The sequence below is a fragment of the Streptomyces sp. M92 genome (assembly GCF_028473745.1).
GTDB lineage: Bacteria > Actinomycetota > Actinomycetes > Streptomycetales > Streptomycetaceae > Streptomyces.
Genome location: NZ_CP101137.1, coordinates 2,445,231 through 2,502,663, shown reverse-complemented (window position 1 = coordinate 2,502,663; position 57,433 = coordinate 2,445,231). Strand labels below are relative to the sequence as shown.

Genomic DNA, 57,433 nt, shown 5'->3' with positions numbered 1-57,433 from the left:
CCTGGCCCGCGGCATCCACCCCGCGGTCCTGACCGACCGCGGCCTGGACGCGGCACTCTCCTCGGTCGCCTCACGCTGCACCGTGCCGGTCAAGGTGGAGGTCGACCTGACGGAGCGGCCGGCGTCGGCGATCGAGGGCATCGCCTACTTCACCGTCTCGGAGCTGCTGCAGAACGTCAGCAAGCACGCGCGGGCCACGGCGGCCTTCGTGGAGGTCTGGCGCGTGGAGAACCGGCTGATGCTCCAGGTCGTGGACAACGGTGTGGGCGGAGCCGAGGTGTCGGCCGGTTCGGGGCTGGCAGGCCTGGCGGAACGGCTCGACGCCGTGGACGGAATCCTCGTGGTGGACTCGCCGGAAGGCGGCCCGACGCGGGTGACCGCGGAACTGCCGTGGCGGAGCGAGCCGGTGGCCGCCCACTGAGCCACCTGGTCCCCGCCTCCTCCGTCGGCGCCGCGCGTGCTGGACGGAGGCGGTGGGGCATGCAGGTACCGGACTCGTCCCGGCAGGGCCGGCCCTCGCCGGGCCAGACCCGGCGCGCCATACCGTGTCGTGCCATGCCATGCCGTGCCACGCCTCACCGGACCGAGATCCGGTCGGCGTGGCAACCGGACCTCGACCGGCGCGCCCGGTCAGGACCACGACGGGTGGGTCCGGCCCGGATCACGACGGGTGGGCCCGGTCAGGCCCCAGACCGGCGTCACCGAGCCGGCCCCCGGCCAAGGTGGCCGGTAATCGGTCGCCGCGCAGCCGGACCCGGCCGGAACCCTCTGCTTCGCGCTCTCTTCCCGTTGCCCGGGCGCATTCGGTCTCCGATGCTGGAATGCTGGTCCTGTCAACGGACGGGCTCGTGGACGCGGCGTGGGCCGCGCGGGCCGTGCGGTGGACGGGCGTGGGGGGCCGAGGATCGTGGAGGACAGGGTGCGGGTGGTCATCGCCGAGGATTCAGTGCTGCTCCGAGAGGGGCTGACCCGGTTGCTGACCGACCGGGGGCACGAGGTCGTGGCCGGTGTCGGCGACGGCGACGCGTTGATCAAGACCATCACGGAGCTGGACGCGCAGGGCGAGCTGCCGGACGTCGTGGTGGCGGACGTACGGATGCCGCCGACGCACACCGACGAGGGTGTGCGCGCCTCGGTCCAGCTGCGCAAAGCTCATCCCGGTCTCGGCGTACTGGTGCTGTCCCAGTACGTGGAGGAGCGGTACGCGACGGAGCTGCTGGCCGGTTCCAGCCGGGGCGTCGGGTATCTGCTCAAGGACCGGGTGGCCGAGGTGCGGGAGTTCGTGGACGCGGTGGTGCGGGTGGCCGGGGGCGGGACGGCCCTGGATCCCGAGGTGGTCGCCCAGTTGCTCGGGCGCAGCCGCAAGCAGGACGTGCTCGCGGGGCTCACCCCGCGGGAGCGGGAGGTCCTGGGGCTCATGGCCGAGGGCCGGACGAACTCGGCGATCGCCAGGCAGTTGGTGGTGAGCGACGGGGCCGTGGAGAAGCACGTCAGCAACATCTTCCTGAAGCTGGGGCTGTCCCCCAGCGACGGTGATCACCGGCGGGTGCTGGCCGTCCTCACCTATCTCAATTCCTGACACGGCAGCCCACCTGCTGGAATCGCCGGCCGGACCGGACGGCTCAGCCGTTCGCCGGCCGCTCATCCGAACGAATGGGAAACCGGAGCACGGGCCGTAGGCGTCCTCACAGGCGCCGGGGGGCGCGGAAACTGTGGGTCTACGGGGCGGCCGACCATCTCGGGGTCGTGTCCATCATGCGAATGTCCACCGATAGCCAACCCCTGCGGACGTAGGGTTGATCCCGGGATGGTCGGTGGGAGACCACTCCCCGGACAGCCGCCTCTAGGGAGGTCCAGTCAGTGACCAGCCAGGTCAGCAGCCCAGCGGAGCAGGCCGACGGAACCGTCGTAGGAGAGCAGCGCAAACCGGCCGGGGCGAAGGACGTCCGCCGGCTGAACCGGGTGATCATCCGGTTCGCGGGGGACTCGGGTGACGGTATGCAGCTCACCGGTGACCGTTTCACCTCGGAGACCGCGTCGTTCGGGAACGATCTGTCGACGCTGCCGAACTTCCCGGCGGAGATCCGGGCGCCGGCCGGGACACTGCCGGGTGTCTCGTCGTTCCAGCTGCACTTCGCCGACCACGACATCCTCACCCCCGGCGACGCCCCGAACGTGCTGGTGGCGATGAATCCGGCGGCGCTGAAGGCGAACATCGGCGACATGCCGCGCGGTGCGGAGATCATCGTCAACACGGACGAGTTCACCAAGCGGGCGATGCAGAAGGTCGGCTACGACGTCTCGCCCCTGGAGGACGGTTCGCTCGACGGCTACCACCTGCATCCGGTGCCGCTGACGACGCTGACGGTGGAGGCGCTCAAGGAGTTCGACCTGTCCCGCAAGGAGGCCGAGCGGAGCAAGAACATGTTCGCGCTCGGGCTGCTGAGCTGGATGTATCACCGGCCCACGGAGGGCACGGAGAAGTTCCTGAGGACGAAGTTCGCGAAGAAGCCGGACATCGCGGCGGCGAACATCGCCGCGTACCGGGCGGGCTGGAACTTCGGTGAGACCACGGAGGACTTCGCGGTCTCCTACGAGGTGGCTCCGGCGTCGAAGGCGTTCCCGCCCGGCACCTACCGCAACATCTCCGGGAATCTGGCCCTCGCCTACGGCCTGGTCGCCGCCTCCCGCCAGGCGGACCTGCCACTGTTCCTGGGCTCGTACCCGATCACCCCGGCCTCGGACATCCTGCACGAACTCTCGAAGCACAAGAACTTCGGTGTGCGCACCTTCCAGGCCGAGGATGAGATCGCCGGGATCGGCGCGGCGCTCGGCGCGGCGTTCGGCGGCTCGCTGGCGGTGACGACCACGTCCGGGCCGGGGGTGGCGCTCAAGAGCGAGACGATCGGGCTCGCCGTCTCCCTGGAGCTGCCGCTGCTGGTCGTGGACATCCAGCGCGGCGGCCCCTCCACCGGGTTGCCGACCAAGACGGAGCAGGCGGACCTGCTGCAGGCGATGTACGGCCGCAACGGGGAGGCGCCGGTCCCGGTGGTGGCCCCCCATACCCCGGCCGACTGCTTCGACGCCGCGCTGGAGGCGGCCCGGATCGCGCTGACCTATCGCACCCCGGTGTTCCTGCTCTCGGACGGGTATCTGGCCAACGGCAGCGAACCCTGGCGCATCCCGGAGACCGGCGAACTGCCCGACCTGACGGTGCAGTTCGCGCAGGGCCCCAACCACACCCTGGACGACGGCACCGAGGTGTTCCGGCCGTACCAGCGCGACCCGCACACCCTGGCCCGCCCCTGGGCCGTGCCGGGCACCCCCGGACTCGAGCACCGGATCGGGGGGATCGAGAAGCAGGACGGCACCGGGAACATCTCCTACGACCCGGCCAACCACGACTTCATGGTCCGCACCCGCCAGGCCAAGGTCGACGGCATCGACGTCGACGAGCTCACGGTCGACGACCCGGACGGGGCGCGGACCCTGGTCCTCGGCTGGGGCTCGACGTACGGACCGATCACGGCGGCCGTACGTCGCATCCGCGCCGAGGGCGGCCACATCGCCCAGGCCCACCTGCGCCACCTCAACCCCTTCCCGCCCAACCTCGGCGACGTACTCAAGAGGTACGACAAGGTCGTGCTCCCCGAGATGAACCTCGGGCAGCTCGCCACCCTGGTCCGGGCGAAGTACCTGGTCGACGTGGAGTCGTACAACCAGGTCAACGGCATGCCGTTCAAGGCGGAACAGCTCGCCACCGTCCTGAAGGAGGCCATCGATGGCTGACACCAACGCACTGCTCCAGCTCGTCCCCAGGGCCGAGGGCAAGCAGTCCATGAAGGACTTCAAGTCCGACCAGGAAGTGCGCTGGTGCCCCGGCTGCGGTGACTACGCCGTCCTCGCCGCCGTGCAGGGCTTCATGCCGCAGCTCGGCCTGGCGAAGGAGAACATCGTCTTCGTCTCCGGCATCGGCTGCTCCTCCCGCTTCCCGTACTACATGAACACCTACGGGATGCACTCCATCCACGGCCGCGCCCCCGCCATCGCCACCGGCCTGGCCGCCTCCCGCCGCGACCTGTCCGTCTGGGTCGTCACCGGCGACGGCGACGCCCTCTCCATCGGCGGCAACCACCTCATCCACGCCCTGCGCCGCAACGTCAACCTCAAGATCCTCCTGTTCAACAACCGGATCTACGGCCTGACCAAGGGCCAGTACTCCCCCACCTCCGAAACCGGCAAGATCACCAAATCGACGCCGATGGGCTCCCTGGACGCCCCCTTCAACCCGGTCTCCCTGGCCCTGGGAGCCGAGGCCTCCTTCGTCGCCCGGACCGTCGACTCCGACCGCAAGCACCTCACCGAGGTCCTGCGCCAGGCCGCCGACCACCCCGGCACCGCCCTCGTCGAGATCTACCAGAACTGCAACATCTTCAACGACGGCGCCTTCGACGCCCTCAAGGACAAACAGCAGGCCGAGGAAGCCGTCATCCGCCTCGAACACGGCCAGCCCATCCGCTTCGGCACCGACAACGCCAAGGGCGTCGTCCGCGACCCGGCCACCGGCGAGCTGGAGGTCGTCACGGTCACCGCGGACAACGAAGCCCACGTCCTCGTCCACGACGCCCACGCCGCCTCCCCCACCACCGCCTTCGCCCTCTCCCGCCTCGCCGACCCCGACACCCTCCACCACACCCCCATCGGCGTCCTGCGCTCCGTCGAACGGCCCGTCTACGACACCCTCATGTCCGACCAGCTCGACACCGCCATCGAGCAGAACGGCAAGGGCGACCTCACCGCCCTCCTCGCCGGCAACGACACCTGGACCGTCGTCGGCTGAGGTTTCACGGCACAGGCGGCATGTGAAGGGGCCCGGGCAGAACGCCCGGGCCCCTTCACATGCCGCGACGGTGGCGCACTGGATGCTTACTACAACGTAAGTACCTTACTTCTAAGTAGGCACTTTCCTACAGTTAGCGCACGACCTAGGGTTAGTCATACCGACCCCCACAAGGAGTGCTGAAACCATGAGCATCGTCGTCACCGGAGCCACCGGAAACCTCGGCCGTCACGTCGTGTCGCAACTGCTGGAGAAGGTGCCGGCCGACCAGGTCACCGCGGTCGTCCGCGACCGCGCCAAGGCCGCCGACCTCGCCGCCCGCGGCGTACGGCTCGCGGTCGCCGACTACAACGACCCCCAGACCTTCGACGACCTGTTCGCGGCCGGCGACCGGGTGCTGCTGATCTCCGGCAACGAGTTCGACAAGGGCCGCGTCCGGCAGCACACCGTCGTGATCGACGCGGCGAAGAAGGCCGGCGTCGCCCTGCTCGCCTACACCAGCGCCCCGAGCAGCCTCACGGCCGCGCTCGCCGACGACCACCGCGCCACCGAGGAGGTCCTGGCCGGTTCGGGCGTGCCGTACGTGCTGCTGCGCAACGGCTGGTACCACGAGAACTACACCGAGCAGCTGACCCCCGCCCTGGAGCACGGCGCCGTCGTCCAGGCGGCGGGAGAGGGACGCGTCTCCTCCGCCTCCCGCGCCGACTACGCGGCCGCCGCCGTCGCGGTACTCACCGGCGAGGGCCACGAGAACAAGGCGTACGAGCTGGGTGGCGACGAGGCGTGGAGCTTCGCCGAGTACGCCGCCGAGCTGAGCCGGCAGACCGGCAAGGAGATCACCTACACCCCCGTCTCCACCACGGCCTACACCGGCATCCTCACCGCCGCCGGGGTGCCCGGCCCGCTGGCCGACGTCTTCGCGGGAGTGGACGCGGCGATCGAGAAGGGCGAACTGGTCGTCTCCACCGGCGACCTCTCGCGGCTGACGGGCCGCCCGACCACTCCGCTCTCCGAGGCCGTCGCCGCGGCGCTGTCGAACTGAACCACGCAGGCCGGCCGCCCCACCCGAACCCGGTCCGGCTCCGGCCCCACCCCCTCCTGTCATGACCGTATGCCGATACGGGCATGACAGGAGGCCGGGTGCGGCGCTACCTTCGTCCTGGCATGCATCCGTTCCCCGCATGCCGAGTGCGAGAAGGAGGTGGCCGTGGCCGGGTCGTCCAGGAGTGAGCAGCGAATAGGCCTGCTGAACGGCTTCGCGGCGTACGGGATGTGGGGCCTGGTTCCCTTGTTCTGGCCGCTGCTCAAGCCCGCGGGCGCCGGGGAGATCCTCGCCCACCGGATGGTGTGGTCCCTCGCCTTCGTCGCCGTGGCCCTGGTCGTCGTACGGCGCTGGGCGTGGGCAGGGGAGCTGCTGCGGCAGCCGCGCAGGCTCGGCCTGGTCGCCGTGGCCGCCGCGGTCATCACCGTGAACTGGGGCGTCTACATCTGGGCTGTGAACAGCGGCCACGTGGTCGAGGCCTCGCTCGGGTACTTCATCAACCCGCTGGTCACCATCGCGATGGGCGTGCTGCTGCTCAAGGAGCGGCTGCGGCCAGCGCAGTGGGCGGCGGTCGGGACCGGCTTCGCCGCCGTGCTCGTCCTCACCGTCGGCTACGGCCAGCCGCCCTGGATCTCCCTCTGCCTCGCCTTCTCCTTCGCCACGTACGGCCTGGTGAAGAAGAAGGTCAACCTCGGCGGCGTCGAGTCGCTGGCCGCCGAGACGGCGATCCAGTTCCTGCCGGCCCTCGGCTACGTGCTGTGGCTGGGCGCGCAGGGCGAATCGACCTTCACCACCGAAGGCCTCGGTCACTCGGCGCTGCTGGCCGCCACCGGCCTGGTGACCGCCATCCCCCTGGTCTGCTTCGGCGCGGCGGCGATCCGCGTGCCGCTGTCCACGCTGGGGCTGCTGCAGTACCTGGCCCCGGTCTTCCAGTTCCTGCTCGGCGTCCTCTACTTCGGTGAGGCCATGCCGCCCGAGCGCTGGGCCGGCTTCGCGCTGGTCTGGCTGGCGCTCTCCCTGCTGACCTGGGACGCCCTGCGCACGACCCACCGCAACGCGCGGACCCTGCGGACCCAGGTGGACCGTGCGGGCGGCGGCGTACCGGCGGCCAAGGACGGCGCCGGACGGGAGAAGGGAGTCGTGGCCTCCGGGGTCCCGGCCCAGGACCCGGTCGGCAGCGAACAGACCGAACAGGCCGAACAGGCCGACGCCCCCGCGGGCAAGCCGTAGCGCCCCCTCACGCCCCCGCGGGCAAGCCGTAGCGCCCCCTCACGCCCCTGCTGCTTCAGCGCGTCTCCGGTGCCCGCCGGGCGCGATGGGCCCTGGCCTTCTCGCGGTTGCCGCAGTGTTCCATCGCGCACCAGCGGCGGCGGCCCGGGCGTGAGGTGTCGACGAAGAGCAGCTTGCAGTCGTGCGCGCCGCACTCGCGGACACGGCCGGCGTAGGGACCCGTGAACAGCTCGATCGCGTCGCGCGCGACCGTCGACAGCAGGCGCGTCCCCGTGGCCCCGGGGGCCCAGCCGCGGGTGCCGTCCGCCTCGATGCGGGCGGCGAGTGGCGGCTCGGCGGCCGCGGCGTTGACCGCGTCCAGGTGCTCGGGCCGCGGCGGACGTCCGTGGGCGCGATCCGCGGTGAGCAGGAAGAGGGCATCACGCAGTGCCCTGGCCCGCCGGACATCGGCCTGCTCCACCACCAGGTCGAGCCCGCCCGGCAGCCGGCTGCGGTCGGCCCAGGCGGCCAGGTCCTCGGGGCGGTGCAGCACCTCCCAGCGCGCATAGGCGCCCGGTCCGCCCGTCGTCAGCAACTCCAGGCACAGCGCACCCGGGTCGAAGCGGTACGGCTTGCCCTCGTGCGACACCAGCGTCAGTCCGGGAGACGCCTCCGGCGATTCCATTGCCCGCTCACTCACGTAACCATTATAACTGGTTACATGACTTCGACCCCGGGGCCCACCCCCCTGCACTTCAAGATCGTCATCGACGCCGCCGCGCCGCACGCACAGGCGGACTTCTGGGCCGCCGCCCTGCACTTCGAGGTGGAGGACAACAGCGCGCTCATCGAGAAGCTGCTGGGTTTCGGGGCCGTGCCGCCCGAGCTGACCACCGAGTCGCACGGCCGCCGCGCCTGGCGGGACCTGGCCGCCGTACGGCACCCCGACGACCCGCACCAGGAGGAGAGCGGCGCCGGACTGGGACGGCGCCTGCTGTTCCAGCGGGTCCCGGAGGCCAAGTCCGGGAAGAACCGGGTCCACCTCGACGTGCACGCGGCCGAGGGGCGCCGTGAGGAGGAGGTGGTCCGGCTGGAGGCGCTGGGGGCGAGCGTGCTGCGGCACGTGAAGGAGCCGGGCGGGGAGTGGGTGGTGATGGCGGACCCCGAGGGGAACGAATTCTGCGTGCATTAGGGGGCGGAGGGCCGAACAGGGTCAAGACGGCCGCGTGGCGCGGGTGACCGGCCGGGCCTCCGATATGCGCGACATCATGGCCGGTTAACGGTCTTGACGCGCAATCAGTCCCGGCCCCACCATCCAGGCACCCCATTCACAGCGGAGTCCGTCCCCAGGGACTCCCCAGGAATTCGGAGCCCCCCACATGAAGCTCCCCCTTCCCGGACGCGCGCTGACGGCCGGCGCCGTCGCCGTGGCCACACTGACCGCCGGCGGATCGGTGGCCGGTGCGGCGCCCGCCGCCGCCCCCACCCCCGCGGCGGCCGCCGCGCCCGACATACCGGTGGCCAACGTCAAAGCGCACCTGGCGCAGCTCCAGTCGATAGCCAGGGCGAACGGCGGCAACCGCGCCCACGGCCGCCCCGGCTACCAGGCGTCGCTCGACTACGTGAAGGCCGAGCTGGACGCGGCCGGGTTCACCACCACCGTCCAGCGGTTCACCGCCTCCGGCCGTACCGGATACAACCTGATAGCCGACTGGCCGGGCGGCGACGCGAATCAGGTTGTCATGGCCGGGTCGCACCTGGACAGCGTCTCCTCCGGTCCCGGCATCAACGACAACGCCTCGGGATCGGCGGCCGTCCTCGAGACCGCGCTCGCCGTGGCCCGGTCCGGCCACCAGCCCGCCAAGCACCTGCGTTTCGCCTGGTGGGGCGCCGAGGAGCTGGGACTGGTCGGCTCCCGGTACTACGTCAACAGCCTCGGTTCCGCGGGCCGGGCGAAGATCAGCGGTTACCTGAACTTCGACATGATCGGCTCGCCGAACCCCGGCTACTTCGTCTACGACGACGATCCCACGATCGAGAAGACCTTCAAGGACTACTTCGCCGGCCTCGGCGTCCCCACGGAGATCGAGACCGAGGGGGACGGCCGCTCCGACCACGCGCCCTTCAAGAACGCGGGGGTGCCCGTCGGCGGCCTCTTCAGCGGCGCCGACTACCGGAAGACGTCCGCACAGGCGGCCAAGTGGGGCGGCACCGCGGGCCGGCCGTTCGACCCGTGCTACCACTCGTCGTGCGACACGACGGCCAACATCGACGACACCGCCCTGGACCGCAACAGCGACGCCATCGCGTACGCGATGTGGGAGCTGTCGCAGTAGCACCACCTGGCGGACCCGGCCGGATCACGGGCCCGGCCGGATCACGGGCCCGCCCGGATCGTGGGCCGGTCTCAGCCGGCCTGGGCGCGGGCGGCGCGTTCGGTGAGGCGGCCCATGCGGGTGCGGGCCGACTCCAGCTCCTCGGCGTCCTCGGCGGCCGGGCCGTCCTCAGCGGCCAGTTCGCCCCACAGGCCCATCAGGTCGTGGCCGAGCTCCAGCCCGCGTGCCGGATCGCGTACGGCGCGCCAGGCGGTGGCCGCGCTCTGGACGTTGCCGTAGGCGGCCTCCGCGTCGCCCGCGCGGCGGTGTATCCGGGCGAGGTCCAGGGAGAGCCCGAAGGCGCGGTCGGGGTCGCCGGACAAGTAGGCGATGTAGGCGGTGAGTTCGCGGAGCCGGAGCACCTCGGGGTGCTCCGGTCCCAGCGTTCCGGAGGCGTCCGCCACGGCCTGCTCCGATAGCCGCGCCGCCTCCTCCGTACGCCCTTCCTTGACGGCCTCGTTGACACGCGCGGTCGGCTCCGCGAGGAGCGCCGGGGCGGTGGCGTCACCGGGGGCGGTGAGCGGCCCGTCCCCGAGCACGGCCTCGGCGACGGCGTCGAAGCCGCGGGCGGGGGTGGGGGTGGGCTTGCGGTCCGGGTCCACGTCGGGCACGACGAGGAACGGCCCGCCGGCGGCCCCGGACCCGGTCGGCGCCTCGGCCCCGGCGACCACACCGGCGGCTGCTCGCGCCCCCTCGCGCCCGTACGCTTCCTCTCCCCCGCCCACGCCTTCGCCCTCGAGGCCACCGTCCGCCACGCCACCGTCCATCCGGGGCGGCGGCCCGAACGCTCCCGTCGGCTGCGCCACCGTCCCGGGCGCCGCGGTCCTCTCCGCACCGCCCGCCGGCTCCGGCAGGGCCCGCAGCGTGAAGGTCGGCGAGGAGTCACCGGCCGGCGTGGGCAACGGCTCGGGCACCGGTGTCGGGCAAAACGCCGGGGCGCTGTCCCGTGCCGGTGCCACCGAGCGCAGGACGTGCGTGGGCCGGTCCTGCCGTACGGCACCTCGTTCGGGAGTCGTCGGCGCCGGTTCCCCGGCGAGGTGGCTGGAGCCGTCCGGGTCGACCCGGAGCGGGACGGAGCACCCGATGCGCTCGTCGTGGACCGTGGCGAGGACGGGGCGGCCGGCGGCGACGGCGAGGCGGTGGAGGCGGTTCAGGACGGCGTTCTGGATCTCCTCGCCGGGGGCGGCGACGACGGGTGAGCCGTCGACCGAAGCGCTGCGCGCGCCGGAAGCGGCCTGCGTGACCGCCGGCACACGGACGTCGATCGGCGCCACCGCAGGGCCGGGCGGCCGCTCGGCGTCCTCGTGCTCCCGTTGCCTGTCGCGGCCGAGTCGAGACATCGTTCCCCCACTCATCGGCGGCTTCCGTCGGCGGCTTGGTGCCCGTGCCGTCCAGAGCCTGTCATGCCTGTCGTACACCTACCGTCGAGTTTCGCCGCTCGCTCCCGGTTCTCGCGTCACCGGGGTGTCACAGGCTCGTTCCAGGTGCGAGAGGGACGTCGGGCTCCGTCGGAGCCCGCCGGCCGTGCCTCGTGCTGTCGTGCCCCGTGCCGTCGCGCCTCAGGCCGTGATGTCCTTCGTCGTGAACCGCGCCCAGGCCGCCGAGCCGAAGACCGCCGCGTACAGGGCCTGGAGGCCGAGGTTCCTGGTCAGGTCGTCCCAGTAGACCGGTTCGCGCATCAGGTCGGCGAAGGAGAGCCAGTAGTGCGAGAAGAAGTACGGCTGGAGCGCGTCGAGCTGCGGGATCTGGTCGAGGATCTGGACGGTGATCACCAGCCCGACCGTGGTCGCCATCGCCGCGATGCCGCTGCCGGTCAGGGTCGAGACGAACAGGCCGAGGGCCGCGACGCCGACGAGTGAGGCGGCGACGACCAGGGCGATCAGCAGGGCCCGACCCAGACCTTCGGCATACGTGATCCGGGTGCCGGAGATGGTGATCAGGTCGCCGACCGGGAAGAGCAGCGCCCCGACCGCGAGTGCCGAGACCGCGACCACCAGGGTCGCGGCGAGGCAGAAGGCGATCACCGTGGCGTACTTGGTGAGCAGCAGGCGGGTGCGGCCCGCGGGGGCGACCAGGAGATAGCGGAGGGTGCCCGCGCTCGACTCGCCGGCGATCGCGTCGCCCGCGACGACGCCCACGGCCATCGGCAGGAAGAACGGGAGGGTCGCGGCGAGCGCGGTGAAGACCAGGAACAGCCCGTTGTTGCTGATCTGCGAGATGAAGGCGGGGCCCCCGCCGCCCGCGCCGCCTCCGCCTTGGCCACCGCCTCCGAACGACGAGCCGTCGCTCGTCTCGATCTTCACGGCGATGCCCACCAGTACCGGCACGGCGGCCAGCACGCCCAGCAGGGCGAGGGTGCGCCAGCGCCGGAAGGTGACCGCCAGTTCGCTGCGGAGCAGCCCGAAGGTCCACAGCGGGTTCGGGGTGCGCGCCGGCAGACGCGTCTCAGCTTGCGACATCGAAGCCCTCCCCGGTCAGCGCCACGAACGCGTCCTCCAGCGACGCCCGTTCCACGCCGAAGCCGCGGACCCGGACGCCGGCCGTGACCAGGGCGGCGTTCAGGTCGGCGAGGTCGCGGTCGGGTGGTTCCGCCGTCACCCGGTCCTCGGCGACGGCCACGTCGCCGGCTCCCTGCTCCTTCAACACCCGGGCCGCCTCCCCCGTGTCCGGCGTGGTCACCACCAGCCGGCCGCGGGCCCCGGCCGACAGGTCGGCGACCGGGCCCTGGGTGATCAGCCGCCCCCGCGCCATCACGGCGGCGTGCGTGCAGACCTGCTCGATCTCGTCCAGCAGGTGGGAGGAGAGGAAGACCGTGGTGCCGTCGGATGCGAGTTCGCGCACCAGTGTGCGGATCTCGCGCATGCCCTGCGGGTCGAGTCCGTTGGTGGGCTCGTCCAGGACGAGCAGGCGGCGCGGCTGGAGCAGCGCCGCGGCGAGCCCGAGTCGCTGCTTCATGCCGAGCGAGTACGCCCTCGCCTTCTTGCCGGCGGCCGCCGCGAGGCCCACCCGGTCCAGCGCGGCGGCGACGCGTTCGCGCCGGGTGCGGGGGTCGGCGGTCGGGTCGGCGGAGTCGTAGCGCAGCAGGTTGTCGCGGCCGGAGAGGAAGCCGTACAGGGCCGGGCCCTCGATGAGGGCGCCGACCTGGGGCAGTACGGCGTGGGCGTCGCGCGGCACGGGTCTCCCCAGTACGGCGGCGGTGCCCGAGGTGGGCTCGATCAGGCCCATCAGCATGCGGATGGTGGTGGTCTTGCCGGAGCCGTTGGGGCCGAGGAAGCCGAAGACGCTGCCCGCCGGGACGGTCAGGTCGAGACCGTCCACGGCGAGCTGTCCGCCGCGGTAGCGCTTGGTGAGGGCGCGGGTGGCGATGACGGCGTCGTCCCCGCTCCCGCGCTCCGGGTGCTCCGGCTCGGTGGCGGACGGTTCGGCCATCGGCTCCCTCTCCTCGTCGTTCCCGCTCCGGTCCGGCGTCTACTTCGCCGCGTCGGCCGCCTTCACCAGCGCGTCCTTGGTGACGGCGCCGGCGTAGACCTTGCCGTCGTCCGTGATCAGGGCGTTGACCAGGCGGGTCTTGAAGACCGTGCCGGAGCCGAAGTCGCCCTCGACCTGGTCGCCGAAGGAGCCGAGGAAGCCGCCGAGAGCACCGGCGTCGCCGCCCGCGGAGGCGGTGGGCAGGCCCTGGCCGCCGGTGTCGAAGGTGGCGATGGAGTCCCAGCCCTCGCCGATGACCTCCAGGCCGTCCAGCTCCCCGGCCACGTCGGCGCCGGCCGCCTCGCGCCCGTGCTCCGGCGCCCCGGCCATCTCGTCGGCCTCGGTGACCTTCGCGCCCTTGGGCGGGGTGAAGTCGAAGGTCGACGCGTCCGGCTTCGCGAAGCTGACCTGGGTGAAGCCCACGTCCACGACGGCGGCGCCGCCGCTCGCCGGGGTGAGCGTGAACTTCAGCGGCATACCGGTCTTCGCGTCCACCGCGATGCTGACGGCGCCGACCGTGGAGCCCTCCTGCTTGGGCTCGATCACCAGTCGGTACGCGTCCCGGCCGGCCACCTGCGCGGTGCCGTCGACGGTGACGGAGGTGGTGTCGTCGACCGCCTTGAGCGCCTGCTCGGCGAAGTCCTTCGGCGTGGCCGGCACGTCCTGCTCCGGCTGCTGCCGCTGCTTCTGCTTCTCCGACTGCCCGGCCGCCCCGGACGTGGTCGAGTGGTAGACCTCGTTGGACGCGCTGTCGTAGCCCCAGACGTCCTTGCCGTCGTGGATCAGGCTGTACTCGGCGGCGTTCTCCAGCAGGGAGAGCTTCTGCCGGTCGGGGCCGTCCGCCGCGACCCGCAGCGTGTGGGTGCCGGACACCAGCTCGGTGAGCTTGGCCGACGGGTCGGCGGCGGAGCCGTCTTCCTCACCGGCCGCACCCGGCGCGCCGGACATACCGGACATCAAGCCACTTTCCAGGCCACCGAGGTTCGGCAGGCCCAGATCCGTGGTGATCTTCACCGTGCCGGACAGCTGCTCGACGTCCGACTTGGCGATCTTCTCTATGAGCTGTTCCGCCGTGACCTTCGGGAGGTCCGGGTCCCCGGAGTCGGCGATCGCGGGGACCAGCCCGATCGTCGCGGCCGCCACTCCCATCACCGCGACCGGGACGACGTAGCGCGCGGCCTTGCGCCGTCCGGCGCGCGAGTCCTCGCCCTCCGCGGCGGTCCTGTTGTCGTCGGAATCGATCGGTGCCATCTGTGCCCTACCTCCGTCGTCGGCGGCGGCTGTCTCGCGACCTCGCACTCGTCGTCTCACCCGTGAGCCGCCATTCTCACCCGAATCGGTGAGGATTGGTGTTTTCCGTGGTGTCCATCTGACCAAATCGGCCGGGGAGAAGCGTCAGACCGCGGACTCAACTCCGCGTACTCCTACGGGATGACACCGACGGGCGGCGGCTCCCCCGGCCCGTAGGGGGCGGGGTACGCCCACGACGTGAGGCGGGTCACCGCACCGCGCGGTCAGCCGGCCCGGTGCACCACGGCGTCGCACAGCTCCACCAGCGCGGACTTCGCCTCGCACTCCCGCAGCGGGGCCAGCGCCGCCCGGGCGTCCCTGGCATACCGGACGGTGTCCTTGCGCGCCTGTTCCAGCGCGGGGTGGGCGCGCAGCAGGCGCAGGGCCTCGGCGTGCCGGGCGTCGTCGCTCAGGTCGGAGTCGAGCAGCTCGGACAGGGCGACGTCCTCGGCGAGCCCCAGCCGCTCCGCGCGCTCGCGCAGCCGCAGGACCGGCAGGGTCGGGATGCCCTCGCGCAGGTCGGTGCCGGGGGTCTTGCCGGACTCCTGGGAGTCGGAGGCGATGTCCAGGACGTCGTCCGCGAGCTGGAAGGCGACGCCGAGCCGCTCGCCGTACTGGGTGAGCACGTCGACGACGGTCTCGTCGGCGCCCGACATCATCGCGCCGAACCGGCAGGAGACCGCCACCAGCGACCCCGTCTTGCCGCCCAGCACGTCCAGGTAGTGGTCGACCGGGTCACGTCCGTCCTGCGGCCCGGCCGTCTCGAGGATCTGGCCGGTGACCAGCCGCTCGAACGCCAGCGCCTGCACGCGGACCGCCTCGGGGCCGAGGTCGGCGAGGATCTGGGAGGCGCGGGCGAAGAGGAAGTCGCCGGTGAGGACGGCGACCGAGTTGCCCCAGCGGGTGTTCGCGCTGGGCACCCCGCGGCGCACGGCGGCCTCGTCCATCACGTCGTCGTGGTACAGGGTGGCGAGGTGGGTCAGCTCGACGACGACGGCCGAGGGCACGATGCCGGGGGCGTAGGGGTCGCCGAACTGGGCCGAGAGCATCACCAGCAGTGGCCGGAACCGTTTGCCGCCGGCCCGCACCAGGTGCTGGGCGGCCTCCGTGATGAAGGGCACCTCGCTTTTGGTTGCCTCAAGCAACCCTTCCTCGACCGCGACCAATCCGGCCTGGACATCGGCTTCCAGAGCCTGGTCCCGCACGCTCAGCCCGAACGGCCCGACGACGGTCACGAGGGGTCTCCTGTCTGCTGGTGTCTACTGGCGATTACCTGGTTTGTCGATAGGTCGCTGCCACCACTCAAGTCAGCGTATCCGGTCACGTTTCGATCACCGCTAGCGCCCACCGTTACAGGCCGGTCGGTATCGGATCATGCGCGGTATGTTTTTGATCAGGCGATATGAGCAGATATCGATCGACACCCTCGACGCCAGAAGCCGCCACCGAAGATCACATCACCCCTCCCAACGGCCCGCACTCCGAGTACGTCACCCACTCGGCCCTCCTCTGTCGATACGAACGCATGCCCGCAGGGCGCGCTCGTGAACACCGGACAGCACGGCGGCCGCTCACGGAGACCGCCCGACGGCACCTCGGGGCCGGCCGCTCACCCGCCCCGAGGCCCACCCACTCCCGAAGCCCTCCCACCCCCGAGGCCCTCCCACCCCCGACGCCCTCCCACTCCCGAAGCCCTCCCGACCTGCGAACGATTGACTCACACTTGGGCTGAATGCCCGAATTGCCGCTCTTATTGAGGCCGGTGAGTTGGCTCACTTCGGGCCACCCGCAGGCAACCCGGCCGCCGACTGCGCCCTCCCGTTGCCCCGCAAGCGAGTTGAAGCTTGGCGGCCGCAAAGGATCAAGCACCCCAAATGCCCCAGACCAAGGTCAACAGGCGTGTTGGGTGATTCCTGCACTTGTTCCGGACATGTGCTCTCGCATACGTTCCCGGCCTGTCGGGCGGACGCCGAATCCTGCCACCGCCCGGACGCACAGTCATCCGCCAACACACTCGCCGGCAGGAGCGGGGGACCCAGGTAAGTCGCCGCACCGGTCACCACCGGAGCGGCTCGGGGTGAAGCCGTGCCCGTCAGGGCCCGGCCGGGCACCTCCCCGCCCGAACCCGACAGCTCACCTCGCAGGCGTAAGGAGAGGGACTCAGCATGTCTGCCAACGGTCAGAACCGTCACGCCCGCGCCGGCCGTATCGCCCGGAAGCTGGCTGTGGCCGGCACCGGCGCCGCGGTGCTCGCCCTGCCGCTCATCGGTGCCACCAGCGCCTCCGCGGCCACCCCGGCCGCCGCGCCGGCCGCCACCGCCACCGCCACCGCCACCGCCACCGCCACCGCCACCACGGCGTACTCGAACAACCTCGACGGCTGGATCCGCGAGTCGCTCGACGTCATGGCGCAGCACGGCATCCCCGGCACCTACGAGGGCATCCACCGCAACATCATGCGGGAGTCGTCCGGCAACCCGCTCGCCATCAACAACTGGGACATCAACGCCATCAACGGCACCCCGTCCAAGGGCCTGCTCCAGGTGATCGACCCGACCTTCCGGGCGTACCACGTCGAGGGCACCTCCTGGGACCCGTACGACCCGGTCGCCAACATCACCGCCGCCTGCAACTACGCGGCCGACCGCTACGGCTCCATCGACAACGTCTTCGGTGCTTACTGAGCCGCACCCGGGCGCGTACTGAGCCGCATCAAGAGGTACTGAAGATCCGTTCGAGGACGACGGCCACGCCGTCGTCCTCGTTCGCCGTGGTGACCTCGTCGGCGACCGCCTTGAGTTCGGGGTGGGCGCCGGCCATGGCGACACCGTGGGCAGCCCAGTGGAACATGGGGATGTCGTTGGGCATGTCCCCGAAGGCGATCGTCCGCTGCCGGCCCACCCCCAGGCGCTCCGCGGCCAGCGCCAGGCCGGTCGCCTTGGTGATGCCGCACGGCTGGAGCTCCACCGTCCCCGGCCCCGACATGGTGACCGTGGCGAGGGAGCCGACCACCGCGCGCGCCGTCGCCGCCAACTCGTCGTCGGACAGGTCGGGGTGGCGCAGCAGCACCTTGCTGATCGGCGTGGCCCACAGTTCGTCGCGCCGGCCGACGCGCACCGCGGGCAGGGTGGGGTGGGGCATCAGGTACCCGGGCTCGATGAGGGTGAGGCCGTCGACGCCGTCCTGGTCGACCGCGGCGTACACCTGCCCGACCTCCGCCTCGATCTTGCCGAGCGCGGTCTCGGCCAGTTCCCGGTCCAGGGTGACCGACCAGAGCATCCGGTGCGCGCCCGCGTCGTACACCTGCGCGCCCTGTCCGCACACCGCGAGCCCCGTGCAGCCGAGGCGGTCCAGGAGGGGCCGCACCCTGGGCGCCGGCCGCCCCGTCACCACCAGGTGCCGCGCACCGGCGTCGGCCGCCCGGGCCAGCGCGGCCAGCGACCGGTCGGAGACGGTGTCGTCGCCGCGGAGCAGCGTGCCGTCGAGGTCGGTGGCGACGAGTGAGTATGCGGTGCGGTCCATGATCAGAGAATACGGACGCGGCACGTGCCCGACTCACCCGCGACCGCTTCCGGACCGCTTCCGAACGAGGGCGCAGCGAGTACGTCCGAGTACGCACGACGACGCCCGATCGTGTCCGAAACCTTACACATCATCGGCTAAAGCCGGTTAAAGGCCTGTGCACCGGTTGGCAACAAGATGGTCCGCTACCTACCGGCCGGGCGGCCCCGGAGGTACCTTCCTTGTGTCCAGGGGGAGCTTGATCGGGGGGTCGGGTTGAACAGCGGACGTGTGCGTGTGCTCAGGCCGGAGGAACTGGGCGAGGGGGAACGGGAACGCTGGCGCGAGCTGCGCGCCAAGTCGACGGCGCCACGCAATCCGTTCATGGAACCGGAGTTCACCGACGTCGTGGGCCGGGTGCGGCCGCGAGCGCGGGTGGCAGTGGTGTACGACGGCGGAGAGGCGGCGGGTTTCCTGCCGCACGAGCGCGGGCCCCTGGGGCAGGGCCGCGCGATCGGGCTCGGGGTGTCGGACTGCCAGGGCGCGGTGCTGCGCCAGGACCTCGCCCCTGACACCCGCCGACTGCTGCGGGCCTGCTCCCTGTCCAGCTTCGCCTTCGACAACCTGGAGGCGGACCAGGGTCTGTTCGTGCCGCTCGCCGCCGAGGAGCACGCCACCTACGTCATCGACGTGGAGCAGGGGTACGCGGCGTACGAGAGCGCGCTGCGCGCGCGGTCGCCGAAGTTCCTGAAGACCACCCTCGCCAAGGAGCGCCGGCTCGGCCGCCAGGTCGGGGACGTGCGCTTCGTCTTCGACGAGCGCGACCCGGCCGCACTGCGCACCCTCATGGGCTGGAAGTCGGCGCAGTACCGCAGGACGGGGCGCCGGGACCGGTTCGCCCGGGAGTGGATCACCCGGCTCGTCCGGCGGCTGGCCGGGACCCGGGCGCCGGAGTGCACGGGCACGCTGTCCGTGCTCTACGCCGGCGGACGGCCGGTCGCCGCCCACTTCGGGCTCCGCTCGGCGACGGTCCTGGCGTGTTGGTTCCCGGCGTACGACCCGGACTTCGCCAAGTACTCGCCGGGGCTGATCCTGCACCTGCGGATGGCCGAGGCCGCCGCGGCCGAGGGCATCGGCATGCTCGACATGGGGCGGGGCCCGGCGGAGTACAAGGACTCGCTGAAGACCGGCGAACTGCCCGTGTACGAGGGCGCGGCGACGCGGCCGGGAGCGGGCGCCGCGCTGCACTGGCTCGGTCGCGAGCCGGTGCGCCGCGCGCACGGCTTCGTGCGCGAGCGGCCGCGGCTGGCGTCGCTGGCGGTGCGGACGCTGCGGGGCGCGTCCCGGCTGCGCCGGTCGTGATGGTGGGCCGGTCGGGACGGCGGGCCGGTCGGGACGGTGGGCCGGTCGGGACGGTGGGCCGGTCGGGATGGTGGGCAACACGAGAGCAGCACCGAGGGCAACCACGAGGGGGTGGGCGCATGGCCGGTGGGCGGCGTGCGCGGCGGGAGACACGGCGGGAGATCGAGCAGTTCCTGAGCATCGGGCCGGTGCAGGTCGCCGAGCTGGATCTGCCGGGTGCTCGGGAGGCGGCGGGGGCGGGGGGCGACCGTGGCGACGAGGGCGTCGAGCTGAGACCGGGGCCGGGCAGCCCACCGGTCACGTCCGGTTCGGTGTTCGTACTCGTCAGACGCGCGGGGCGGCCCGTAGGCACCCTCCTCGGGCAGGTGCCCGACGGCGCGGATCCGGTGGCGGTGCTGGCCGGGCTCGCCCGGGAGCTGCCCCCGCAGGCGCCGCCGGAGCCGCTGCCCGTGCCACCGTCCGCCAGTGTCGTGGTCGCCACCCGGGAACGCGCCGGCCAACTGGCCCGCGCCCTGGACTCGCTGCTGGCGCAGGACCACCCGGACTTCGAGATCGTCGTCGTCGACAACGCGCCCGTGACCGAGGAGACCCGGGAACTGGTCGAGCGGAAGTACGGCGAGCGGGTGCGGTACGTGTGCGAACCGGTGCCGGGCCTGGCGATCGCGCACAACCGGGGCCTGGTGGCCGTACGCGGCCAAGTGGTCGCCTTCACCGACGACGACGTGGTCGCCGACCCGCGCTGGCTCACCGAACTGACCGCGCCCTTCGCCGCCGACCCGGGGCTGGGCTGCGCCACGGGGCTGATCCTGCCGGCGCGGCTGCGCACTCCCGCCCAGGTACTGCTGGAGAGCCACGGCGGCTTCGCGAAGGGGTTCACCCCGCGCACGTACGACCCGGCGCACCCGCCCGCCGGCGAGCCGCTGTTCCCGTTCACCGCGGGCCGCTTCGGCTCCGGCGCCAACATGGCTTTCCGCACGGCGGTGCTGCGCTCGGTGGGCGGCTTCGACCCGGCGACCGGCGCGGGTACGCGGGCGCGGGGCGGCGACGACCTCTACGGGTTCGTCCGCGTCCTCGCCGAGGGGCGGCGGCTGCGGTACACGCCGAGCGCGCTGGTCTGGCACCACCACCGGGAGACCTGGCGGGATTTGGAGACGCAGGCGTACGGCTACGGAGCGGGCCTCACCGCCTACCTCACGGCGGTCCTCGTGAACCGGCCCGCGCTGCTGCCGGCCTTCCTCGCGCGGGTGCCGGGCGGACTGGCGCACGCGCGAGGGCTGACGGCCGTACGCGCGACCGGTGCGGGGGGCGGTGCGGGGGGCGGTTCCGGTGACACGGACACGGGAGCGGGCGCGGGTGTGGGAGCGGGTGCGGGACCGGGTGCGGGCGTGCCAGGTGGGCACGGCTCACGTACGCATCCCTGGCCACGGCGGCTGTCCCGGCTGCAGCGCCGGGGCATGCTGTACGGCCCCGTCGGCTATCTGCGCGCCCGCCGAGCGCTGCGTACGGTCGGACTGGAGGCGGGATGAACGAGGGGACGACCGCGCACATACCCGTCTTCCTCTACCACGCGGTGATGGACGACCCGCCCTCGTGGATCGCCGAGTTCACCGTCCGTCCCAAGGAGTTCGCGGCGCACCTCGACGCGATCGCCGACAGTGGCCGGACGCCCGTCACCATCGGCGTGCTCGCCGACCACCTCGCCGGGCGGGCGCCGCTGCCGCCCCGGCCGGTGCTGCTCACCTTCGACGACGGCTTCGCCGACCTGCCCGGCCCCACGGCCGAGGCGCTGGCCGAGCGCGGGATGCCCGCCACCGCGTACCTGACCACCGGCGCCATCGCCCCCGGCGGCCGCAGCCTGCTGCCGCCCGCTCCGATGATGACACTGGACGCGGTGGCAGAGCTGGAACGTTCCGGCATGGAGATCGGCAGCCACACCGTCACCCATGCCCAGCTCGACACGCTGTCCGCCAAGGACCTGGCGTACGAACTGCGCCGGTCCAAGTCGGTGCTGGAGGACGCCCTCGGCCATCCGGTACGCCACCTCGCCTATCCGCACGGCTACAACAGCGCCAAGGTGCGGTCGCTGTCGGCCCGCGCCGGGTACGAGACGGCCACCGCGGTGCGGCACGCGCTCAGTTCGGACCGCGACGAGCGGTACCGCATCGCGCGGCTGATCGTGCGGCAGAGCCACACGGTCGCCGACGTGGCGGGGTGGCTGGCGGGCGAGGGCGCCCGGATCGCCCCGTACCGCGACGGTCCGAAGACGGTGGCGTGGCGCTGGTACCGGCGGGGACGGGCCATGGTCCGCGGGCCCGAGTTCGCCGGTTGACGACCGCGCGGGTCGCCCGACGACCGGCCGACCCGTTCCGCCGGATACCGCCCGGCCCGTGACCGGCTCCGGACCGTCATTCGAGCGGCTGGTTCAGGTGGGGGTCTGCGGCCACCTTGCGCAGGCTGCCCCACGCCTGTTCGTTGGCGATGGCCAGGTCGCAGTGCGGTCCCGGGTCGCGGTAGTTCCACTGGAGAGCCGCCTTGACGCCCGCCAGGTCCTTGAGCACGCCGGGCACCTGCGCGTACCAGTCCGCCTGCCGGTCCGGGCGCTTCGGATCGGACGCACTGCCGAACTCCGACAGCATCAGGGGCTTGTCGTCGGAGATGTTGGCGCGGATCCAGTCGTGGGTGGCGTACTGGGTCTGGGCGAAGCTGAGCCAGTCCGTCTTGTGGCAGAGGTAGTAGTTGTACTGGTTGTAGCCGATCCAGTCGACGTACGCGTCGCCCGGGTACATCCTCTCGAAGAGGTCGGCGTGGTTCAGGTAGCCCGTGATGATCCAGGTCCATACGACGTTGTCGACGCCCAGCTCGCGGAAGCGGTCGTGGATGTGCCGGTAGGCCCGGACGTATTCGGCCGGGGTGCCGTTGCCGGGGGTACGGGTGTCCATCTCCAGGTCGAAGGAGAGGAACACCTTCTTCCCCGTCCGCTCCCCGTACTCCTTGATCCGCCGCGCCTGGACGTCGATCACGGAGTCGTCCAGGTCACCGGCGGCTATCTGCTTCCAGGTGGGCTGCTGCCGCTTCGTGCCGCCCCACCACTTGCTCTCCCAGGACAGCAGCAGCATGCGGTCCTCGCCGACGCGCTGCTCCTGCTCGGTGAGGAGCTGGCCCTCCAGGCGGGTCTCCGTGACGGCGGACATGTCGTGGTACGTGTACACGATGTCGAGCCGGCGGCCGACCTGCTCCTCGTAGGCGTACACCTTCTCGGCCAGGTCGGACTTGTCGTGCGGCACGAAGGCGCCGAACCAGGCCCCGCAGGGCGGTTCGAGAAGCTCGGTCGGGCGGCACTTCGGGTCGTCGGCCGGGCCGGCCGGGCCGGCCGGGCCGGAGGCGTCGCGCAGGGCGAGCACCGCGACCAGGACCGCGCAGGTGGCCGTGACGGAGGTGAGCAGCAGCCGGCGCCGGCCCCGGGCCCGGTGTTCCTCCGGGGTCCTGGGCCGGCGGTGCTGTCCGGTCGTCGTCGAGTCCCCGCGTGTACGGCGAGCGGGACGGGCGAACCTCACAGAGTGGAACCCTTCCGTGTCCTCGGCGGCGCCTCCGGCGCCGTCCTGGGCGTCGGGGAGGCACGCAGGCGCGGGCAGAACGCGGCCAGCGTGGCCAGCAGGGTGAGCGTCAGCAGGACGCGGTCCCCGCTGAAGGCCTGGGCGGCCATCAGCACCGTGGCGACGAGCATCGCGGCACTGATGCTGAGCAGGACGACCAGCATCAGCCGTTCGAGCAGGTCGGAGTGGTGTTCGAAGCGGGCGTCCCGCCGTTCGACGGGGGTTTCCGCGCGGCGGGTCCGCAGCGCCGGGCCGCAGAGCCCGACCAGGGCCGCGCCCGGGCCGAGGGCCAGGAAGAGGGCGACCGCCGCGCCGCGCAGCGGCGAGCCGCCGGGCAGGGCGAGTGCGGCGAGCGCCAGCCAGCCGCCGAACGGGGGCAGCATGCGGATGACGAGGTCCTGCGGCGTCATGGCGTTCAGCTGCTTCGTGGCGTTCCGCTGCTTCGTGGCGTTCCGCTGCTTCGTGGTGGTCCGCTGCTTCGTGGCGTTCCGCTGCTTCGTGGTGGTCCGCTGCTTCGTGGCGTTCCGCTGCTTCGTGGTGGTCCGCTGTGTCATGGGTTTCTGCTTCACCGTCTGGCCCGTCCCTCGTCAGCTCGCCGGTTTCAGGACGTAGAGCACGCCGGCGTCGTTCTCGGCGACCAGCTCGAACGCGGGCGACGACGCCACGGACTCCCGGATGCGGTCCAACTGGTCCCTGTCCAACTGGCCGTTCATCTCCGAGTTGGCGACCTGCCCCTGCGTGAGCAGGAAGTAGGCGCGCGCCGGGGCTTCCACGGCGGCCATGTCGCGGGCCAGGACGGTGGCCGGGTCGCGCACGATCTCGTCGACGTGGCGCCGGTCGTCGTCGAGGAACCAGTAGTGGTCGACTCTCCAGTACTGCTCGTAGGCGAGCGGGTAGTTCCGGTTGGCGGCGACGACCAGGGAGTCGTCGGGGGCCCGGCCGAAGAGCTGGTCGACGAGGGCTACCTCCCGGGGCGGGAAGTAGTTGACGCGGTCCTTGCCGGAGTAGCTCGGCACGAACGCCAGCGTCCCGGCGAGCAGCACGAGCAACGGCACCCACGCGCCGTACCTCAGCGGGGGCAGCGGGGGCAGCGCGGGCAACGGGACGCGGCGCCGCCGTGCGCTGGTGGGCTTCGGCGAGTGCCCCGCCGTCTCCCGCGCCACGGCGTCGGCGGCCAGGGTCCGGACCTTGGGCAGCAGCGCGGCGGCGGCGAAGAAGGCGGCGCCGGGCAGCGTGAACATCAGCACCCGGAAGATCATCTCGCTGCCGTAACTGCTCGCCACGAACATCGGCAGCGGTGCCGCCGCGACCAGCAGCAGCGGCACCGCCCGGTGCCGCAGCACCCGTTGGCGCAGGATGCCGGCCAGCGCGAGCAGCAGCACCGATCCCGACAGCAGCCTGGCCGCCCAGGAGGTCGCCACCGCGCCGGTTCCGGTGGGTGTGGTCCCGTACCCGGTCTCGACGTTGGCGCCGACGTCACCTATGGAGCGGATCATGTCCGGCATCGCGGCGGACAGGAAGGGCAGTGCGGCCGTGAGGCACCAGGCCAGGAAGATCACCACCGTGGTGACCACCGGGACCCAGTCGCGGTACCGACGGGTGAGGGCCAGGGCGGCCAGCGTCACGACGAGCATGCCGGGCGTCAGCTGGTGCGAGACGACGATGGCCGTGACCAGCACGCTGAGCAGCACGGTCCACACCGCCTGCCCCTGCCGGCCCCGCCGCCCGCCGGAACGGCCGTAGCGGCGCAGCACGACCGCGATGACGCCCAGGTGCAGGGCGAAGGCGACGGACTGCGGGGAGAAGTAGTCCTGGCCGACCCAGTTGCCGACGCAGAACAGCCACACCGCGGTCCAGATCAGCCGCCGGTCCTCGGTGAAGGTCCGGTAGATCAGCAGCAGCGGGAGCAGCAGCAGGACGCTGGAGACCAGCGGCCACCAGGCCATGTACATCGCGGCGTTGTCCACGCCGAGCAGGCGCACCAGAGCGGCCTGGGCGGCGAAGAAGCCGGGCCACTGGTCGTAGACGGCCATGTCGCCGAGCTGGTCCGCGCCCTGGAGGCTGCCGGAGGTGAGCAGGTGGTCGATGACGGCGTCGTGCTTCCACGCCCAGGCGTACAGCGGGGTCGGGTAGAGGAGGGCCTGGGTGGCCCGTTCCATGACCAGCAGGCCCAGGACGTACGCGAACGACCAGGCGCCCGGGCGGCGCGGATCGCGGACCGTGAACCAGAAGCCCCCGGTCAGTACGGCGAGCCCGGCCCAGAAGGCGGGGTGCAGGGCGCTGACGAGACCGAAGTCGTCCAGGGCGGACACGTCGGTGTGCCGTAGCGCGTAGCCCCACAGGGTGAGCGCGACGAGAAGGGGCAGGGCAGGCCAGGCGGCGGCCGCGCGGGCCGGCCAGGCGGCGGGGGCGAGTTCGGACAGATCCGTCACGGGCGGCTCGGTGGCGGAGCCGGGGGGCTCCGGGGTAGAGGATCGGTGGGCGGCGCGTGCGGGACCCCGGGGGGCGGGCTCCCGGACCGGCCGGGCGGACGCCTCCTGCGAGGTCCTGTTGTCCGTCTCCTGCGAGGCGCGGAGGGATGCCGTCGCCTCTCGCACGTGTGCGTGCCCGCGCCTGTGCTCCTGCTCCTCCTCGTGTTCGTGCTCGGGATCGTGCTCGTACTCGTACTCGGGATCGTGCTCGTCCTCGTCCTCGGACACGGAGGCGGTCGTCCCGGCCGTCTCCGGTTTCTCCAGGGGCGTCGTCGCGGAGTCCCTGTTCGGCGCGTCCGGGTTTTCCTGCCCGGGCACGGGCTCTGGTACGGATCTCTCCCGTGGAGTTGCTGGCGGACGCACGACGGTTCCCCCCTGGCGATTCGGCTCTGTGCTTGATCAGTCCCTGGACGTGCGGTTCGGTCTGGTGTGGTGCGCGGGCTGTGTCATGTCCGTCGTCAGGGCGGGGCGGCGGAGCGACAGGAGCACGACGGCGAGGACGAGCAGCAGCAGGAGGGGCGGCGTGAGGGGCGCGAGCTCGGCGCGCCAGACCCAGCCCCCCACCGCGGCGAGATAGAGAACCCCCCAGCGCCCCTGCCACGGCAGCCGGTCGCCCGCCTTCGCGAGGAGCAGCCACAGCGGTACGAGACACAGCAACTGCAGGACGAGCGGCGCCCAGCGCAGCAGCGGGGCGGGCCCGTCGAGCCCCGCCGCTTCCGCCAGAAAACCGGCCGTCTCGGTATAGAACGTCCCACCGACCGTCTCCGGTTCCCGGCCGAGGGCCACGGGTGCCGCGTGCAGGGTGAGCACGGCGGCACCCAGCGCGGCGCCGGGCAGCCGCGGGTCGGTCGCCAAACACAACGTCACGGACGCCACGAACACCACGAGCAGCACGGCTCCGGCGACGAGTGCCGACAGGGGCAGTTCCCGCAGCAGCTCCCGGCCCGTGAGCTCGGCCTCGGTCACGCCGGCGCCCAGCCACGGCAGTTCGCGCGACGCGACCAGGAGGACGACTGTTGCGATGCCGAGCAACAGCCAGAGGGCCGGACGCAGGAGCCGCTCCGGGACGGCCCCGATCCCGTCGTCGCGTGCCGCCCCGTCGTCGGGGAAGTCGTCGAGCGCGTGCTCACCTTCAGGCTTGGTCTCCGTGTCCGGACAGGGCCCCGACCCGGTCTCGGGCACAGGCCCGGAGTCGGTCTCGGACTCGGAGTCGGACTCGGACTCGGGCCGGGGGTCGGCGTCCGGCTCGGCCCCGGGCTCCGCGTCGGCGTCCCGCGGCCGCCGGACGATCACCGCGAGGGTGTCCGCCTCCAGTGCCTCGCGTTCGTACCCGGGACGCCCTATGAACAGGGCGACCGTGTCCTCCCGCACCGCGTCTTCGCTCTGCCCGTGCTCGTACGCCGCCCGCCGGGCCCAGTTGGTGCCGTACCCCGCGGTGGCGTTCAGCCTGGCCCAGCGGGTGCCGTAGGCCGTACCGGAGCCCGGCTCGCGGCCGGTCCGCGTCGCGGTGCCGGCGGGGAGGGCGCCCGGCCCCCCGTTCCCTGCGGGGCGATGCCCGCCCCCGTCGCCGCCCCGCAGGACGGCACGCAGTCCGGGCACGCAGCCGATGGCGACCACGGTCATGCCGCCCAGCACGGCCCACCCGGCGCCCGCGATCCCGGCCGGGGTGAACAGCATCGCCGCGCTGCCCAGCACCAGGACGCACATGGTGCCCTGCACGGCGGCCAGTGCGCCGGTGCGTCCCTGGACACGCAGTACGCCGATGTACAACTCGACCACGATGCGCGGCAGGGCCCCGATGGCGAGCAGCCGCAGCACCGTGGAGCCGTGCTCGGCGTAGCCGTCGTCGAAGGGCGTGAGGATCTGCGGGGCGAAGGCGACCAGGACGAGGACGACCGGCACCAGCAGCAGCGTCATGCGGCGCAGCGCTCCGCGAACGCCGTCGGCGAGGCGGCGCGGGTCGTGGGAGGCGTGCGCGGTGAGAGAGGAGGCCATGTTGATGGCCATGAACTCCATCGTGCCGCCGACGGTGTAGGCCACGTAGAAGTAGCCGTTCTCCGCGGCGCTGAAGTTGACCGCGACCATCACCGGCAGCAGGTTGATCATCGCCAGGCTGAACAGCGCGCCCAGCGAGTCCCCGGCCAGGAACCGCCCCATCTCGCGGACCTTGGGCGGCTCCACGTCGTGGTCGGCGGCGGCCTGGCGCGGGATGAGCCGGCGGAAGATCAGCCAGCCGAGCGGCAGGGTGGAGAACGCGATGGCCACGGCCCAGGACACGAAGATGCCGAGCACCGGCAACGCGGTGGCGAAGACGGCAAGCAGGACGAGCTTCCCGACCGAGAACACGGCGTTGCCGGCGGGCACCCACTCCGCCTTGCGCAGCCCGGTCAGCACACCGTCCTGGAGGGTGAGCAGTGCCCAGGCCACGCACGCCGCGACGAACAGGGCCCCCGTCTCCACGGTGCCCAGCGGGGCGTAGGAGGCGCCCCACAGGTCGAGGGTGAGCAGGAAGACGACCGCCGCCAGGGCGACGACCACCGAACTGGCCGCGTACGCCCGCCACACCAGCGGTCCGGTCGCACGGCCGGCCCGTGGCACGAAACGGACGACGGCGCCGATCATCGTGGTCGCCGTGATGCTGGCGAGCAGCCGCATCGCGGCGATCGCGGCGGAGCCCTGTCCGACCGCCTCCTCCGAGTAGTAGCGGGCGGCCACGAGCCAGAAGCCGAGGCCGAGCACGGCGGAGACGCCGGTGCTGAGCATGAGGAAATAGGCGTTCTTGAAGAGCGAGTCGCCGCCGCGTCCGCGCCCGGCCGGCGTCGGGCCGCCGCCCGCGGGCGCCGCGGCCGTCTCGTGGACCTGCGTCTCAGTCACCGGTCGGAACCAGCCCTTCCGGCGCCTCGGCGGGCCTCACCCCGGACTCCTCCAGCGCCGCGACCACCGACGCGGCCCGCAGCGGGTCCACCGGCAGCGCGTGCCGCGCGAACCAGCGCGCACCCTCGGGCGACGGGGACGGGTCGGTGAAGGCCGCGCCCGCGTAGTCGTCCAGCGGCGGGTCGTAGAGGTAGCCGACGACGATGCCGCGCCGGGCCAGCGCACGTACCGCCGCGTCCCGGTCCGCCACGAGCAGCGGCACCCGGAACAGCGGCTGGGCCGGAGGCCGCTCTCTGCCGACCGCGAGTTGCCCCCACCGGGTCGACAGCAGCAGTTCCGTACCCGCCCGGCAGTCCGCGAGGACGTCGTCCAGCCGGTCGAACCTGCGCCCGACGCGCCCGAGCCGTAACCGGCCGGCCCGCAACCGGTAGTCGTGCATGTCCACGCGGACCCAGGAGTCGTGGGCGTCCAGGTCGGGGGCCGAGGCGACCGCGCGGCCCAGCTCCTCCGGACGCAGCGGCATCCGGATCTCCTCGCGCTCCATCAGGCCCAGCATCCGCATCGTGGCCCAGGCGGCTCGCCGCAACCGCAGTCCGCGCACGGCGGCCTCCGCGTACGGCCTTACGGCGTAGGCGAGTTCGGCCGTGGTGCGGCGCGGCAGCAGCAGATCGTCGCAGGCCTTCTCCAGCGCCTCCCGCAATCCCGGGTCGGCGAGCGCGAGGATGCCTCCGGCTTTGGCCCCGACGTGCTTGGACAGGCTGAAAACGGAGGCGTCGCCCCAGGAGCCGACCGGCCGGCCGCCCACCTCGCTGCCGATGGCGTGCGCGGCGTCCTCGAACAGCGGGATGCCGAGCGCGTCGCAGCGGGCCCGCAGACCGGGGGCCGGGTCCGGGTTCCCGTACAGGTTCGTCGTCAGTACTGCGGACAGGGAACCCCACACGTCCTCGGGCACGGCATCGATGTCGATGGACGCGTCGGACGGCTTCAACGGCGCCTGCACCGGCCGGAGCCCGGCCGCGAGCACGACGAAGAAGATGACGTCGTCGTTGACCGGTGACATCAGCACCCGGCCGCCCGGCGGGCACCAGTGACGCAGTGCCGCGTACAGCCCGAAACGGCACGACGGTACGTACACGCATTCCCGGCCGAGCCGGCCGCGCATGGTTGCTTCCAGCCGCTTCCTCGGCTGCGAACCATCCCGCACCGAACCCGGACCGGCCTCCCCAATGGCCATCCGCCCCCCTGGTGTGCCATTGAAGGCCCCCTCCCCGAGGCCTTCCAGCACCTGCCCAGAGTCGCCCCGTTCGCACCGCTCCGTCAAGATTGCGTACCGGCCTGTGGACAACTTCCCGCACTCAAACGGAAGCGGAGCGCAACATCTCCCCGCGTTCCCGCAGGCGCGCGCCGACGGCCGAGGCACCGCCCCACCGGCCTCTCCCCTCGCCTCACGCATCGGCCGCCGGACCACTCCCCGCACGTCAGCACACCTGCGCGCGCTCTCCTCGCCACGCACCGCCGCCTCCCGATGCACTGCCCAACACCGGTACGACACCCGTAACGTGTGGCCCGGCCCACGAACCACGTGGCGCACCCGGCGCACACGGCGCACATGGCGAGCACGAAAGCGAGGCAGCACCCGATGCCCCCCTTCGATGTCCCCGAGGGCGACCCCTTCGGCCCGCACAACCTCCCGTACGGCGTGTTCTCGATCCCCGGCGCCCAGGACCGGACGGTGGGCGTCCGGCTCGGCGACCATGTCCTCGATGTCGGCGCGGCGGCCCACGCGCTCGGCTCGCCGTACGCCTCCCTGCTCGCGCGGCCCACCCTCAACCCGCTGCTGGCGGCCGGCCGCACCGCCTGGTCCGACGTGCGGCGCGCCCTGACCGCCTGGGTGACGGTCCCCTCCCACCGCGAGACCCTGGAGCCTCTCTTCCATCACCTCTCGTCGGTGACCCTCCACCTGCCCTTCGAGGTCGCGGACTACGTCGACTTCTACGCCTCCGAGAACCACGCCCGGAACGTCGGCCAGATCTTCCGTCCCGACGCCGCCGACTCCCTCACCCCCAACTGGAAACACCTTCCCATCGGCTACCACGGCCGTTCCGGCACGGTCGTCGTGTCCGGCACGGACGTCGTACGCCCGTGCGGGCAGCGCAAGGCCCCTACCGACGCCGCTCCCGTCTTCGGCCCGTCCGTCCGCCTGGACATCGAGGCCGAGGTCGGCTTCGTGGTGGGTGTGCCGTCCGAGCCGGGCGCCCCGGTGCCGCTCGGCGACTTCCGCGAGCACGTCTTCGGGCTGTGCCTCCTCAACGACTGGTCCGCGCGGGACGTCCAGGCCTGGGAGTACGTGCCCCTCGGCCCCTTCCTCGGCAAGTCGTTCGCCACGTCGGTGTCGGCCTGGATCACGCCGCTGGACGCCCTGGAGGAGGCACGGGTGGCGCCGCCGGAGCGCACCCACGACCTGCTGCCCTACCTCGACGACACCGACCCGGAACTGGACGAGCCCGGAGGCTACGACCTGCGGATCACCGTCACGATCAACGGCCATGTCGTCTCCGAACCTCCCTTCTCCACCATGTACTGGACGGCCGCCCAGCAACTGGCCCACATGACCGTCAACGGCGCCTCCCTGCGCACCGGCGACCTCTACGGCTCCGGCACGGTGAGCGGTCCCACCGAGCGGGAACGCGGCTCCCTGCTGGAGCTGACCTGGAACGGCCGCGACCCCCTGGAACTCCCCGACGGCAAACGGGCGTTCCTGGAGGACGGGGACGTGGTGACCCTGTCGGCCTGGGCACCCGGCCCGGACGGCGTCCGGGTGGGGCTGGGCGAGGTCACCGGCCGGATCACCGCACCGCGCACCGGTCGGTAGCCCACCCGCCACGCACGGCAGCCCCGCGAGGTCCCGCACCCGCGCAAGCGCCGACCCGTCGCACCGGCCCGGTATTCGCGCGGACGGCAGTCCACCGCAGGCCCCCGCACTCGCGGCGGACGACAGCTCGCCGCGAGCCCCGGCACTCGCGCGGGCGGCAGTCTCACCGCGCCGGCCCAGTGCTCACGCGGGCGCGCCGCGATGTGGTGCGGTGCGGTGCAGTTCGGTGTGCCGCGATGCGCCGGATCGGTTGCCCGCCGGGGCCTGACTCACACCGCCCGTCACCGTCATACTGGCGTCGGGCGGTGTGCGCGGCACGGCGTGTCCGCACCGTGACGGCAGCCTCCCACCGGGCCACCGGGGCCCGCCGAAGCCCCGGCACCGCCCACCGCCACCGCACCACAGCCAGAGCCGCCCTTCCGACCAGGATCCGGAGCCCGTGGCATGACCCTCTGCCTGCTCCTGCTGTTCGTCGTCGCCGTGACCGCCGCGGTACCGGTACCGCGCGCGCTGACCCGGTCCGCGTGGCCCGAACGCGACCCGGTCGTCGCTCTGTGGGTGTGGCAGTGCCTGGTCGCCACCGTCCTGCTGTGCTGCCTGACGGCACTCGTGCTCGGGGCCGCCGCCGTCTTCGGCACCGTCCGCGCCCAGCTCTTCGCGCCGGCGCCGCCCGCGGTGACCGCCGCCTACAACCTCTCCGCCGGCCCGCCCTGGGCCGCCGTCCTCATCCTGCTGCTGGCCGGCGGCGCCGCATGGACGACCGCCATGCTCGCCCGCGAACTCGCCGAGGCCCGACGGCGCCGTGCCCAGTCCCGCGCCCATCTGCGCGAGCGCGCCCCCGATCTGCCCGCCGGTCTTCCCGCCGCCCGTGGCCCCCTGCTGGTCCTGGAGGACGAGTACCCGGACGCCTGGTGGATGCCGGGCAGCCCGCCCCAGCTGATCGTCACCACCGGCGCCCTCCAGCGTCTCACCGACCACCAGCTCGACGCCGTCCTCACCCACGAGCGCGGCCACGCCCGCGCCCGCCACGACTGGCTGCTGCACCTGTCCACCGCACTGGCCACCGGCTTCCCCCGAGTCCCCCTCTTCGCCCACTTCTGCGACCAGACCCACCGCCTGGTCGAACTGGCCGCCGACGACACCGCCTCCCGCCGCTGCGGCCACCTGACCACGGCCCTGGCCCTGATCGAGCTGAACCAGCACCGGGGCGTCCTGTCCTGCGCCTCCAGCCACCGCCTCCTCGGCGAGCGGGTCGACCGCCTCCTCGAACCGCCGCCTCGACTGACGCCACGTCACCGGGCCCTGACCACGGCGACGGCCGCCCTCGTACCCCTGGTCCCCTTGCTGATCACCTTCGCTCCGGGGCTGACGGCGCTGGCGTAGGGACCGTCTCAACGGGCGCGAAATGAACCAGCGGCCGGTCGCCGCCGTCCGCCCCTATATCCAGTCGTCCGGCTCGGGCTCGGGCTCCATCTCCGGCCAGTCGTCCGCACCCGGGTCGGAACCGGCCGACGGACGGCCCGGGGCGGGCTCCGCCGCAGCGGCCGGCCCCTCCAGCTCGGCCAGCACGGCCAGCACACCCTCCCCGTACGTCGCCAGCTTCTTCTCACCCACCCCGGTGATGCCTCCGAGCTGCCCGATCGAGGTGGGCCAGGCGGTGGCGATCTCCCGGAGAGTGGCGTCATGGAAGATGACGTACGCCGGAACGCCCTGCTCCCGTGCCTGCTCCGCGCGCCAGGCGCGCAGCGCCTCGAAGGCGGGGAGCAGTTCCTGTGGCAGTTCGGCGGCGGCGGTCTTGGCCTTGCGGTCGCCACGCCCGCCGCCCGACGCCCGTGCCGAAGCCGGCTTCCTCGGCTCCTTGCGCAGCGGCACCTCCCGCTCCCGGCGCAGGACCGCCCCGCTGGCCTCGGTCAGCACCAGCGTGCCGTACTCGCCCTCGACGGCGAGCAGGCCCTGGGCCAGCAGCTGCCGGGCGACACCGCGCCACTCGCCCTCGGTCAGCTCCTCCCCGATGCCGAACACGGAGAGCTGATCGTGGTCGAACTGGATCACCTTGGCGGTGCGCTTGCCCAGCAGGATGTCGATGATCTGCCCCGCGCCGAACTTCTGCCCGCGCTCCCGCTTCAGCCGCACCACCGTCGACAGCACCTTCTGCGCCGCGACCGTGCCGTCCCAGGTCTCCGGCGGGGTGAGACAGGTGTCGCAGTTGCCGCAGCCGGCCGGGGCGGGCTCCTGCCCGAAGTAGGCGAGGAGCTGGCCGCGGCGGCACTGGGCGGTCTCGCACAGCGCGAGCATCGCGTCCAGGTGGGACTGCGCCCGGCGCCGGAACGCCTCGTCGCCCTCACCGGACTGGATCAGCTTGCGCTGCTGTATGACGTCGTTGAGCCCGTACGCCATCCAGGCCGTGGAAGGCAGGCCGTCCCGCCCCGCGCGGCCGGTCTCCTGGTAGTAGCCCTCGACCGACTTCGGGAGGTCGAGGTGGGCGACGAACCGGACGTCCGGCTTGTCGATACCCATGCCGAAGGCGATGGTCGCCACGACCACCAGGCCCTCCTCCCGCAGGAACCTCGACTGGTGCGCGGCGCGGGTGCCCGCGTCCAGACCCGCGTGGTACGGGACCGCCTCGACGCCGTTGCGGGAGAGGAACTCGGCGGTCTTCTCGACGGAGTTGCGCGAAAGGCAGTAGACGATGCCCGCGTCGCCCGGGTGCTCCTCACGCAGGAAGCTCAGGAGCTGCTTCTTGGGGTCGGTCTTCGGCACGACCCGGTACTGGATGTTGGGCCGGTCGAAACTGGCCACGAAATGTCGCGCCGTCGGCATGTTCAGCCGCTCGGTGATCTCGCGGTGCGTGGCGTGTGTGGCCGTCGCCGTGAGCGCGAGCCGGGGCACGTCCGGCCAGCGCTCACCGAGCAGGGACAGGGCCAGGTAGTCGGGCCGGAAGTCGTGGCCCCACTGCGAGACGCAGTGGGCCTCGTCGATCGCGAAGAGGGAGATCTTGCCCCGGGAGAGCAGGTCGAGGGTGCCCTCCAGCCGCAGCCGCTCGGGCGCCAGGTACAGCAGGTCCAGCTCGCCGGCGAGGAACTCGGCCTCCACCACGCGCCGCTCGTCGAAGTCCTGCGTGGAGTTCATGAACCCGGCCCGCACACCGAGCGCCCGCAGCGCGTCCACCTGGTCCTGCATCAGCGCGATCAGTGGCGAGACCACGATGCCCGTGCCGGGCCGGACCAGGGACGGAATCTGGTAGCAGAGCGACTTGCCGCCGCCGGTCGGCATGAGCACGACGGCGTCGCCGCCCGCGATCACATGGTCGACGACCGCTTCCTGCTCGCCCCGGAAGGCCTCGTACCCGAAGACCCGGTGCAGCGCGGCCAGCGCCTCACCGCCCAAGCCGGTCACCTGTGCTGTCTCTGCCATCTCGCCGATCATGCCCGTCCCGCCCATCGCCTGGTCCCCCGTACGTCCTGCCTGCCTGCCCGGGCCTTCTGCACCCGTCCTGTCCGTCTGGTCCGCCCTGTCCCGACCACTGCCTCAACGATAGGGGGCCGCGCCGACAGCCCCGGAGTTATCCACAGGCCGCATACCGTAGCGATCACCACCCGCGTCAAGGACACGACAGTCGTTCACACGTTCGCGGGAGACCCGCCCGTTTCCGGCGAATAGTCTGATTGCACCCGCGAGTAGTCTGATTGCACCCGCGAGACTCCGTCCCATGGGAGCACTGATGAGCGTCGCACCGAAGGCGTCCACGCGCGACTGGCCCGTCCCGCCGGAGGGCGGCTGGACCGCGGACGACCTGGACCGGCTTCCGAACCTGCCTCCGCACACGGAGCTGATCGACGGGAGCCTCGTCTTCGTGAGTCCGCAGACCCTCTTCCACTCACGCGCTGTCGACTTCTTCAACTGGCGGCTGCAGTCCCTCGCCCCGGCGGAGTTCGAGGTCATCCGCGAGTTCACCATCGACATCGACCGGCAGAACCGGCCCGAACCGGACGTCATCGTCGTGCGCGGCGACGTCGTCGACGACCCGGAGCAGACGCGCTATCCCGCCGAAGCCGTCACCCTGGCCATCGAGGTCGTCTCCGCCGAGTCCGTCTCCCGCGACCGCGAGACCAAACCCCTGAAGTACGCCCGTGCGGGCATCACCCACTACTGGCGCGTGGAGAACGAGAAGGGGCTCGCCGTCGTCCACGCCTTCGAGCTGGAGCCCGCCACCGGGGCATACGTCGCCGTCGGCATCTTCCGTGAGCGGATGAAGCTGAGCGCTCCCTTCCCGCTGGATCTGGACCTGACGGCCATCAAGGCGCGCCGCGGCGGCGAGTGACCCACGCGCACACGGCGGCGGCCCGGCCCCCCTGTGGGTTGCCGGGCCGCCGCCGTGTCCGAACCGGCGAGCGCCGCGTCAGCGCACGAACACCCCCGCCTGTCCCGCCAGGTCCAGGAAGTACTGCGGCGCCACACCGAGCACCACCGTGACCGCGACCCCGACTCCGATCGCCGTCATCGTCAGCGGTGACGGCACCGCGACGGTCGGGCCCTCCGGGCGCGGTTCGCTGAAGAACATCAGCACGATCACGCGGATGTAGAAGAACGCCGCGATCGCCGACGAGATCACGCCGATCACGACCAGCGGGGCCGCGCCGCCCTCCGCCGCCGCCTTGAAGACGGCGAACTTGCCGGAGAACCCGGAGGTCAGCGGGATGCCCGCGAAGGCCAGCAGGAACACCGCGAAAACGGCCGCCACCAGCGGTGACCTGCGCCCGAGTCCGGCCCACTTCGACAGGTGCGTCGCCTCACCGCCCGCGTCGCGCACCAGCGTCACGACCGCGAAGGCGCCGATCGTGACGAAGGAGTACGCGGCCAGGTAGAAGAGGACGGACGAGATGCCCTCCGGCGTGGTCGCGATGACACCGGCGAGGATGAAGCCCGCGTGCGCGATCGACGAGTACGCCAGCAGCCGCTTGATGTCGGTCTGCGTGATCGCGACGATCGCGCCGGCCAGCATGGTGACGATCGCCACGGCCCACATCACCGGCCGCCAGTCCCAGCGCAGGCCGGGCAGGACGACGTACAGGATGCGGAGCAGGGCGCCGAAGGCGGCCACCTTGGTCGCCGCCGCCATGAAGCCGGTCACCGGCGTCGGCGCGCCCTGGTACACGTCCGGCGTCCACATGTGGAACGGCACCGCGCCCACCTTGAACAGGAGGCCCATGACGATCAGCGCGGACCCGACGAGCAGCAGCGCGTCGTTGCCCATGGTGTCGGCGAGCGCCGGGGTGACGTTCTGCACGGTGCCGTCGACGACCGAGGCGATCGTGCCGTACGACATGGAGCCCGCGTAGCCGTAGAGCAGCGCGATGCCGAACAGGGTGAAGGCCGAGGCGAACGCGCCGAGCAGGAAGTACTTGACCGCTGCCTCCTGCGACATGAGCCGCTTGCGGCGGGCCAGCGCGCACAGCAGGTACAGCGGGAGGGAGAAGACCTCCAGGGCCACGAAGAGCGTCAGGAGGTCGTTGGCCGCCGGGAAGATCAGCATGCCGGCGACGGCGAAGAGGAGGAGCGGGAAGACCTCCGTCGTGGTGAAGCCGGCCTTGACCGCCTTCTGCTCGCTCTCGCTGCCCGGCACGGCCGCGGCCTGCGCGGCGAAGGAGTCGACCCGGTTGCCGTGCGCCTGCGGATCGAGCCGCCGCTCGGCGAAGGTGAACAGGCCGACCAGCGCCGCCAGCAGGATCGTGCCCTGCAGGAACAGGGCAGGGCCGTCGACGGCGATGGCTCCCATCGCCGCGATGCCCGCCTTGGTCGTGCCGTATCCGCCCGCCGCGAGCGCGACGACCGCGGCGAAGGCGGCGACGAGCGCGACGACGGACAGGAACATCTGCACGTAGTAGCGGGACTTGCGGGGCACGAAGGCCTCGATCAGGATGCCGATGATCGCCGCGCCGAGGATGATCAGGGTGGGCGACAACTGCCCGTACTCGATCTTCGGCGCGTCGATCTTGCCGATCGGGTCGGCCGCCGTCGTCACCGTTGTCCACAGGCTGTGGACGGCTGTTGCGCTCACTTGGCCGCCTCCACCTCAGGCTGGGGGTCCTTCTTCTGTACGTCGGACATGGTCTGCTCCACCGCCGGGTTGACGATGTCCGTGAGGGGCTTGGGGAAGACGCCCAGGAAGATCAGCAGCGCCACCAGCGGCGCCACGACCACCAGCTCCCGCACCCGCAGGTCGGGCATCGCCGACACCTCCGGCTTCACCGGGCCCGTCATCGTCCGCTGGTAGAGGACGAGGGTGTAGAGCGCGGCGAGCACGATGCCGAAGGTGGCGATGATGCCGATGACCGGGTAGCGGGTGAAGGTGCCGACCAGGACCAGGAACTCACTGATGAACGGCGCCAGCCCCGGCAGGGACAGGGTCGCCAGTCCGCCGATCAGGAAGGTGCCGGCGAGCACCGGGGCGACCTTCTGCACTCCCCCGTAGTCGGCGATGAGCCGCGAGCCGCGCCGCGAGATCAGGAATCCGGCGATCAGCATCAGGACGGCGGTGGAGATGCCGTGGTTGACCATGTAGAGCGTCGCGCCGGACTGGCCCTGGCTGGTCATCGCGAAGATGCCCATGATGATGAAGCCGAAGTGCGAGATCGACGCGTAGGCGATCAGCCGCTTGATGTCGCGCTGGCCGACCGCGAGCAACGCTCCGTAGATGATGCTGATGACGGCCAGTACGAGGATCACCGGCGTCGCCCACTTGCTGGCCTCCGGGAAGAGCTGGAGGCAGAAGCGGAGCATCGCGAAGGTGCCCACCTTGTCGACGACCGCCGTGATGAGCACGGCGACCGGCGCGGTCGACTCCTGCATGGCGTTGGGCAGCCAGGTGTGCAGCGGCCACAGCGGCGCCTTCACCGCGAAGGCGAAGAAGAAACCGAGGAAGAGCCAGCGCTCGGTGCTGGTCGCCATCTCCAGCTCGCCGTTGGCCCTGGCCTGGGCGATCTCGGTGAGGGAGAAGTTCCCGGCGACCACGTAGAGGCCGATCACCGCGGCCAGCATGATCAGACCGCCGGCCAGGTTGTAGAGGAGGAACTTCACCGCCGCGTACGACCGCTGGGTCGCCGCCGTCTTCTCGCCGTGCTGGTGGGCACGGTCCCCGAAGCCGCCGATGAGGAAGTACATCGGGATGAGCATGGCTTCGAAGAAGATGTAGAAGAGGAAGACGTCGGTGGCCTCGAAGGAGAGGATCACCATCGCCTCGACCAGCAGGATCAGGGCGAAGAAGCCCTGGGTCGGCCGCCACCGGCTGCTGCCGGTCTCCAGCGGGTCGGCGTCGTGCCAGCCCGCCAGGACGATGAACGGGATCAGCAGGGCGGTCAGCGCGATCAGCGCCACGGCGATGCCGTCCACTCCCAGTTCGTACCGGACTCCGAAGTCCGCGATCCAGGAGTGCGACTCGGTCAGCTGGTAGCGGTCGCCGCCGGGGTCGAAGCGGACCAGTACCGCGACCGCCAGGGCGAGGGTCGCCAGCGAGAACAGCAGCGCGAGCCACTTGGCCGCGGTGCGTTTCGCGGCCGGCACCGCGGCGGTGGCGATGGCCCCGACGGCCGGGAGCGCCGCCGTGACTGTCAGCAGGGGAAAGGACATCGGTATCAGACCGCCCTCATCAGCAGGGTCGCGGCGACGAGGACCGCCGCACCGCCGAACATCGAGACCGCGTAGCTGCGCGCGAACCCGTTCTGCAGCTTTCGCATCCGCCCGGACAGGCCGCCGACCGAGGCCGCCGTGCCGTTGACGACGCCGTCGACCAGGGTGTGGTCGACGTACACCAGGGAGCGCGTCAGGTGCTCTCCGCCGCGGACCAGTACCACGTGGTTGAAGTCGTCCTGGAGCAGGTCACGCCGGGCGGCCCGGGTGAGCAGCGATCCGCGCGGGGCGACGGACGGGACCGGGCGGCGGCCGTACTGCGCCCAGGCGACCGCGACGCCGATCACCATCACGGCGACCGTCGAGACGGTGACGGTCAGGGCGCTGATCGGCGCGTGGCCGTGGTCGTGCCCGGTGATGGGCTCGAGCCAGTGCACGAAGCGGTCGCCGACGCTGAAGAACGCGCCGCCGAACACCGAGCCGACGGCCAGCACGATCATCGGGATCGTCATGGTCCTCGGGGATTCGTGCGGGTGCGGCGGTGTGTACTCGCCGCGCGTCTCGGCGGCCGGCTCCACGTCCGGCTGGGCCGGCGACGGCGTCGGGGCGTTGCGCCAGCGCTCCTCGCCGAAGAACGTCATCAGCATCACGCGCGTCATGTAGTACGCCGTGATGGCGGCGCCCAGCAGGGCGCAGGCGCCGAGGATCCAGCCCTCGGTGCCGCCCTTGGCGAACGCCGCCTCGATGATCTTGTCCTTGGAGAAGAAGCCGGACAGGCCCGGGAAGCCGATGATGGCGAGGTAGCCGAGGCCGAAGGTGATGAAGGTGACCGGCATGTACTTGCGCAGCCCGCCGTAGCGACGCATGTCGACCTCGTCGTTCATGCCGTGCATGACCGAACCGGCGCCGAGGAACAGCCCGGCCTTGAAGAAGCCGTGCGTCACCAGGTGCATGATCGCGAAGACGTAGCCGATCGGGCCGAGACCGGCCGCCAGTACCATGTAGCCGATCTGCGACATGGTCGAGCCGGCCAGTGCCTTCTTGATGTCGTCCTTGGCGCAACCGACGATCGCACCGAACAGCAGCGTGACCGCGCCGACGATGGTGACGACGAGCTGCGCGTCGGGCGCGCCGTTGAAGATGGCTCCCGAGCGGACGATCAGGTACACGCCCGCCGTCACCATGGTCGCGGCGTGGATCAGGGCCGATACCGGGGTCGGGCCCTCCATCGCGTCCCCGAGCCAGGACTGCAGCGGAACCTGGGCGGACTTGCCGCAGGCCGCGAGCAGCAGCATGAGGGCGATGGCGGTGAGCTTGCCCTCACCGGCCTCGCCCGCGAGCCCGGCCTCCCCGTGGCCGCCGAGCACCGGCCCGAAGGCGAAGGTGCCGAACCACAGGAACATCAGCATGATCGCGATGGACAGGCCCATGTCGCCGACGCGGTTGACCAGGAAGGCCTTCTTCGCGGCGGTGGCGGCGCTGGGCTTGTGCTGCCAGAAGCCGATCAGCAGGTAGGAGGCGAGGCCGACGCCCTCCCAGCCGACGTACAGCAGCAGGTAGTTGTCGGCGAGCACGAGGATCAGCATCGCCGCGAGAAACAGGTTCAGATAGCCGAAGAAGCGGCGGCGGCGCTCGTCGTGCTCCATGTACCCGATCGAGTACAGGTGGATGAGCGAACCGACGCCGGTGATCAGCAGCACGAACGTCATCGACAGCTGGTCGAGCCGGAAGGCGACGTCGGCCTGGAAGCCCTCCACCGGGATCCAGCTGAACAGGTGCTGCGTCAGCGTGCGGTCCTCGGCGCCGGCGCCGAGCATGTCGGCGAAGAGGACGACGCCGATCACGAACGAGGCGGCCGCCAGCACCGTGCCGATCCAGTGGCCGACGGCGTCCAGCCGGCGTCCGCCGCACAGCAGGACCGCCGCTCCGAGCAAGGGCGCCGCCACCAGCAGCGCAATCAGGTTCTCCACGTTTCAGCCCCTTACAGCTTCATCAGGCTGGCGTCGTCGACCGAGGCCGAGTGGCGGGAACGGAACAGGGACACGATGATCGCGAGCCCGACCACGACCTCCGCGGCGGCGACGACCATCGTGAAGAAGGCGATGATCTGGCCGTCGAGGTTGCCGTGCATGCGGGAGAAGGCGACGAACGCGAGGTTGCAGGCGTTGAGCATCAGCTCCACGCACATGAACACCACGATCGCGTTGCGCCTGATCAGCACGCCGGTGGCACCGATCGTGAACAACAGGGCCGCGAGATAGAGGTAGTTCACGGGGTTCACTTCGACGCCTCCTCGGACCGCTTGAAGTTGGCCGGGTCGACCGCCGTTCGCTCCAGGCGCTCCTCGGCACGCTGCTCCAGTGCCTTGAGGTCGTTGAGCGCGTCCGCCGAGACGTCGCGGATCTGCCCCCGATCGCGCAGCGTCTTGCTGACGGTCAGCTCGGAGGGGGTGCCGTCGGGCAGCAGGCCCGCGATGTCGACCGCGTTGTGCCGGGCGTAGACGCCGGGTGCGGGCAGCGGCGGCAGGTACTTGCCCTCGCGGACGCGCTTCTCGGCCAGCTCCCGCTGGGTCGCGGCCCGCTCGGTGCGCTCGCGGTGGGTGAGCACCATGGCGCCGACCGCGGCCGTGATGAGCAGGGCGCCGGTGATCTCGAAGGCGAAGACGTACTTGGTGAAGATGAGGGACGCGAGTCCCTCCACGTTGCCGTTCGCGTTCGCCTGGCCGAGGCCGGTGAACTCGCTGACCGAGGCGTTGCCGATGCCGCCGATCAGCAGGATGCCGAAGCCGAGCCCGGAAAGCAGGGCCAGCCAGCGCTGGCCCTTGATGGTCTCCTTCAGGGAGTCCGCCGCGGTGACGCCTACGAGCATCACCACGAACAGGAACAGCATCATGATCGCGCCGGTGTAGACGATGATCTGCACCACGCCGAGGAAGTAGGCACCGTTGGCGAGGTAGAACACCGCCAGGACGATCATGGTTCCGGCGAGGCAGAGCGCGCTGTGCACTGCCTTCTTCATGAAGACGGTGCACAGGGCGCCGATCACCGCGACGGTGCCGAGGATCCAGAACTGGACGGCCTCTCCGGTCGAGGTGCCGGCGGAGAGAGTCGCCGCGGCGGCGAGCTGCGCGCTCATCGGCGGATCACCTCCTCCGAGGCCGGCTCGGTCCCGCCGAACGTCGAGTCGCCCTCCTGGACGACCTCGCCCTTGGAGTGCGCGACCTGCTGGACGGTGCCGGGCGCGGCCTCGGTCACCAGGCCCCGGTAGTAGTCCTGCTCGTCCGTGCCCGGATAGATGGCGTGAGGCGAGTCGACCATGCCCTCCTCCAGACCGGCGAGGAGCTGGTCCTTGGTGAAGATGAGGTTGGCGCGACTGGAGTCGGCCAGTTCGAAGTCGTTGGTCATCGTCAGCGCACGCGTGGGGCACGCTTCGATGCACAGGCCGCACAGGATGCAGCGGGCGTAGTTGATCTGGTAGACGCGGCCGTACCGCTCGCCCGGCGAGTAGCGCTCCTCGTCGGTGTTGTCCGCGCCCTCCACGTAGATGGCGTCGGCGGGACACGCCCAGGCGCACAGCTCACAGCCGACGCACTTCTCCAGGCCGTCCGGATGGCGGTTGAGCTGGTGCCGTCCGTGGAAGCGCGGAGCGGTGGTCTTCTGCTGCTCCGGGTACTGCTCGGTCAGCCGCTTCTTGAACATGGCCTTGAAGGTCACGCCGAAGCCGGCCACGGGGTTCAGGAAACCGGGGTCGGTCTCCTTCGGTTCCTCAGCCATCGGACGCCTCCTTTCCATCCGTAGATCCACCCGCAGATCCACCCGTAGATCCGTCACTGTGAGTATCGGGCCCACCACTGACAATCAGCTCCCGCTCCCGGCGCGGACGGCGCCTGGGCACCGGCGGCAGCTCCTGCCCGGGCAGCGGCGGTACGGGGAACCCGCCGGCCATCGGGTCGAAGGCGGCCGGTTCCTCGGCCGGGGCCTCGGCCCGCTTGCCCTTGTCGCGGTACATGTCGACGACGAAGGACAGCACCAGCAGGACCAGGACTCCGCCGCCGATGTAGAGGGCGATGTCGGTGAACTCGTAGTTCTCGTTGCGCAGGGCCCGCACGGTCGCCACCAGCATCAGCCAGACCAGGGAGACCGGGATGAGGACCTTCCAGCCGAGCTTCATCAGCTGGTCGTAGCGGACGCGCGGGAGCGTCCCGCGCAGCCAGATGAAGAAGAACAGCAGCAGCTGCACCTTGACCACGAACCAGAGCAGCGGCCACCAACCGTGGTTGGCACCCTCCCAGAAGGTGCTGACCGGCCACGGTGCCCGCCAGCCGCCGAGGAAGAGCGTGGTGGCGACCGCCGAGACCGTCACCATGTTCACGTACTCGGCGAGCATGAACATCGCGAACTTGATCGACGAGTACTCGGTGTTGAAACCGCCCACCAGGTCGCCCTCGGACTCCGGCATGTCGAAGGGGGCCCGGTTGGTCTCGCCGACCATGGTGACGATGTAGAGGATGAAGGAGACCGGCAGCAGCACGATGTACCAGCGGTCGCCCTGCTGGGCGACGATCTCCGACGTCGACATCGACCCCGAGTAGAGGAAGACCGAGGCGAACGCGGCGCCCATCGCGATCTCGTAGGAGATCATCTGCGCGCAGGAGCGCAGGCCGCCGAGGAGCGGGTACGTCGATCCCGAGCTCCAACCCGCCAGCACCATGCCGTAGATGCCGATCGAGGCGACCGCGAGGATGTAGAGCAGCGCGATCGGCAGGTCGGTGAGCTGCATGGCGGTGCGCTGGCCGAAGATCGAGATCTCATTGCCGGCAGGCCCGAAGGGGATCACCGCGATCGCCATGAAGGCCGGGATGGCGGCGACGATCGGCGCGAGGACGTACACCACCTTGTCGGCGCGCTTGACGACGACGTCTTCCTTGAGCATCAGCTTGATGCCGTCGGCGAGCGACTGGAGCATGCCCCAGGGGCCGTGCCGGTTGGGGCCGATGCGCAGCTGCATCCAGGCGACGACCTTGCGCTCCCACACGATGGAGAACAGCACGGTCACCATCAGGAAGGCGAAGCAGAAGACCGCCTTGACGACGACCAGCCACCACGGGTCGGTGCCGAACATCGAGAGGTCTTCAGCGGCGAGGTACGGGCTCATGCCTCCACCTCCTTGGGGGCCTCGCCCGCGAGCGTGGCCGGACCGATGCGGACGAGGGTCCCGGGCAGCACCCCGGCGTCGGAGGCGACGCCGTTGCCGGCCGAGTTCAGCGGGAGCCAGACCACCCGGTCGGGCATCTCGGTGATCTGGAGCGGGAATTCGACGGCACCGGCGGGTCCGGTGACCGCCAGGAGGTCGCCGTCCTTGACGCCGGCCTCGGCGGCGGTGGCGGCGGACACGCGCGCGCGGGCGGCGTGCCGGGTGCCGGCCAGCGCCTCGTCGCCCTGCTGGAGCAGTCCTTGGTCGAGCAGCAGCCGGTGCCCGGCCAGTACCGCCTCGCCGGCGGCCGGCCGGGGCAGCGCGCCCGCGGTGTACAGCGGTTCGCCGGCCCGCGGCCCGTCCCAGGCACCGAGCCGGTCGATCTCCGCGCGGGTGGTGCGCAGGTCCGGCAGACCCAGGTGCACGTCCATGGCGTCGGCCAGCATCTGCAGGACGCGGGCGTCGGTGGGGGCGAGGCGGCGGGTCATCTGGTCGGGCTTGAGCGCGGCCTCGAAGATGCGCGCCCGGCCCTCCCAGTCGAGGAAGGTCCCGGCCTTCTCGGCGACCGCGGCGACCGGCAGGACGACGTCGGCCTTCTCGGTGACCTCGCTGGGCCGCAGCTCCAGGGAGACCACGAACCCGGCCTCCGCGAGTGCCGCACGCGCGCGTGCCGGATCGGGCAGGTCGGCGACCTCCACTCCCGCCACGAGCAGTGCCTGGAGCTCGCCCCGGGCGGCGGCCTCGACGATCTCACCGGTGTCGCGGCCGTAGCGGTGCGGGAGGTCGGCCAGGCCCCAGACCGCGGCGACCTCCTCACGCGCGCGCGGGTCGGTCGCCGGGCGTCCGCCCGGCAGCAGCGAGGGCAGCGCCCCCGCCTCGATGGCACCGCGCTCCCCGGCCCGGCGCGGGATCCACACCAGCCGCGCGCCGGTCGCGGAGGCGGTCCGTACCGCGGAGGTGAGGCCCCCGGCCACGGACGCCAGCCGCTCGCCCACGACGATCACGGCGCCCTCGGCGCGCAGTGCCTCGGCGGCCTGGGTGCCACCGTCCTCCAGGCCGACGCCGCTGGCGAGGGCGTCCAGCCACTCGGTCTCGGTGCCGGGAGCCGCCGGCAGCAGGGTGCCGCCGGCCTTCTCCAGGCCCCGCGTGGCGTGCGTGGCCAGCGAGAAGACCTTCTGCCCGTGCTTGCGCCAGGCCTTGCGCAGCCGCAGGAAGACGCCGGGCGCCTCCTCCTCGGACTCGAACCCGACCAGCAGGACGGCGGGCGCCTTCTCCAGCGCGGTGTACGTGACTCCCGTGCCGTCGAGGTCGCGGCCGCGCCCGGCGACCCGGGCGGCCAGGAAGTCGGCCTCCTCGGTGCTGTGCACGCGCGCGCGGAAGTCGATGTCGTTGGTGTCGAGCGCCACGCGCGCGAACTTGCTGTACGCGTAGGCGTCCTCCACGGTGAGCCGCCCGCCGGCCAGGACACCGGTCCGGCCCCTGGAGGCGAGCAGCCCCTGCGCGGCGATCTGCAGGGCCTCCGGCCAGGAGGCGGGCTCCAGCTCGCCCTCGGCGCCTCGCACCAGGGGCGTCGTCAGCCGGTCCCGCTGCTGCGCGTACCGGAAGCCGAAGCGGCCCTTGTCGCAGATCCACTCCTCGTTGACCTCGGGGTCGTTGGCCGCCAGGCGCCGCATGACCTTGCCGCGCCGGTGGTCGGTGCGGGTCGCGCAGCCGCCGGAGCAGTGCTCGCACACCGACGGCGAGGAGATCAGGTCGAAGGGGCGGGAGCGGAACCGGTACGCCGCCGAGGTGAGCGCGCCGACCGGGCAGATCTGGATGGTGTTGCCGGAGAAGTACGACTCGAAGGGGTCGCCCTCGCCGGTGCCGACCTGCTGGAGCGCACCCCGCTCGATCAGCTCGATCATCGGGTCGCCCGCGACCTGGTTGGAGAACCGGGTGCAGCGGGCGCACAGCACGCACCGCTCGCGGTCGAGCAGCACCTGCGTGGAGATCGGCACGGGCTTCTCGTACGTCCGCTTCTTTCCTTCGAAGCGGGAGTCCGCCTGGCCGTGCGACATCGCCTGGTTCTGCAGCGGGCACTCGCCGCCCTTGTCGCAGACCGGGCAGTCCAGCGGGTGGTTGATGAGCAGCAGCTCCATCACACCGTGCTGGGCCTTCTCCGCGACGGGCGAGGTCAGGTGGGTCTTCACCACCATGCCGTCGGTGCAGGTGATGGTGCAGGAGGCCATGGGCTTGCGCTGGCCCTCGACCTCGACGATGCACTGGCGGCATGCGCCGGCCGGGTCGAGGAGGGGGTGGTCGCAGAACCGGGGGATCTCGATGCCGAGCTGTTCGGCGGCCCGGATGACCAGGGTGCCCTTGGGCACGCTGATCTCGGCGCCGTCGATCGTCAGCGATACGAGGTCCTCCGGCGGGACCGCCGCCTCTCCCCCTCCCGAGGGAGCATTGGTGGTCACGGTCATGCGTTCACCTCCGTGCGGTCGGCCCAGGCCGTCGACTTGGCCGGGTCGAAGGGACAGCCGCGGCCCGTGATGTGCTGCTCGTACTCCTCGCGGAAGTACTTGAGCGAGGAGAAGATCGGCGAGGCGGCACCGTCGCCGAGGGCGCAGAAGGACTTGCCGTTGATGTTGTCGGCGATGTCGTTCAGCTTGTCGAGGTCGGACATCACGCCCTTGCCGGCCTCGATGTCGCGCAGCAGCTGGACGAGCCAGTACGTGCCCTCGCGGCAGGGCGTGCACTTGCCGCAGGACTCGTGGGCGTAGAACTCGGTCCAGCGGGTGACGGCCCGCACGACGCAGGTCGTCTCGTCGAAGCACTGGAGCGCCTTGGTGCCGAGCATGGATCCGGCGGCGCCCACTCCCTCGTAGTCGAGGGGGACGTCAAGGTGCTCGTCGGTGAACATCGGCGTCGAGGAGCCGCCCGGCGTCCAGAACTTCAGCCGGTGGCCCGGGCGCATGCCGCCGCTCATGTCGAGGAGCTGGCGCAGCGTGATGCCGAGCGGGGCCTCGTACTGGCCGGGACCCGCGACGTGGCCGCTGAGCGAGTAGAGCGTGAAGCCCGGGGACTTCTCGCTGCCCATCGACCTGAACCAGTCCTTGCCCTTGTTCAGGATCGCGGGAACCGACGCGATCGATTCGACGTTATTCACCACAGTCGGGCACGCGTAGAGGCCCGCGACGGCAGGGAAGGGGGGACGGAGCCGCGGTTGACCCCGGCGGCCTTCGAGCGAGTCGAGCAGTGCGGTCTCCTCACCGCAGATGTACGCGCCCGCGCCCGCGTGCACGGTGAGTTCGAGGTCGAGTCCGCTGCCCAGGATGTTCTCGCCGAGGAAGCCGGCCGCGTAGGCCTCGCGCACGGCCTCGTGCAACCGCCGCAGCACTGGGACGACTTCACCACGCAGATAGATGAAGGCATGCGAAGACCTGATGGCATAACACGCGATGACGATGCCCTCGATGAGGCTGTGCGGGTTCGCGAAGAGGAGCGGGATGTCCTTGCAGGTCCCCGGCTCCGATTCGTCGGCGTTGACAACTAGATAGTGAGGCTTGCCATCTCCCTGGGGAATGAACTGCCACTTCATCCCCGTCGGGAACCCCGCGCCGCCGCGTCCGCGCAGACCCGAGTCCTTGACGTACGCGATCAGGTCGTCCGGCGACATCGCCAGCGCCTTGCGGAGCCCCTCGTACCCCTCGTGCCTCCGGTAGACGTCCAGAGTCCAGGACTCGTCCTCGTCCCAGAAGGCCGACAGCACGGGTGCGAGCAGCTTCTCCGGACTGGTGCCCTTGATCTCGGCTGCCACGGTCATCACTCCCCCTCCTCGGCGGTAGGCCCTGCCGGGTGGGAAGGGTCGGATGCCGATGTGTCCTGCGGCGCGTCGTGCGAGCTCAGGTGTTCCGTCGGGGACGGGTCGTGCACGGCCCGGTCCTGCGGTGCGTCGTGCGGTCCGCCGTCCCGCGGGTGCACCACGCGTGCGGCGGACGCCTCGCCCTTGGCCAGCTTGAGCCCGGCCAGGGAGGCGGGACCCGCGCTGCCGCCGGCCGCGACGGCGCCGTCCCGCTCGTCGGGGAAGCCCGCCAGGATCCGGGCGGTCTCCTTGAAGGTGCACAGCGGCGCACCGCGCGTGGGCGTCACCGGCCGTCCCGCGCGCAGGTCGTCCACGAGGCGCCTGACGCTGGCCGGGGTCTGGTTGTCGAAGAACTCCCAGTTGACCATCACGACCGGCGCGAAGTCGCAAGCCGCGTTGCACTCGATGTGCTCCAGGGTGACCTTGCCGTCCCCGGTGGTCTCGCCGTTGCCGACGCCCAGGTGTTCCTGGAGGGACTCGAAGATCGCGTCGCCGCCCATCACCGCGCACAGCGTGTTGGTGCAGACGCCGACCTGGTAGTCCCCGCTCGGCCTGCGCCGGTACATGGTGTAGAAGGTGGCGACCGCGGTGACCTCGGCCGTGGTGAGGTCCAGCATGTCCGCGCAGAACTGCATCCCGGTGCGCGTGACGTGCCCCTCCTCGGACTGCACGAGGTGCAGCAGGGGCAGGAGGGCGGACCGGGAGTCCGGGTAGCGTGCGATGACCTCGCGCGCGTCGGTCTCCAGCCGGGCCCGGACGTCGTCCGGGTAGGCGGGCGCGGGCAGTTCCGGCATGCCCAGGCTGACGCCCCGCTCCGAAGAAGAGGTGGTCACCGGTCGACGCCTCCCATCACGGGGTCGAGGGACGCCACGGCGACGATGACGTCGGCGACCTGGCCGCCCTCGCACATCGCCGCCATGGCCTGCAGATTGGTGAAGGACGGGTCGCGGAAGTGGACCCGGAAGGGGCGGGTGCCGCCGTCGGAGACGACGTGCACCCCGAGCTCGCCCTTGGGCGATTCCACCGCCGTGTAGGTCTGGCCCGGCGGCACGCGGAAGCCCTCCGTGACCAGCTTGAAGTGGTGGATCAGAGCCTCCATGGAGGTGCCCATGATCTTCTTGATGTGGTCGAGGGAGTTGCCGAGTCCGTCCGGTCCCAGGGCGAGCTGGGCGGGCCAGGCGATCTTCTTGTCGGCGACCATGACCGGGCCGGGCTGGAGCCGGTCCAGGCACTGCTCGACGATCCGGAGCGACTGGCGCATCTCCTCCAGCCGGATCAGGAAGCGGCCGTAGGCGTCGCAGGTGTCGGCGGTCGGGACGTCGAAGTCGTACGTCTCGTAGCCGCAGTACGGCTGCGCCTTGCGCAGGTCGTGCGGCAGGCCGGTGGACCGGAGGACCGGGCCGGTGGCGCCGAGGGCCATGCAGCCGGCCAGGTCGAGATAGCCGACGTCCTGCATGCGGGCCTTGAAGATGGGGTTCCCGGTGGCGAGCTTGTCGTACTCCGGGAGGTTCTTCTTCATCTTCTTCACGAACTCGCGGATGTGGTCCACCGCGCCGGGCGGCAGGTCCTGGGCGAGTCCGCCCGGGCGGATGAACGCGTGGTTCATCCGCAGGCCGGTGATCAGCTCGTAGATGTCGAGAACGAGTTCACGATCACGGAAGCCGTAGATCATGATCGTGGTGGCGCCGAGTTCCATGCCGCCGGTGGCGATGCACACCAGGTGGGAGGAGAGCCGGTTCAGCTCCATCAGCAGGACCCGGATGATCGTGGCCCGGTCCGGGATCTCGTCCTCGATGCCGAGCAGCTTCTCGACGCCCAGACAGTACGCCGTCTCGTTGAAGAACGACGTCAGGTAGTCCATGCGCGTCACGAAGGTGGTGCCCTGGGTCCACGTCCGGTACTCGAGGTTCTTCTCGATGCCGGTGTGCAGGTAGCCGATGCCGCAGCGGGCTTCGGTGACCGTCTCGCCGTCGATCTCGAGGATCAGGCGGAGCACGCCGTGGGTGGAGGGGTGCTGCGGCCCCATGTTGACGACGATGCGCTCGTCGTCGGCGCGGGCCGCGGCCTGGACGACCTCGTCCCAGTCGCCGCCGGTGACCGTGTAGACGGTGCCCTCGGTGGTCTCGCGAGGGGAGGCGTGCGAAGTGCTCATGAGTACGACCTCCGCTGGTCCGGAGCCGGGATCTGGGCGCCCTTGTACTCGACGGGGATGCCGCCGAGGGGGTAGTCCTTGCGCTGCGGAAAGCCCTGCCAGTCGTCCGGCATCATGATCCGCGTCAGCGCCGGGTGGCCGTCGAAGACGATGCCGAAGAAGTCGTACGTCTCGCGCTCGTGCCAGTCGTTCGTCGGGTAGACCGCGAAGAGCGACGGGATGTGCGGATCGGCGTCGGGGGCGCTGACCTCCAGGCGGATCAGCCGGTTGTGGGTGATCGAGCGCAGGTGGTAGACGGCGTGCAGCTCGCGGCCCTTGTCGTTCGGGTAGTGGACGCCGCTGACGCCGGTGCACAGTTCGAAGCGCAGGGCCGGGTCGTCGCGCAGGGTGCGGGCGACGCGGACCAGGTGCTCGCGCTCGATGTGGAAGGTCAGCTCGTCGCGGTCGACGACCGTCTTCTCGATGGCGTTGTCGGGCAGGAGTCCCTGCTCCTCCAGCGCGCCCTCGAGTTCGTCGGCGACCTCGTCGAACCAGCCGCCGTAGGGCCGGCTCGCCGGCCCGGGGAGCCGGACGGAGCGGACCAGGCCGCCGTAGCCGGAGGTGTCGCCGCCGTTGTTGGCGCCGAACATGCCGCGCTGGACGCGGATCTCCTCGCCGCCCTGACCGCGCTGGCCGGGGAGGTTCTCGGCGGACAGGTCCTTCTCGGGGTTCACCCCGTTCGCGTCATCCGGGGTGTTGCTCTTGTCACCCTCGGTGTTGTTCGCGTCGCTCACCGCAGCAGCCCCTTCATCTCGATCGTGGGCAGGGCCTTGAGCGCCGCCTCCTCCGCCTCACGGGCCGCCTCCTCGGCGTTCACCCCGAGCTTGGAGGTCTGAATCTTCTGGTGGAGCTTGAGGATGGCGTCCATCAGCATCTCCGGCCGCGGCGGGCAGCCCGGGAGGTAGATGTCGACCGGGACGATGTGGTCGACGCCCTGGACGATCGCGTAGTTGTTGAACATGCCGCCCGAGGAGGCGCAGACCCCCATGGAGATCACCCATTTCGGGTTCGGCATCTGGTCGTAGACCTGCCGCAGCACCGGCGCCATCTTCTGGCTCACGCGGCCCGCGACGATCATCAGGTCCGCCTGCCGCGGCGAGCCGCGGAAGACCTCCATGCCGAAGCGCGCCAGGTCGTAGCGGCCGGCGCCGGTGGTCATCATCTCGATGGCACAGCAGGCGAGGCCGAACGTGGCGGGGAAGACGGACGACTTGCGTACCCAGCCCGCGGCCTGCTCGACGGTGGTCAGCAGGAAGCCGCTCGGCAGTTTTTCTTCGAGTCCCATGTCAAAGGCCCCTCAGTCCCATTCCAGGCCGCCGCGCCGCCATACGTACGCGTACGCGACGAAGACGGTGAGCACGAAGAGCAGCATCTCCACGAGCCCGAAAATCCCCAGGGCGTCGAAGGTGACGGCCCAGGGGTAGAGGAAGACGATCTCGATATCGAAGATGATGAAGAGCATCGCCGTCAGGTAGTACTTGATGGGGAAGCGCCCGCCGCCGGCCGGCGTGGGGGTCGGCTCGATTCCGCACTCGTAGGCCTCGAGCTTCGCCCGGTTGTACCGCTTCGGACCGATCAGCGTGGCCATCACCACGGAGAAGATCGCAAAGCCTGCCCCGAGGGCTCCCAGTACGAGGATGGGCGCATACGCGTTCACCGCTCCTCGCTCCTCTCAGTCGGCACTGACTGCTGGCGGTTGCATCGGACTCACAGCCGCCCCAACAGCCCCACGAGCCCCGCTCGTCCCGGCGAAGATCGCGAACATGTGAAGCAGGTCACAAGCCCAACTGCCTCGCATCCTATGCCCGACGCTCTGTGATCTGCGACACGGGGTATTGCACAAGCTTTGTGATCTCCACCACCTGACGAAGGATCATGAAGTCGGATGAGCAGTGATCTTCACACAAGAAGCGTTCAGGTGATCACCAGAGGTGACAATTTCGATCGTCACCGCTGACCAGAGGGGGTGCGCGGCGGGCGTCTCAATATCAAGAGGGTTCCCTTGCATGCAAACTGGCGCTGGACGCGATCACTTGATAGAGGGCGCGTTCACACGTCAGAGGGAGGGTCGGGGTGCGGTGTGGACACGTGCACGCGTTCACGAGCGCCCGACGGCGAACGCGGGAGCCGGCCACGCGCTGCGGACGCGACCGAAGGGGTAACCGTTCCGTGACCTGTGCCACATCCATGAGAGGCGTCTGAGAACCGGGCTTGGCCAACTGCCTCAACAAGTGGTAAGCGCGGGGCAATTCGGGCGTAACGATCAAAGACCGTGATCACAGGGCGGTTACGGACCGCCCGCAATGTCCGTTAGGGCGTCAATAAGGAGCGACACGCCCGGGATTCGGGGCCCGATTGAACAACTGTGGCGCAGCCCACGTTTCTTGAAGGTATGGAGGAGCTCCTGATACCGGTTGTCCCTATGTCCCACACCGCTCACATACGCAGCCACCGGAAGCCCCGCCGCAGCGCGTCGACCATCGCGATGCGGGCCGGAGTTGCCGGTGGCGTCCTCAGCACCCTGGCAGTGGCCGGTGCGTCGAGTTCGGCCAGCGCGGCCGAGCCGGTGACGCAGACCATGGAACTGCCCACCCTGACGGCCGACCTGGCCGCTCAGGTCGCCCAGTCCGCGGACGTCACCCAGCAGGCGGCCGCGAGCTACGAGCTGCAGGCCGAGCGTGACGCGGCCGCCGCCAAGGCCGCCAAGCAGGCCGAGGCGGACCTCGCCGAGGCCAAGAAGAAGGCCGAGGAAGAGAAGAAGAAGGCCGAGGAGGCCGCACGCAAGGCGGCCGCCGAGCGCGCCTCGCGCACCGCCGAGCGCGCCACCCTGAGCGCCTCCGCCGACACCGGGTCGTCCTCCGACAGCTCGGGCAGCAGCATCGGCAGCACCTCCTCGTCGGCCACCGGTTCGGCCGCGGCCGTCGTCTCCTTCGTCCAGTCCCAGGTCGGCGACGCCTACGTCTCCGGCGGCACCGGCCCCAACTCGTGGGACTGCTCCGGTCTGGTGCAGGCCGCCTTCAAGCAGGTCGGCGTCGACCTGCCGCGCGTCTCCCAGGCCCAGTCGACCGCCGGCACCCAGGTCGGGCTGGGCAACCTCCAGCCGGGCGACATCCTGTACTGGGGTGGCGCGGGCAGCGCGTACCACGTGGGTGTCTACGTCGGCGACGGCATGTTCGTCGGCGCGCAGAACCCGTCCACCGGCGTGGCCCTGAAGCCGCTGTCGTACGACCCGCCGAGCGGCGCGGTGCGGGTGCTGTAACTCCCGGAGACGGGGTCCGCGTCCAGCACGCGGCTCCGGACCCCGGCACCTCCCGAGACGCACGACGCGGACACGTCCGCGCGGGGCCGCAGCCGTTCGAGGGCTGCGTCCCCGCGGTCGCTCCTGGCATGCTCGGGGCGGGCCGGACCTCCACCGGCCCGTCCACGAGCCGAAGGAGAGACCATGCCCAGCGTGTTCGTACAGGGGCGGCCCGCCGCCGCCTATCCCCCGCTCGCGCCCGAGGCCCGGTGCGGATCGGTACGACGGGTCACCGAGGTCGGCGAAGAGGTGCTGCACAAGCCCTGCCGGGACGTCACCGAGTTCGGGCCCGACCTCGCCGCGCTCATCGACGACATGTTCCGCACGATGTACGTGGCCGACGGCTGCGGGCTGGCGGCGAATCAGGTGGGGGTCGATCTGCGCCTGTTCGTGTACGACTGCCCTGACGACGAGGGTGCCCGGCATGTCGGGCACATCGTGAACCCGGTGCTGGATCCCCTCGACCCGGCCGGGCGCCGTCTGCTGGACGAGGGCGAGGGATGTCTGTCGGTGCCGGGCGCCATGATGGCCGTGCCGCGCCCCGACCGGGCCGTCGTGCGGGGCCTCGACAAGGACGGCGAGCCGCTCGTCGTCGAGGGCACCGGCTACTTCGCGCGCTGCCTCGCGCACGAGACCGACCACGTGAACGGTCAGGTGTACCTGGACCGGCTCTCCGCGCGCGACCGCAAACGGGCGCTGCGGCAGTCGGCCGCCCGGCGCGACGAGGTGTTCGCGCGCCGGGCGGCCAACGCCAGAACGCTGGAAGAGGCCGAGGCCGGGAGCTGATCAGGCCTTCGGCGCGACCTTGCTCAGTCCGTTGATGATGCGGTCCATCGCGTCGCCGCCCGTCGGGTCCGTCAGGTTGGCGAGCATCTTCAGGGTGAACTTCATCAGCAGCGGGTGGGTGAGGCCGCGCTGGGTCGCGATCTGCATGACCTTCGGGTTGCCGATGAGCTTCACGAAGGCGCGGCCCAGCGTGTAGTAGCCGCCGTAGGTGTCCTTCAGGACGCGCGGGTAGCGCTGGAGGGCGATCTCCCGCTGGGCCGGCGTGGCCCGCGCGTGGGCCTGGGTGATGACGTCGGCGGCGATCTGGCCGGACTCCATGGCGTAGGCGATGCCCTCGCCGTTGAAGGGGTTCACCAGGCCGCCGGCGTCGCCGACGAGCAGCAGGCCCTTGGTGTAGTGCGGCTGGCGGTTGAAGGCCATGGGCAGGGCGGCGCCGCGGATCGGGCCGGTCATGTTGTCCGGGGTGTAGCCCCAGTCCTCCGGCATGGAGGCGCACCAGGCCTTCAGCACCTCGCGCCAGTCCAGCTCCTTGAAGGAGTCCGAGGTGTTCAGCACCCCGAGCCCGACGTTCGAGGTGCCGTCGCCCATGCCGAAGATCCAGCCGTAGCCCGGCAGCAGCCGGTCCTGGGCGCCGCGGCGGTCCCACAGTTCCAGCCAGGACTCCAGGTAGTCGTCGTCGTGGCGGGGCGAGGTGAAGTACGTGCGGACCGCGACGCCCATCGGACGGTCCTCGCGTCGGTGCAGGCCCATCGCCAGGGACAGCCGCGTGGAGTTGCCGTCGGCGGCGACGACCAGCGGCGCGCGGAAGGTGACCTCGCGCTTGTCCTCGCCGAGCTTGGCGTGGACGCCGGTGATGCGGCCGGTGCGGTCGTCGACGACGGGGGCGCCGACGTTGCAGCGCTCGTACAGGCGGGCGCCGGCCTTCTGGGCCTGCCGGGCGAGCTGCTCGTCGAAGTCGTCGCGCTTGCGGACGAGTCCGTAGTCGGGGAAGGAGGCGAGATCCGGCCAGTCCAGCTGGAGGCGGGAGCCGCCGCCGATGATGCGCAGCCCCTTGTTGCGCAGCCAGCCGGCCTCTTCGGAGATGTCGATGCCCATGGCCACGAGCTGCTTGACCGCGCGGGGGGTCAGGCCGTCGCCGCAGACCTTCTCCCTGGGGAAGGCGGTCTTCTCCAGCAGCAGGACGTCGAGCCCCGCCTTGGCCAGGTGGTACGCGGTCGTGGAGCCGGCCGGCCCCGCGCCCACGACGATCACGTCGGCGGTGTTCTCGGAGAGTGGCTCAGTCTCGACGGTCACGGCGGGATCTCCCCAAGTTCGAAATCTGCGTGCCGACCGGCACTGGTCATGGGCAGTCTATTCAGCGACACCCATGTCCCGGCTGAAGGGCTGCCCAGTGAACCGAGCTCTGCCCGTTGTACGGTTGCGCGTTCCCACCGACGAGGACGCGGTCGCCTGGCACCGGATATTCGACGATCCGGACGTCATGGAGTTCCACGGCGGGAGGACCGCGGAACTGTCCGTCTACGAGGAGCTCACCGCCCGCCAGCGCCGGCACGACGCGGAGCACGGCTTCTGCCTGTGGACCATGGTGGACGAGGCGGACACGGTCATCGGCTTCACCGGTGCCCAGCCGTGGCCGCAGGACTGGGGCCCCAAGGGTGAGATCGAGATCGGCTGGCGCCTGGGACGGGCCCACTGGGGGAAGGGGTACGTCACTGCGGCGGCCCGGCAGACGCTGGAGCGGGTGCGCGCCGCGGGGGTCGCGGAGGTGGTCGCGATGGTCGACGCCCGCAACGCCCGGTCCATCGCGGTGACGGAGCGGCTGGGCATGCGCCTCGCCGAGGTCTTCACCACCCCGGCCTCGCAACGGCAGGGGCACTGCTACCGGCTCCCGCTGCCCAGCCGGTGACTCACTGCAACCAACTGTCACAGTAAGCCACTTGCCGCTTCCGGGCGGTGCGCGGCGGCGCTACGCTGCCGGGTACCGCTGGGGGGTGACGTCCGTGCGCCTGGCACCCAAGAAGGACGTACGCGTACCGCGCCTGGTCGGCCTGATGGCCGTGGACGCGTGCGAGGAGGCCCGTGCGCGGGGCCTGTCCCTGCACACACCGGACCGGCCCGACCTGCGCCTCGCCGTCGTCGACCACGTCGTACGCCAGTACCCGCTGCCCGGCGCGCACGTGCCGCGGGACTCGCAGGTGTACGTGTGGTTCGACTTCGGGGAGGGCGAGGGCGGCGGAGGCATCCGCGAGCCGCGCGTGCCGGGGCCTCCGTCGGGCGGGCTGCGGCGGGAGCTGACCGAGCCGGGGCACAGCGGGCCGGACGCGGCCGGAGGGGAAACGGGCGGACCGCCGTGCTGCGCGGTCCTCAGCCTGCCTTGAGCCGCTGCGGAGTCCTCAGCCGCCTCGAACCGTTGCGCATTGCTCAGCCCGCCTCGAACCGTGCGCGACCCTCAGCCCGCACCGGAACGTGGCGCGGTCCTCAGCCCGCCTTGAACCCCCGGTGCAGCGCCACCACGCCGCCCGTCAGGTTCCGCCACGCCACCCTCGACCAGCCGGCCTTGCCCAGCCGCTCGGCGAGCGCCGGCTGGTCGGGCCAGGCGCGGATGGACTCGGCGAGGTAGACGTACGCGTCGGGGTTGGACGACACCGCGCGGGCCACCGGCGGCAGGGCGCGCATCAGGTACTCGGTGTAGACGGTGCGGAAGGGCGTCCAGGTGGGGTGCGAGAACTCGCAGATGACGACCCGGCCGCCGGGCCGCGTCACCCGGTACATCTCGCGCAGCGCCGCGTCGGTGTCCTGCACGTTGCGCAGCCCGAAGGAGATGGTGACGGCGTCGAAGGTGTCGTCCCGGAACGGCAGCCGGGTCGCGTCGCCCGCGGTGAACGGCAGCCAGGAGTGCCGTTCCTTGCCGACCTGGAGCATGCCGAGGGAGAAGTCGCAGGGGACGACGTAGGCGCCGGTGCGGGCGAAGGGCAGGGAGGAGGTGGCCGTGCCCGCCGCGAGGTCCAGGACCTTCTGCGCGGGGCGGGCGTCGACGGCCCGGGCGACCGCCTTGCGCCACGCCCGGTCCTGGCCGAGCGAGAGCACGGCGTTCGTCAGGTCGTACCGTTCCGCGACGTGGTCGAACATCGAGGCGACTTCGTGCGGCTGCTTGTTCAGGGAAGCGCGGGTCACGGGCCCATTGTTGCAGCACGCGTCCCGCCCGGGGCGGACGGGCTCACGGCGACCTCGGTCCCGGACACCGAGGTCCCTGAGACGCCCGGCTCAGCGCCCCCGGTACACCAGCCGACCGCCCACGACGGTGGCCACGCACGTGGCCGCACCCTCCCGTACGAGCGCGGCCCGGTCGGGTACGTCGAACACCGCGAACCGGGCGGACTTCCCGGGAGCGAGCCCGGGAAGCAGCACGAGCGGAACCGGCGAGAAGGACGCGGGCCCGGGCAGACCGGCCGGCCGCCCCGCCAGGGCGAGCCCCGCCCCGCGCACCGCGTCCAGGACCGCGCGGCCGCGCAGCTCACCGGCGACGGCGACCGTGCCGTGCGCCAGCATGCGCTGTACCCCCCGGCGCGCGCTGGCGCCCCGCGCGGACGCGTTCGCG

50 protein-coding genes and 1 riboswitch (2 of these 51 only partly in view) are annotated in these 57,433 nt (G+C 71.4%); of the genes, 19 read left to right on the top strand and 31 right to left on the bottom strand.

Annotated elements, in window-relative coordinates; genetic code table 11:
* From abrC2 to rarD, 6 genes are all read left to right on the top strand, one after another.
* On the top strand, positions 1-421 hold the 3' end of the coding sequence (gene abrC2, locus M6G08_RS11390; protein ID WP_272587050.1) for a sensor histidine kinase AbrC2. Its footprint begins 950 nt before the window's first position; the window shows 421 of its 1,371 coding nt (coding positions 951-1,371); the start codon falls outside the window, past its left edge; it ends in the stop codon at positions 419-421.
* A 498-nt stretch (positions 422-919) separates the two neighbouring features.
* Positions 920-1,579 (top strand): response regulator AbrC3, encoded by a 660-nt coding sequence (gene abrC3, locus M6G08_RS11385; RefSeq protein WP_289907232.1) that lies wholly within the window; start codon positions 920-922, stop codon positions 1,577-1,579.
* Positions 1,580-1,860: 281 nt separating this feature from the next.
* Positions 1,861-3,789, top strand: coding sequence for a 2-oxoacid:acceptor oxidoreductase subunit alpha (locus M6G08_RS11380; protein WP_272587049.1), 1,929 nt, complete (start codon positions 1,861-1,863; stop codon positions 3,787-3,789).
* Positions 3,782-4,840 (top strand): 2-oxoacid:ferredoxin oxidoreductase subunit beta, encoded by a 1,059-nt coding sequence (locus M6G08_RS11375; protein ID WP_272587048.1) that lies wholly within the window; start codon positions 3,782-3,784, stop codon positions 4,838-4,840. Before M6G08_RS11380 ends, M6G08_RS11375 begins: the two co-directional genes overlap by 8 nt.
* A 187-nt stretch (positions 4,841-5,027) precedes the next feature.
* A complete protein-coding gene (locus tag M6G08_RS11370) occupies positions 5,028-5,882 on the top strand; it encodes an SDR family oxidoreductase (RefSeq protein WP_272587047.1) in 855 nt (284 codons plus the stop codon).
* A gap of 165 nt (positions 5,883-6,047) precedes the next feature.
* Positions 6,048-7,112, top strand: a complete 1,065-nt coding sequence (rarD, locus tag M6G08_RS11365) for an EamA family transporter RarD (RefSeq protein WP_272587046.1) — start codon at positions 6,048-6,050, stop codon at positions 7,110-7,112.
* A gap of 55 nt (positions 7,113-7,167) precedes the next feature.
* On the opposite strand, the gene M6G08_RS11360 is transcribed toward rarD, so the two are convergent.
* On the bottom strand, positions 7,168-7,776 hold the full coding sequence (locus tag M6G08_RS11360) for a CGNR zinc finger domain-containing protein (protein WP_272591315.1): 609 nt from the start codon (positions 7,774-7,776) through the stop codon (positions 7,168-7,170).
* 36 nt (positions 7,777-7,812) lie between these two features.
* On the opposite strand from M6G08_RS11360, the gene M6G08_RS11355 reads away from it, so the two are divergent.
* Entirely contained in the window at positions 7,813-8,283 is a 471-nt protein-coding gene (locus tag M6G08_RS11355) for a VOC family protein (protein ID WP_272587045.1), read from the top strand.
* Positions 8,284-8,470: 187 nt separating this feature from the next.
* Positions 8,471-9,427 (top strand): M28 family metallopeptidase, encoded by a 957-nt coding sequence (locus M6G08_RS11350; RefSeq protein WP_272587044.1) that lies wholly within the window; start codon positions 8,471-8,473, stop codon positions 9,425-9,427.
* 71 nt (positions 9,428-9,498) lie between these two features.
* On the opposite strand, the gene M6G08_RS11345 is transcribed toward M6G08_RS11350, so the two are convergent.
* The 5 genes from M6G08_RS11345 to M6G08_RS11325 all read right to left on the bottom strand — a co-directional run bounded on the left by M6G08_RS11345 (position 9,499) and on the right by M6G08_RS11325 (position 15,459).
* Positions 9,499-10,806 (bottom strand): tetratricopeptide repeat protein, encoded by a 1,308-nt coding sequence (locus M6G08_RS11345; RefSeq protein ID WP_272587043.1) that lies wholly within the window; start codon positions 10,804-10,806, stop codon positions 9,499-9,501.
* Positions 10,807-11,025: 219 nt separating this feature from the next.
* Positions 11,026-11,925, bottom strand: coding sequence for an ABC transporter permease (locus M6G08_RS11340; protein WP_272587042.1), 900 nt, complete (start codon positions 11,923-11,925; stop codon positions 11,026-11,028).
* Positions 11,912-12,895, bottom strand: coding sequence for an ABC transporter ATP-binding protein (locus M6G08_RS11335; RefSeq protein ID WP_272587041.1), 984 nt, complete (start codon positions 12,893-12,895; stop codon positions 11,912-11,914). The genes M6G08_RS11340 and M6G08_RS11335 overlap by 14 nt, the downstream gene beginning before the upstream one ends.
* A gap of 39 nt (positions 12,896-12,934) precedes the next feature.
* Positions 12,935-14,185, bottom strand: a complete 1,251-nt coding sequence (locus M6G08_RS11330; protein WP_272587040.1) for a LolA family protein — start codon at positions 14,183-14,185, stop codon at positions 12,935-12,937.
* Between the two features lie 263 nt (positions 14,186-14,448).
* Positions 14,449-15,459 carry a polyprenyl synthetase family protein gene (locus tag M6G08_RS11325; RefSeq protein WP_272587039.1) on the bottom strand — a complete coding sequence of 337 codons (1,011 nt, stop codon included), beginning with the start codon at positions 15,457-15,459 and terminating at the stop codon, positions 14,449-14,451.
* A 758-nt stretch (positions 15,460-16,217) separates the two neighbouring features.
* A riboswitch (cyclic di-AMP (ydaO/yuaA leader) is annotated at positions 16,218-16,385 on the top strand.
* Between the two features lie 4 nt (positions 16,386-16,389).
* Between M6G08_RS11325 and M6G08_RS11320 the strand changes: the two genes are divergently transcribed.
* The gene (locus M6G08_RS11320; RefSeq protein ID WP_272587038.1) at positions 16,390-16,908 is read left to right on the top strand and encodes a transglycosylase SLT domain-containing protein; all 519 of its coding nucleotides are present in this window, start codon (positions 16,390-16,392) and stop codon (positions 16,906-16,908) included.
* 28 nt (positions 16,909-16,936) lie between these two features.
* Here M6G08_RS11320 and M6G08_RS11315 read toward each other — a convergent pair whose 3' ends face one another.
* Entirely contained in the window at positions 16,937-17,746 is an 810-nt protein-coding gene (locus tag M6G08_RS11315; RefSeq protein WP_272587037.1) for an HAD family hydrolase, read from the bottom strand.
* Between the two features lie 270 nt (positions 17,747-18,016).
* Here M6G08_RS11315 and M6G08_RS11310 point away from each other — a divergent pair, with 270 nt between their 5' ends.
* The 3 genes from M6G08_RS11310 (at position 18,017) to M6G08_RS11300 (ending at position 21,416) form a co-directional block, all read left to right on the top strand.
* A complete protein-coding gene (locus M6G08_RS11310) occupies positions 18,017-19,087 on the top strand; it encodes a GNAT family N-acetyltransferase (protein WP_383147021.1) in 1,071 nt (356 codons plus the stop codon).
* Positions 19,088-19,206: 119 nt separating this feature from the next.
* Positions 19,207-20,613 (top strand): glycosyltransferase family 2 protein, encoded by a 1,407-nt coding sequence (locus tag M6G08_RS11305; RefSeq protein WP_272587036.1) that lies wholly within the window; start codon positions 19,207-19,209, stop codon positions 20,611-20,613.
* Positions 20,610-21,416, top strand: coding sequence for a polysaccharide deacetylase family protein (locus tag M6G08_RS11300; RefSeq protein ID WP_272587035.1), 807 nt, complete (start codon positions 20,610-20,612; stop codon positions 21,414-21,416). The genes M6G08_RS11305 and M6G08_RS11300 overlap by 4 nt, the downstream gene beginning before the upstream one ends.
* Positions 21,417-21,492: 76 nt before the next feature.
* On the opposite strand, the gene M6G08_RS11295 is transcribed toward M6G08_RS11300, so the two are convergent.
* The 5 genes from M6G08_RS11295 to M6G08_RS11275 form a co-directional block, all read right to left on the bottom strand.
* Positions 21,493-22,641: a glycoside hydrolase family 26 protein gene (locus M6G08_RS11295; protein WP_272587034.1), complete on the bottom strand. Its 1,149-nt coding sequence runs from the start codon at positions 22,639-22,641 to the stop codon at positions 21,493-21,495.
* Complete coding sequence (locus tag M6G08_RS11290) at positions 22,638-23,234, bottom strand: hypothetical protein (RefSeq protein ID WP_272587033.1); 597 nt, start codon at positions 23,232-23,234, stop codon at positions 22,638-22,640. Before M6G08_RS11290 ends, M6G08_RS11295 begins: the two co-directional genes overlap by 4 nt.
* 33 nt (positions 23,235-23,267) lie before the next feature.
* Complete coding sequence (locus M6G08_RS11285; protein ID WP_443049009.1) at positions 23,268-25,112, bottom strand: glycosyltransferase; 1,845 nt, start codon at positions 25,110-25,112, stop codon at positions 23,268-23,270.
* Positions 25,113-25,550: 438 nt separating this feature from the next.
* Positions 25,551-28,025: a lipopolysaccharide biosynthesis protein gene (locus tag M6G08_RS11280; protein WP_272587031.1), complete on the bottom strand. Its 2,475-nt coding sequence runs from the start codon at positions 28,023-28,025 to the stop codon at positions 25,551-25,553.
* On the bottom strand, positions 28,018-29,187 hold the full coding sequence (locus tag M6G08_RS11275) for a DegT/DnrJ/EryC1/StrS family aminotransferase (protein ID WP_272591313.1): 1,170 nt from the start codon (positions 29,185-29,187) through the stop codon (positions 28,018-28,020). The genes M6G08_RS11280 and M6G08_RS11275 overlap by 8 nt, the downstream gene beginning before the upstream one ends.
* Positions 29,188-29,664: 477 nt before the next feature.
* Here M6G08_RS11275 and fahA point away from each other — a divergent pair, with 477 nt between their 5' ends.
* Both fahA and M6G08_RS11265 read left to right on the top strand, forming a co-directional pair.
* The gene (fahA, locus tag M6G08_RS11270; protein WP_272587030.1) at positions 29,665-30,897 is read left to right on the top strand and encodes a fumarylacetoacetase; all 1,233 of its coding nucleotides are present in this window, start codon (positions 29,665-29,667) and stop codon (positions 30,895-30,897) included.
* 444 nt (positions 30,898-31,341) lie between these two features.
* A complete protein-coding gene (locus M6G08_RS11265) occupies positions 31,342-32,280 on the top strand; it encodes a M56 family metallopeptidase (protein ID WP_272587029.1) in 939 nt (312 codons plus the stop codon).
* Between the two features lie 54 nt (positions 32,281-32,334).
* On the opposite strand, the gene recQ is transcribed toward M6G08_RS11265, so the two are convergent.
* On the bottom strand, positions 32,335-34,338 hold the full coding sequence (gene recQ / locus M6G08_RS11260; protein WP_272587028.1) for a DNA helicase RecQ: 2,004 nt from the start codon (positions 34,336-34,338) through the stop codon (positions 32,335-32,337).
* 280 nt (positions 34,339-34,618) lie between these two features.
* Here recQ and M6G08_RS11255 point away from each other — a divergent pair, with 280 nt between their 5' ends.
* Positions 34,619-35,218 (top strand): Uma2 family endonuclease, encoded by a 600-nt coding sequence (locus M6G08_RS11255; RefSeq protein ID WP_272587027.1) that lies wholly within the window; start codon positions 34,619-34,621, stop codon positions 35,216-35,218.
* A 78-nt stretch (positions 35,219-35,296) separates the two neighbouring features.
* Here the strand turns inward: M6G08_RS11255 and nuoN are convergent, their stop codons facing one another.
* The 15 genes from nuoN to M6G08_RS11180 form a co-directional block, all read right to left on the bottom strand.
* Entirely contained in the window at positions 35,297-36,955 is a 1,659-nt protein-coding gene (gene nuoN, locus M6G08_RS11250) for an NADH-quinone oxidoreductase subunit NuoN (RefSeq protein ID WP_272587026.1), read from the bottom strand.
* Positions 36,952-38,523, bottom strand: a complete 1,572-nt coding sequence (locus M6G08_RS11245; RefSeq protein WP_272587025.1) for an NADH-quinone oxidoreductase subunit M — start codon at positions 38,521-38,523, stop codon at positions 36,952-36,954. Before M6G08_RS11245 ends, nuoN begins: the two co-directional genes overlap by 4 nt.
* Before the next feature lie 5 nt (positions 38,524-38,528).
* Positions 38,529-40,493 carry an NADH-quinone oxidoreductase subunit L gene (nuoL, locus tag M6G08_RS11240; RefSeq protein ID WP_272587024.1) on the bottom strand — a complete coding sequence of 655 codons (1,965 nt, stop codon included), beginning with the start codon at positions 40,491-40,493 and terminating at the stop codon, positions 38,529-38,531.
* Between the two features lie 11 nt (positions 40,494-40,504).
* Positions 40,505-40,804: an NADH-quinone oxidoreductase subunit NuoK gene (nuoK, locus tag M6G08_RS11235; protein ID WP_004927567.1), complete on the bottom strand. Its 300-nt coding sequence runs from the start codon at positions 40,802-40,804 to the stop codon at positions 40,505-40,507.
* Complete coding sequence (locus M6G08_RS11230; RefSeq protein ID WP_272587023.1) at positions 40,801-41,658, bottom strand: NADH-quinone oxidoreductase subunit J; 858 nt, start codon at positions 41,656-41,658, stop codon at positions 40,801-40,803. Before M6G08_RS11230 ends, nuoK begins: the two co-directional genes overlap by 4 nt.
* Positions 41,655-42,296, bottom strand: coding sequence for an NADH-quinone oxidoreductase subunit NuoI (gene nuoI / locus M6G08_RS11225; RefSeq protein ID WP_073725310.1), 642 nt, complete (start codon positions 42,294-42,296; stop codon positions 41,655-41,657). The genes M6G08_RS11230 and nuoI overlap by 4 nt, the downstream gene beginning before the upstream one ends.
* Positions 42,289-43,677 (bottom strand): NADH-quinone oxidoreductase subunit NuoH, encoded by a 1,389-nt coding sequence (gene nuoH / locus M6G08_RS11220; RefSeq protein ID WP_272587022.1) that lies wholly within the window; start codon positions 43,675-43,677, stop codon positions 42,289-42,291. The genes nuoI and nuoH overlap by 8 nt, the downstream gene beginning before the upstream one ends.
* Positions 43,674-46,178, bottom strand: a complete 2,505-nt coding sequence (locus M6G08_RS11215) for an NADH-quinone oxidoreductase subunit G (RefSeq protein ID WP_272587021.1) — start codon at positions 46,176-46,178, stop codon at positions 43,674-43,676. Before M6G08_RS11215 ends, nuoH begins: the two co-directional genes overlap by 4 nt.
* Positions 46,175-47,524, bottom strand: a complete 1,350-nt coding sequence (gene nuoF, locus M6G08_RS11210) for an NADH-quinone oxidoreductase subunit NuoF (RefSeq protein WP_198941326.1) — start codon at positions 47,522-47,524, stop codon at positions 46,175-46,177. Before nuoF ends, M6G08_RS11215 begins: the two co-directional genes overlap by 4 nt.
* Positions 47,521-48,393 (bottom strand): NADH-quinone oxidoreductase subunit NuoE, encoded by an 873-nt coding sequence (nuoE, locus tag M6G08_RS11205; RefSeq protein WP_272587020.1) that lies wholly within the window; start codon positions 48,391-48,393, stop codon positions 47,521-47,523. The genes nuoF and nuoE overlap by 4 nt, the downstream gene beginning before the upstream one ends.
* A complete protein-coding gene (locus M6G08_RS11200) occupies positions 48,390-49,712 on the bottom strand; it encodes an NADH-quinone oxidoreductase subunit D (protein WP_272587019.1) in 1,323 nt (440 codons plus the stop codon). Before M6G08_RS11200 ends, nuoE begins: the two co-directional genes overlap by 4 nt.
* Positions 49,709-50,485, bottom strand: a complete 777-nt coding sequence (locus tag M6G08_RS11195) for an NADH-quinone oxidoreductase subunit C (RefSeq protein WP_272587018.1) — start codon at positions 50,483-50,485, stop codon at positions 49,709-49,711. The genes M6G08_RS11200 and M6G08_RS11195 overlap by 4 nt, the downstream gene beginning before the upstream one ends.
* The gene (locus M6G08_RS11190; protein ID WP_010041554.1) at positions 50,482-51,036 is read right to left on the bottom strand and encodes a NuoB/complex I 20 kDa subunit family protein; all 555 of its coding nucleotides are present in this window, start codon (positions 51,034-51,036) and stop codon (positions 50,482-50,484) included. Before M6G08_RS11190 ends, M6G08_RS11195 begins: the two co-directional genes overlap by 4 nt.
* A gap of 12 nt (positions 51,037-51,048) precedes the next feature.
* Positions 51,049-51,408: an NADH-quinone oxidoreductase subunit A gene (locus M6G08_RS11185; protein ID WP_003974383.1), complete on the bottom strand. Its 360-nt coding sequence runs from the start codon at positions 51,406-51,408 to the stop codon at positions 51,049-51,051.
* A 779-nt stretch (positions 51,409-52,187) separates the two neighbouring features.
* Positions 52,188-52,331 (bottom strand): hypothetical protein, encoded by a 144-nt coding sequence (locus M6G08_RS11180; protein WP_241846944.1) that lies wholly within the window; start codon positions 52,329-52,331, stop codon positions 52,188-52,190.
* Here M6G08_RS11180 and M6G08_RS11175 point away from each other — a divergent pair.
* Together M6G08_RS11175 and def are read left to right on the top strand one after the other, a co-directional pair.
* Positions 52,279-53,010, top strand: a complete 732-nt coding sequence (locus M6G08_RS11175; protein ID WP_272591312.1) for a C40 family peptidase — start codon at positions 52,279-52,281, stop codon at positions 53,008-53,010. The genes M6G08_RS11180 and M6G08_RS11175 overlap by 53 nt on opposite strands.
* Positions 53,011-53,193: 183 nt before the next feature.
* Entirely contained in the window at positions 53,194-53,835 is a 642-nt protein-coding gene (def, locus tag M6G08_RS11170) for a peptide deformylase (protein WP_272587017.1), read from the top strand.
* Here def and M6G08_RS11165 read toward each other — a convergent pair whose 3' ends face one another.
* Complete coding sequence (locus M6G08_RS11165; protein WP_272587016.1) at positions 53,836-55,128, bottom strand: geranylgeranyl reductase family protein; 1,293 nt, start codon at positions 55,126-55,128, stop codon at positions 53,836-53,838.
* 73 nt (positions 55,129-55,201) lie between these two features.
* Between M6G08_RS11165 and M6G08_RS11160 the strand changes: the two genes are divergently transcribed.
* Complete coding sequence (locus tag M6G08_RS11160; RefSeq protein ID WP_383140970.1) at positions 55,202-55,741, top strand: GNAT family N-acetyltransferase; 540 nt, start codon at positions 55,202-55,204, stop codon at positions 55,739-55,741.
* Positions 55,742-55,835: 94 nt separating this feature from the next.
* Complete coding sequence (locus M6G08_RS11155; protein ID WP_272587014.1) at positions 55,836-56,213, top strand: PASTA domain-containing protein; 378 nt, start codon at positions 55,836-55,838, stop codon at positions 56,211-56,213.
* A 100-nt stretch (positions 56,214-56,313) separates the two neighbouring features.
* On the opposite strand, the gene M6G08_RS11150 is transcribed toward M6G08_RS11155, so the two are convergent.
* Positions 56,314-57,009, bottom strand: a complete 696-nt coding sequence (locus M6G08_RS11150; RefSeq protein ID WP_272587013.1) for a demethylmenaquinone methyltransferase — start codon at positions 57,007-57,009, stop codon at positions 56,314-56,316.
* Positions 57,010-57,099: 90 nt separating this feature from the next.
* Positions 57,100-57,433 carry the 3' portion of a hypothetical protein gene (locus M6G08_RS11145; protein ID WP_272587012.1) on the bottom strand. It continues 266 nt past the right edge of the window, so the window shows 334 of its 600 coding nt (coding positions 267-600); its start codon lies beyond the right edge, outside the window; the stop codon is at positions 57,100-57,102.

What these genes read in the sequence shown, in the direction of transcription:
- nuoH (WP_272587022.1), bottom strand. Translation starts at nt 43,677, where the DNA reads ATGAGCCCGTACCTCGCCGCTGAAGACCTCTCGATGTTCGGCACCGAC.
- recQ (WP_272587028.1), bottom strand. Translation starts at nt 34,338, where the DNA reads ATGGGCGGGACGGGCATGATCGGCGAGATGGCAGAGACAGCACAGGTG.
- M6G08_RS11160 (WP_383140970.1), top strand. Translation starts at nt 55,202, where the DNA reads ATGTCCCGGCTGAAGGGCTGCCCAGTGAACCGAGCTCTGCCCGTTGTA.
- M6G08_RS11355 (WP_272587045.1), top strand. Translation starts at nt 7,813, where the DNA reads ATGACTTCGACCCCGGGGCCCACCCCCCTGCACTTCAAGATCGTCATC.
- M6G08_RS11215 (WP_272587021.1), bottom strand. Translation starts at nt 46,178, where the DNA reads ATGACCGTGACCACCAATGCTCCCTCGGGAGGGGGAGAGGCGGCGGTC.
- M6G08_RS11370 (WP_272587047.1), top strand. Translation starts at nt 5,028, where the DNA reads ATGAGCATCGTCGTCACCGGAGCCACCGGAAACCTCGGCCGTCACGTC.
- M6G08_RS11335 (WP_272587041.1), bottom strand. Translation starts at nt 12,895, where the DNA reads ATGGCCGAACCGTCCGCCACCGAGCCGGAGCACCCGGAGCGCGGGAGC.
- M6G08_RS11350 (WP_272587044.1), top strand. Translation starts at nt 8,471, where the DNA reads ATGAAGCTCCCCCTTCCCGGACGCGCGCTGACGGCCGGCGCCGTCGCC.
- M6G08_RS11320 (WP_272587038.1), top strand. Translation starts at nt 16,390, where the DNA reads ATGTCTGCCAACGGTCAGAACCGTCACGCCCGCGCCGGCCGTATCGCC.
- M6G08_RS11305 (WP_272587036.1), top strand. Translation starts at nt 19,207, where the DNA reads ATGGCCGGTGGGCGGCGTGCGCGGCGGGAGACACGGCGGGAGATCGAG.
- def (WP_272587017.1), top strand. Translation starts at nt 53,194, where the DNA reads ATGCCCAGCGTGTTCGTACAGGGGCGGCCCGCCGCCGCCTATCCCCCG.
- M6G08_RS11245 (WP_272587025.1), bottom strand. Translation starts at nt 38,523, where the DNA reads ATGTCCTTTCCCCTGCTGACAGTCACGGCGGCGCTCCCGGCCGTCGGG.
- M6G08_RS11190 (WP_010041554.1), bottom strand. Translation starts at nt 51,036, where the DNA reads ATGGGACTCGAAGAAAAACTGCCGAGCGGCTTCCTGCTGACCACCGTC.
- M6G08_RS11300 (WP_272587035.1), top strand. Translation starts at nt 20,610, where the DNA reads ATGAACGAGGGGACGACCGCGCACATACCCGTCTTCCTCTACCACGCG.
- M6G08_RS11330 (WP_272587040.1), bottom strand. Translation starts at nt 14,185, where the DNA reads ATGGCACCGATCGATTCCGACGACAACAGGACCGCCGCGGAGGGCGAG.
- M6G08_RS11230 (WP_272587023.1), bottom strand. Translation starts at nt 41,658, where the DNA reads ATGAGCGCGCAGCTCGCCGCCGCGGCGACTCTCTCCGCCGGCACCTCG.
- M6G08_RS11315 (WP_272587037.1), bottom strand. Translation starts at nt 17,746, where the DNA reads ATGGACCGCACCGCATACTCACTCGTCGCCACCGACCTCGACGGCACG.
- M6G08_RS11360 (WP_272591315.1), bottom strand. Translation starts at nt 7,776, where the DNA reads ATGGAATCGCCGGAGGCGTCTCCCGGACTGACGCTGGTGTCGCACGAG.
- nuoI (WP_073725310.1), bottom strand. Translation starts at nt 42,296, where the DNA reads ATGGCTGAGGAACCGAAGGAGACCGACCCCGGTTTCCTGAACCCCGTG.
- fahA (WP_272587030.1), top strand. Translation starts at nt 29,665, where the DNA reads ATGCCCCCCTTCGATGTCCCCGAGGGCGACCCCTTCGGCCCGCACAAC.
- M6G08_RS11340 (WP_272587042.1), bottom strand. Translation starts at nt 11,925, where the DNA reads ATGTCGCAAGCTGAGACGCGTCTGCCGGCGCGCACCCCGAACCCGCTG.
- M6G08_RS11275 (WP_272591313.1), bottom strand. Translation starts at nt 29,187, where the DNA reads ATGCGCGGCCGGCTCGGCCGGGAATGCGTGTACGTACCGTCGTGCCGT.
- M6G08_RS11375 (WP_272587048.1), top strand. Translation starts at nt 3,782, where the DNA reads ATGGCTGACACCAACGCACTGCTCCAGCTCGTCCCCAGGGCCGAGGGC.
- M6G08_RS11265 (WP_272587029.1), top strand. Translation starts at nt 31,342, where the DNA reads ATGACCCTCTGCCTGCTCCTGCTGTTCGTCGTCGCCGTGACCGCCGCG.
- M6G08_RS11290 (WP_272587033.1), bottom strand. Translation starts at nt 23,234, where the DNA reads ATGACACAGCGGACCACCACGAAGCAGCGGAACGCCACGAAGCAGCGG.
- M6G08_RS11200 (WP_272587019.1), bottom strand. Translation starts at nt 49,712, where the DNA reads ATGAGCACTTCGCACGCCTCCCCTCGCGAGACCACCGAGGGCACCGTC.
- M6G08_RS11345 (WP_272587043.1), bottom strand. Translation starts at nt 10,806, where the DNA reads ATGTCTCGACTCGGCCGCGACAGGCAACGGGAGCACGAGGACGCCGAG.
- M6G08_RS11255 (WP_272587027.1), top strand. Translation starts at nt 34,619, where the DNA reads ATGAGCGTCGCACCGAAGGCGTCCACGCGCGACTGGCCCGTCCCGCCG.
- M6G08_RS11180 (WP_241846944.1), bottom strand. Translation starts at nt 52,331, where the DNA reads ATGGTCTGCGTCACCGGCTCGGCCGCGCTGGCCGAACTCGACGCACCG.